This is a genomic window from Helicobacter macacae MIT 99-5501 (assembly GCF_000507845.1).
GTDB lineage: Bacteria > Campylobacterota > Campylobacteria > Campylobacterales > Helicobacteraceae > Helicobacter_B > Helicobacter_B macacae.
In genome coordinates, this window is the sequence record NZ_KI669454.1 from 230,686 (window position 1) to 288,356 (window position 57,671).

52 protein-coding genes (2 of these 52 only partly in view) are annotated in these 57,671 nt (G+C 40.0%); 27 read left to right on the plus strand and 25 right to left on the minus strand.

Annotated features, from left to right (window positions below; translation table 11 throughout):
- Positions 1-154 carry the end of a HyaD/HybD family hydrogenase maturation endopeptidase gene (locus tag HMPREF2086_RS01010; protein WP_023926860.1) on the plus strand. It extends 413 nt beyond the left edge of the window, so the window shows 154 of its 567 coding nt (coding positions 414-567); the start codon falls outside the window, past its left edge; the stop codon is at positions 152-154.
- Between the two features lie 200 nt (positions 155-354).
- On the opposite strand, the gene HMPREF2086_RS01015 is transcribed toward HMPREF2086_RS01010, so the two are convergent.
- On the minus strand, positions 355-1,062 hold the full coding sequence (locus tag HMPREF2086_RS01015; protein WP_023926861.1) for a hypothetical protein: 708 nt from the start codon (positions 1,060-1,062) through the stop codon (positions 355-357).
- A 271-nt stretch (positions 1,063-1,333) separates the two neighbouring features.
- Entirely contained in the window at positions 1,334-2,140 is an 807-nt protein-coding gene (gene thiD, locus HMPREF2086_RS01020) for a bifunctional hydroxymethylpyrimidine kinase/phosphomethylpyrimidine kinase (protein WP_408605729.1), read from the minus strand.
- 501 nt (positions 2,141-2,641) lie between these two features.
- Between thiD and gpmI the strand changes: the two genes are divergently transcribed.
- On the plus strand, positions 2,642-4,195 hold the full coding sequence (gene gpmI, locus HMPREF2086_RS01025) for a 2,3-bisphosphoglycerate-independent phosphoglycerate mutase (RefSeq protein ID WP_023926863.1): 1,554 nt from the start codon (positions 2,642-2,644) through the stop codon (positions 4,193-4,195).
- A 50-nt stretch (positions 4,196-4,245) separates the two neighbouring features.
- On the opposite strand, the gene HMPREF2086_RS01030 is transcribed toward gpmI, so the two are convergent.
- The 9 genes from HMPREF2086_RS01030 to HMPREF2086_RS01065 all read right to left on the minus strand — a co-directional run bounded on the left by HMPREF2086_RS01030 (position 4,246) and on the right by HMPREF2086_RS01065 (position 12,046).
- Entirely contained in the window at positions 4,246-5,454 is a 1,209-nt protein-coding gene (locus HMPREF2086_RS01030; RefSeq protein ID WP_023926864.1) for a sugar transporter, read from the minus strand.
- A gap of 446 nt (positions 5,455-5,900) precedes the next feature.
- Entirely contained in the window at positions 5,901-6,254 is a 354-nt protein-coding gene (rplT, locus tag HMPREF2086_RS01035) for a 50S ribosomal protein L20 (RefSeq protein ID WP_023926865.1), read from the minus strand.
- Positions 6,255-6,514: 260 nt separating this feature from the next.
- A complete protein-coding gene (gene rpmI / locus HMPREF2086_RS01040; RefSeq protein ID WP_023926866.1) occupies positions 6,515-6,709 on the minus strand; it encodes a 50S ribosomal protein L35 in 195 nt (64 codons plus the stop codon).
- A 4-nt stretch (positions 6,710-6,713) separates the two neighbouring features.
- On the minus strand, positions 6,714-7,109 hold the full coding sequence (locus tag HMPREF2086_RS01045; RefSeq protein ID WP_023926867.1) for a hypothetical protein: 396 nt from the start codon (positions 7,107-7,109) through the stop codon (positions 6,714-6,716).
- Positions 7,109-7,282, minus strand: coding sequence for a hypothetical protein (locus tag HMPREF2086_RS11305; RefSeq protein ID WP_023926868.1), 174 nt, complete (start codon positions 7,280-7,282; stop codon positions 7,109-7,111). The genes HMPREF2086_RS01045 and HMPREF2086_RS11305 overlap by 1 nt, the downstream gene beginning before the upstream one ends.
- Positions 7,283-7,341: 59 nt before the next feature.
- Positions 7,342-7,860: a translation initiation factor IF-3 gene (gene infC / locus HMPREF2086_RS01050; RefSeq protein WP_023926869.1), complete on the minus strand. Its 519-nt coding sequence runs from the start codon at positions 7,858-7,860 to the stop codon at positions 7,342-7,344.
- A complete protein-coding gene (thrS, locus tag HMPREF2086_RS01055) occupies positions 7,853-9,751 on the minus strand; it encodes a threonine--tRNA ligase (protein ID WP_023926870.1) in 1,899 nt (632 codons plus the stop codon). Before thrS ends, infC begins: the two co-directional genes overlap by 8 nt.
- 136 nt (positions 9,752-9,887) lie before the next feature.
- A complete protein-coding gene (locus HMPREF2086_RS01060; protein ID WP_034560592.1) occupies positions 9,888-11,207 on the minus strand; it encodes a sigma-54-dependent transcriptional regulator in 1,320 nt (439 codons plus the stop codon).
- A 17-nt stretch (positions 11,208-11,224) separates the two neighbouring features.
- Entirely contained in the window at positions 11,225-12,046 is an 822-nt protein-coding gene (locus tag HMPREF2086_RS01065; RefSeq protein WP_023926872.1) for a hypothetical protein, read from the minus strand.
- Between the two features lie 508 nt (positions 12,047-12,554).
- On the opposite strand from HMPREF2086_RS01065, the gene HMPREF2086_RS10525 reads away from it, so the two are divergent.
- Positions 12,555-14,036 carry a GspE/PulE family protein gene (locus HMPREF2086_RS10525; protein ID WP_023926873.1) on the plus strand — a complete coding sequence of 494 codons (1,482 nt, stop codon included), beginning with the start codon at positions 12,555-12,557 and terminating at the stop codon, positions 14,034-14,036.
- Between the two features lie 41 nt (positions 14,037-14,077).
- Here the strand turns inward: HMPREF2086_RS10525 and HMPREF2086_RS01075 are convergent, their stop codons facing one another.
- Both HMPREF2086_RS01075 and HMPREF2086_RS01080 read right to left on the minus strand, forming a co-directional pair.
- A complete protein-coding gene (locus tag HMPREF2086_RS01075; protein ID WP_023926874.1) occupies positions 14,078-14,341 on the minus strand; it encodes a glycosyltransferase family 9 protein in 264 nt (87 codons plus the stop codon).
- Entirely contained in the window at positions 14,329-15,183 is an 855-nt protein-coding gene (locus HMPREF2086_RS01080) for a glycosyltransferase family 9 protein (protein WP_023926875.1), read from the minus strand. Before HMPREF2086_RS01080 ends, HMPREF2086_RS01075 begins: the two co-directional genes overlap by 13 nt.
- 215 nt (positions 15,184-15,398) lie before the next feature.
- Here HMPREF2086_RS01080 and HMPREF2086_RS01085 point away from each other — a divergent pair, with 215 nt between their 5' ends.
- Together HMPREF2086_RS01085 and HMPREF2086_RS01095 are read left to right on the plus strand one after the other, a co-directional pair.
- The gene (locus HMPREF2086_RS01085) at positions 15,399-16,826 is read left to right on the plus strand and encodes a hypothetical protein (RefSeq protein ID WP_023926876.1); all 1,428 of its coding nucleotides are present in this window, start codon (positions 15,399-15,401) and stop codon (positions 16,824-16,826) included.
- A gap of 1,060 nt (positions 16,827-17,886) precedes the next feature.
- A complete protein-coding gene (locus tag HMPREF2086_RS01095) occupies positions 17,887-18,249 on the plus strand; it encodes a DUF6567 family protein (protein ID WP_023926877.1) in 363 nt (120 codons plus the stop codon).
- Positions 18,250-18,640: 391 nt separating this feature from the next.
- Here HMPREF2086_RS01095 and HMPREF2086_RS11310 read toward each other — a convergent pair whose 3' ends face one another.
- The 4 genes from HMPREF2086_RS11310 to HMPREF2086_RS01110 form a co-directional block, all read right to left on the minus strand.
- Positions 18,641-18,859, minus strand: coding sequence for a hypothetical protein (locus tag HMPREF2086_RS11310; protein WP_148374452.1), 219 nt, complete (start codon positions 18,857-18,859; stop codon positions 18,641-18,643).
- 83 nt (positions 18,860-18,942) lie between these two features.
- On the minus strand, positions 18,943-19,629 hold the full coding sequence (locus HMPREF2086_RS01100; RefSeq protein ID WP_023926878.1) for a 16S rRNA (uracil(1498)-N(3))-methyltransferase: 687 nt from the start codon (positions 19,627-19,629) through the stop codon (positions 18,943-18,945).
- Between the two features lie 105 nt (positions 19,630-19,734).
- Positions 19,735-20,577 (minus strand): 3-deoxy-8-phosphooctulonate synthase, encoded by an 843-nt coding sequence (gene kdsA, locus HMPREF2086_RS01105; protein ID WP_023926879.1) that lies wholly within the window; start codon positions 20,575-20,577, stop codon positions 19,735-19,737.
- Positions 20,578-20,648: 71 nt separating this feature from the next.
- Complete coding sequence (locus tag HMPREF2086_RS01110; RefSeq protein ID WP_023926880.1) at positions 20,649-21,293, minus strand: carbonic anhydrase; 645 nt, start codon at positions 21,291-21,293, stop codon at positions 20,649-20,651.
- A gap of 253 nt (positions 21,294-21,546) precedes the next feature.
- On the opposite strand from HMPREF2086_RS01110, the gene HMPREF2086_RS01115 reads away from it, so the two are divergent.
- On the plus strand, positions 21,547-22,410 hold the full coding sequence (locus HMPREF2086_RS01115) for a DUF5718 family protein (protein WP_023926881.1): 864 nt from the start codon (positions 21,547-21,549) through the stop codon (positions 22,408-22,410).
- A 310-nt stretch (positions 22,411-22,720) separates the two neighbouring features.
- Positions 22,721-23,137, plus strand: a complete 417-nt coding sequence (locus tag HMPREF2086_RS01120; protein ID WP_023926882.1) for a hypothetical protein — start codon at positions 22,721-22,723, stop codon at positions 23,135-23,137.
- Between the two features lie 256 nt (positions 23,138-23,393).
- On the opposite strand, the gene HMPREF2086_RS01125 is transcribed toward HMPREF2086_RS01120, so the two are convergent.
- Positions 23,394-23,666, minus strand: a complete 273-nt coding sequence (locus HMPREF2086_RS01125) for a metal-sensing transcriptional repressor (protein WP_023926883.1) — start codon at positions 23,664-23,666, stop codon at positions 23,394-23,396.
- A gap of 168 nt (positions 23,667-23,834) precedes the next feature.
- Here HMPREF2086_RS01125 and HMPREF2086_RS01130 point away from each other — a divergent pair, with 168 nt between their 5' ends.
- On the plus strand, positions 23,835-26,222 hold the full coding sequence (locus tag HMPREF2086_RS01130) for a heavy metal translocating P-type ATPase (protein ID WP_023926884.1): 2,388 nt from the start codon (positions 23,835-23,837) through the stop codon (positions 26,220-26,222).
- 74 nt (positions 26,223-26,296) lie between these two features.
- Here the strand turns inward: HMPREF2086_RS01130 and HMPREF2086_RS01135 are convergent, their stop codons facing one another.
- Positions 26,297-27,052 carry a transporter substrate-binding domain-containing protein gene (locus HMPREF2086_RS01135; RefSeq protein WP_034560603.1) on the minus strand — a complete coding sequence of 252 codons (756 nt, stop codon included), beginning with the start codon at positions 27,050-27,052 and terminating at the stop codon, positions 26,297-26,299.
- A 1,093-nt stretch (positions 27,053-28,145) separates the two neighbouring features.
- Complete coding sequence (locus HMPREF2086_RS12260; RefSeq protein ID WP_267902061.1) at positions 28,146-28,268, minus strand: hypothetical protein; 123 nt, start codon at positions 28,266-28,268, stop codon at positions 28,146-28,148.
- 32 nt (positions 28,269-28,300) lie between these two features.
- Here HMPREF2086_RS12260 and HMPREF2086_RS12265 point away from each other — a divergent pair, with 32 nt between their 5' ends.
- From HMPREF2086_RS12265 to HMPREF2086_RS01195, 11 genes are all read left to right on the plus strand, one after another.
- The gene (locus HMPREF2086_RS12265; RefSeq protein WP_187367094.1) at positions 28,301-28,840 is read left to right on the plus strand and encodes a two-partner secretion domain-containing protein; all 540 of its coding nucleotides are present in this window, start codon (positions 28,301-28,303) and stop codon (positions 28,838-28,840) included.
- A gap of 2 nt (positions 28,841-28,842) precedes the next feature.
- On the plus strand, positions 28,843-29,418 hold the full coding sequence (locus HMPREF2086_RS12270) for a filamentous hemagglutinin N-terminal domain-containing protein (protein WP_023926887.1): 576 nt from the start codon (positions 28,843-28,845) through the stop codon (positions 29,416-29,418).
- Positions 29,357-36,652 carry a hemagglutinin repeat-containing protein gene (locus HMPREF2086_RS01155; protein ID WP_023926888.1) on the plus strand — a complete coding sequence of 2,432 codons (7,296 nt, stop codon included), beginning with the start codon at positions 29,357-29,359 and terminating at the stop codon, positions 36,650-36,652. The genes HMPREF2086_RS12270 and HMPREF2086_RS01155 overlap by 62 nt, the downstream gene beginning before the upstream one ends.
- Entirely contained in the window at positions 36,649-37,398 is a 750-nt protein-coding gene (locus HMPREF2086_RS01160; RefSeq protein ID WP_023926889.1) for a hypothetical protein, read from the plus strand. Before HMPREF2086_RS01155 ends, HMPREF2086_RS01160 begins: the two co-directional genes overlap by 4 nt.
- Before the next feature lie 112 nt (positions 37,399-37,510).
- A complete protein-coding gene (locus HMPREF2086_RS01165; RefSeq protein WP_023926890.1) occupies positions 37,511-38,542 on the plus strand; it encodes a hypothetical protein in 1,032 nt (343 codons plus the stop codon).
- Positions 38,543-38,554: 12 nt separating this feature from the next.
- On the plus strand, positions 38,555-39,175 hold the full coding sequence (locus HMPREF2086_RS01170; protein WP_023926891.1) for an ankyrin repeat domain-containing protein: 621 nt from the start codon (positions 38,555-38,557) through the stop codon (positions 39,173-39,175).
- Between the two features lie 31 nt (positions 39,176-39,206).
- A complete protein-coding gene (locus HMPREF2086_RS01175; protein ID WP_023926892.1) occupies positions 39,207-39,683 on the plus strand; it encodes a hypothetical protein in 477 nt (158 codons plus the stop codon).
- 101 nt (positions 39,684-39,784) lie between these two features.
- Positions 39,785-40,645 carry a toxin-antitoxin system YwqK family antitoxin gene (locus HMPREF2086_RS01180; RefSeq protein ID WP_023926893.1) on the plus strand — a complete coding sequence of 287 codons (861 nt, stop codon included), beginning with the start codon at positions 39,785-39,787 and terminating at the stop codon, positions 40,643-40,645.
- A 26-nt stretch (positions 40,646-40,671) separates the two neighbouring features.
- Positions 40,672-41,418, plus strand: coding sequence for an SMI1/KNR4 family protein (locus tag HMPREF2086_RS01185; protein WP_023926894.1), 747 nt, complete (start codon positions 40,672-40,674; stop codon positions 41,416-41,418).
- 33 nt (positions 41,419-41,451) lie between these two features.
- Positions 41,452-41,760: a hypothetical protein gene (locus HMPREF2086_RS01190; protein WP_023926895.1), complete on the plus strand. Its 309-nt coding sequence runs from the start codon at positions 41,452-41,454 to the stop codon at positions 41,758-41,760.
- Between the two features lie 77 nt (positions 41,761-41,837).
- Positions 41,838-43,865, plus strand: coding sequence for a ShlB/FhaC/HecB family hemolysin secretion/activation protein (locus tag HMPREF2086_RS01195; protein WP_023926896.1), 2,028 nt, complete (start codon positions 41,838-41,840; stop codon positions 43,863-43,865).
- Between the two features lie 91 nt (positions 43,866-43,956).
- On the opposite strand, the gene HMPREF2086_RS01200 is transcribed toward HMPREF2086_RS01195, so the two are convergent.
- On the minus strand, positions 43,957-44,403 hold the full coding sequence (locus HMPREF2086_RS01200; RefSeq protein WP_023926897.1) for a hypothetical protein: 447 nt from the start codon (positions 44,401-44,403) through the stop codon (positions 43,957-43,959).
- A gap of 249 nt (positions 44,404-44,652) precedes the next feature.
- On the opposite strand from HMPREF2086_RS01200, the gene hemL reads away from it, so the two are divergent.
- The 8 genes from hemL to HMPREF2086_RS10540 all read left to right on the plus strand — a co-directional run bounded on the left by hemL (position 44,653) and on the right by HMPREF2086_RS10540 (position 55,373).
- A complete protein-coding gene (gene hemL, locus HMPREF2086_RS01210; RefSeq protein ID WP_023926899.1) occupies positions 44,653-45,990 on the plus strand; it encodes a glutamate-1-semialdehyde 2,1-aminomutase in 1,338 nt (445 codons plus the stop codon).
- A gap of 15 nt (positions 45,991-46,005) precedes the next feature.
- On the plus strand, positions 46,006-46,455 hold the full coding sequence (locus HMPREF2086_RS12440; RefSeq protein ID WP_023926900.1) for an AtpZ/AtpI family protein: 450 nt from the start codon (positions 46,006-46,008) through the stop codon (positions 46,453-46,455).
- Positions 46,456-46,960: 505 nt separating this feature from the next.
- Entirely contained in the window at positions 46,961-48,130 is a 1,170-nt protein-coding gene (locus tag HMPREF2086_RS01220; protein ID WP_023926901.1) for an MraY family glycosyltransferase, read from the plus strand.
- 265 nt (positions 48,131-48,395) lie between these two features.
- Positions 48,396-49,895 carry a TolC family protein gene (locus HMPREF2086_RS01225; RefSeq protein WP_023926902.1) on the plus strand — a complete coding sequence of 500 codons (1,500 nt, stop codon included), beginning with the start codon at positions 48,396-48,398 and terminating at the stop codon, positions 49,893-49,895.
- 71 nt (positions 49,896-49,966) lie between these two features.
- On the plus strand, positions 49,967-50,953 hold the full coding sequence (locus HMPREF2086_RS01230) for an HlyD family secretion protein (RefSeq protein ID WP_023926903.1): 987 nt from the start codon (positions 49,967-49,969) through the stop codon (positions 50,951-50,953).
- A gap of 90 nt (positions 50,954-51,043) precedes the next feature.
- Positions 51,044-52,738 (plus strand): ABC transporter permease, encoded by a 1,695-nt coding sequence (locus HMPREF2086_RS10535; RefSeq protein ID WP_023926904.1) that lies wholly within the window; start codon positions 51,044-51,046, stop codon positions 52,736-52,738.
- Positions 52,731-53,996, plus strand: coding sequence for an ABC transporter permease (locus HMPREF2086_RS01240; RefSeq protein ID WP_023926905.1), 1,266 nt, complete (start codon positions 52,731-52,733; stop codon positions 53,994-53,996). Before HMPREF2086_RS10535 ends, HMPREF2086_RS01240 begins: the two co-directional genes overlap by 8 nt.
- Positions 53,997-54,122: 126 nt before the next feature.
- A complete protein-coding gene (locus tag HMPREF2086_RS10540; protein ID WP_023926906.1) occupies positions 54,123-55,373 on the plus strand; it encodes a ChaN family lipoprotein in 1,251 nt (416 codons plus the stop codon).
- Between the two features lie 59 nt (positions 55,374-55,432).
- On the opposite strand, the gene HMPREF2086_RS01250 is transcribed toward HMPREF2086_RS10540, so the two are convergent.
- The 4 genes from HMPREF2086_RS01250 to HMPREF2086_RS01265 all read right to left on the minus strand — a co-directional run.
- The gene (locus HMPREF2086_RS01250; protein ID WP_034560229.1) at positions 55,433-55,675 is read right to left on the minus strand and encodes a hypothetical protein; all 243 of its coding nucleotides are present in this window, start codon (positions 55,673-55,675) and stop codon (positions 55,433-55,435) included.
- A gap of 38 nt (positions 55,676-55,713) precedes the next feature.
- Complete coding sequence (locus HMPREF2086_RS01255; RefSeq protein WP_023926907.1) at positions 55,714-56,562, minus strand: tellurite resistance TerB family protein; 849 nt, start codon at positions 56,560-56,562, stop codon at positions 55,714-55,716.
- A gap of 176 nt (positions 56,563-56,738) precedes the next feature.
- On the minus strand, positions 56,739-57,056 hold the full coding sequence (locus HMPREF2086_RS01260) for a hypothetical protein (protein ID WP_023926908.1): 318 nt from the start codon (positions 57,054-57,056) through the stop codon (positions 56,739-56,741).
- A gap of 154 nt (positions 57,057-57,210) precedes the next feature.
- Positions 57,211-57,671: the end of a DUF5644 domain-containing protein gene (locus HMPREF2086_RS01265; protein WP_023926909.1), read on the minus strand. 1,228 nt of this gene lie beyond the right edge of the window; the window shows 461 of its 1,689 coding nt (coding positions 1,229-1,689); its start codon lies off the right edge, out of view; its stop codon occupies positions 57,211-57,213.

Sequence of the window (57,671 nt, forward strand, 5' to 3'; positions counted from 1 at the left end):
TTTCGCACTATCTAAAGAACTTCTCTCAAATGTCGCTACTATGGAAGCTGAAGCGATAAAACAGCTAGAATCTCTAGGATTTAGTGCTAAAAAAATACCCTCTCCCCTCCCACTACAAGAAATCGCAGATAAGTCATACAAAGGCTTTGATTAGGCACTTTAGGCTTTGCGTTATTTTTGGGTTTTGGGCATATTCTTTGTTACCCTTTACTTTACCACTCTTGCTACCCCTTTTTGTTGCCATTGTCGCTTTTGGTTTTGTGCCATAGCTTTTGAGAAATTTTGGCAGATTTTGCAATATGTGGGCTATGTTTATCGATTTTAAGATTTTTACTAGATTTTATATTGCTAGATTTATTTGCCCAAAATCTCGCTGATTTTTTCTACGAATGAGTTATACGCGTCAAACAAAATCCACTCATATTTGTTGTCAAACTCTTGGACAAGCCACTCCATTTTTTCTTTGTAAGCGGATTTTTTATGCGTGGATTTTTGGGTTTTTTCTAGTGCTTCTAGTCGCTTTTTATATTCTTTCATATCAGCCAAAAATGCACTATCAGCTTGCCTAAGAGAAGCCTCAAACTCACTAAACTCATCTGCAATCCCCCAAGTATTAGCAGAATCTTTAGCCTTTTTGATAATCTCTTGGGTGTTTTTGGTGTAGTATTTTTCTATCTCTTTCGCGCTATTTTTTTCGTTTTCGTAGTTTTTGTAAGCGACTTCATATTCACTACCTTTTAATGAGCGAGTTTTATCTTTGCTTCTACGCTCGGCTTCTATTGTGATTTTTAGGCTAGATTCTAGGTGGCTTATTTTGGTCTGGAAGTGATTTTGTATGTCTTTTATTTGCTCTTGTATTTGGGCTTGCTGTGCTTGTGATATTTTGGCAGTGGATAGATTTGGTATAAATACAAGTGCTAAAGTTGAGATAAACAAAGATTTGCCTAGTGCGGATAGTAGGTATGCTAGGCTAGTGTCTTTGGCAAAGTAGCGTTGGCAAAGTGGCTTTTTGAGCGTGGTAAGTAATGTAGCAAGTGATGCGATAAGACGAGACTTTTTCATTTTTTCCCCTTTTGATTTTGGTAAGCTAAAAAGCAGCTAAGACACAACAATACAAAAAAAAAAACGGCTTGTAAATCTAGGTAAGCAAAAAATATCCTAAATCTTTGCCCTCAAAATCTAAAATATCTTTGCTCTCTTATAAGGATTTTAAATATTTTTAGATTTTATAAATTTCTTTTGGATATTTCGCTTTTGCTTAAAATATGCCAATGCAAAAAAAATGCGATAAAAAAAACATAAAAAATCAAAAAACGCGAGTATAAGACAAAAATCAAAGCCCAAAAAAGTGGTTTGTAGGTCCATTCCCTTTCCCTAGATTTAGGCTATGAAGTATCGCTCCATAGACATACTTCTTTGCTAGTCGCACGGAGCTTAGCGCGTCTTTGCCTTGCGCTAGATTGCAAGCGATTGCACTACTTAGCGTGCAGCCTGTGCCGTGCGTGTTTTTGGTGTCTATGCGGCTAGATTCTAGCAGGACAAACTCGCTTCCATTATAAAAAATGTCGTTGGAATTTTGTGGGTTTTGCTTGCTGTGTCCGCCTTTGATTAGCACGGATTTTGCTCCTTTGTCATACAAAATCTGCGCGGCTTTTTTCATCGATTCTAGGCTAGTGATTTCAAAGCCCACTAGCTCGCTTGCTTCGGGGAGATTTGGTGTAAGCACATCACATAGGGGCAAAATACTAGCTAGCTTTTCTCGCACAGGTTTTGGCATAAGAGGGTAGCCATTTTTGGCAAACATCACAGGGTCTAGCACGACATTTGCAGGAGTGTATCGCACTAGATTTTCTCTCACACATTCTAGGATTGGTTCGCTCCCTAGCATACCGATTTTGCTTGCCTTTGGCACTATGTCGCTAAACACCGCTTCAAACTGCTCATCTATCGCACTTGGTGGTAAATCATAGCTAGATATTACTCGCGCTGTGTTTTCTGCTACGACACTTAGCACGATACTCATTCCGTATAGTTTGTGCGCACTAAATGTTTTTAAATCCGCTTGCAAGCCTGCCCCTCCACTGCAATCACTCCCTGCTATAGTAAGCACAGGTGGTAGCGTGGTGCTTTTGGGCGGGATAAGGTTTGTGGAAGTATTTGTCATAATAAATTATCCTTAAAGGTCATAAAAATAATCACACAAAAAGAGATGCAAGGGGGCATAAGCCCCCCGCTCCTAGCGCTTGAGAGTTATACTAATTTTAAGCATAAAAGACTTAAAATTTAGATATAATCTCAACCTAAAGAGGTTTCCTATGATTTCTCATAGTAGCACCTCCGAATGTGTGAGTTTGCCCCTATGTAGCTAAGCTATTTAGGGGCAACGGATTATAGCACATTAGCTTTTGCACTAGAATCTTTTTTTTGCAGCTCTTGTTACACTATTTGACTTCTAAGTTTTCACTAAAACTCCTCCTATTTTCCTAGTTTTAAACCTTGATTTTCTAAAATCTTTTAGACAGAATTAAAATCTTGCCAATGTTTTTATATTGTTGTAAATCTGCGCTATGATTTTGCTTTGTTAATGTTAAGTAGATTTATATTGTTTGTTTTTATAGACATTGATTAAAAAAGGACAAAAATGAATACAAATGCGCTTAGAGCTCCGCAAAAATGCGTGCTTATCATCACAGATGGGATAGGGCATAAGCCTCCCTCGCCTTACAATGCCTTTGCCAATGCGACAAAGCCTACTTATGATTGGCTGTTTGAGAATGTGCCTTATAGCCTTATACATACTTATGGTGGCTCTGTGGGGCTACCACACGGGCAGATGGGTAACTCTGAAGTGGGGCATACAAGTATCGGCTCTGGGCGTGTGCTATATCAAGATTTGGTTCGTATCTCTAGAGCGATAGAAGACGGCTCTTTGTCAAAAAACCCACTACTACAAGAGCACGCTAGAGAATCTAGCGAAGTGCATTTGCTAGGGCTTATGAGCGATGGTGGGGTGCATTCGCATTTGGAGCATTTTTTGGCTATGGCAAACATCTATGCAGGGCTAGATAAACGCGTATGGCTTCATCTAATCACTGATGGGCGAGATGTGCTACCTACCTCTGCGCTAGGCTACTTAGAGCAAGTGCAAAATCTATGTGATAGCTGCGAGAGTGTGCGTATAGGCAGTGTAAGTGGGCGATACTATGCTATGGATAGAGATAAGCGGTGGGAGAGGGTAGAGGAGGCGTATAGAGTGCTTGCTTATGGCATTAGCGATTTGCCTGCAAAAAATCAGCGCAAGGATTCTAGCATAACTCCCAAAGAATATATTGAAAACTCGTATAAGCAAGGCATTACTGATGAATTTATCAAACCAAAGGCGTTTAATGGATTTGGTGGGTTTGCCCCACAAGATGGGCTAGTGATGATAAACTTTCGCTCCGATAGAGCGAGGGAAATCATAGAAGTGCTTGGTAGCGATTCTTTTGGCGAGTTTGAGCGTGAAAAGTGGTTTGGCAAAGGGATTGCTAGTCCTGCAAAGCATATACTCACTATGACACAATATGATGAGACATTTCCATATCCTATTTTGTTTCCAAAGATTACTCCGCAAAACACTCTTGCCGAAGTGATAAGCAGGGAGGGCAAAACCCAAGTGCATATCGCCGAGACAGAGAAATACGCCCACGTAACTTTCTTTTTTAATGGTGGGATAGAAGAGCCGTTTTTGGGAGAATCTCGCGTGCTGATTCCTTCGCCAAAGGTGGCTACTTATGATTTGCAGCCACAGATGAGTGCGCCAGAGGTGGGAGCTGCTGTGTGTGAGGCGATAAAGTCTGGAAGTGATTTTGTGGTGGTAAATTTTGCAAATGGCGATATGGTAGGGCACACAGGCAAATACCAAGCCGCACTCAAAGCCGTAGAAGCGGTGGATAAAGAGTTAGGTGCAATCTATGAAGTCGCAAAAAAAGAGGGCTATGCTGTAATCCTCACAAGCGACCACGGCAACTGCGAGGAGATGCAAAACGATAAGGGCGAGATAAAGACAAATCATACCGTGGGTGATGTGTATTGCTTCATACTAGCAAATGGTGTAAAAAGCGTAGGCGAGGGTGCTCTAAATAATATCGCGCCTACAGTGCTAAAGATAATGGGCATAGAAATCCCCAAAGAAATGGATAGCCCACTTATATAGGCTTTGATATTTACTTGGAGTGGATTTGTGGGGGGGTGTTTATGGGTGTTTTAGATTTTGCGATTTTTTAGCCTAAAGCGATGAAACACTCTTGCAAATGGCATTTTTCGTAAGTAATACATACACGCGATAAATGCCACTGCTCCACCGATAAAGCCTACAAACTCTACGCCTAGCTTCTCACACACTACACCACCGATAAATGCTCCACTACCAATGCCGACATTATAAATCCCCGAAAAAATCGACATTGCCACAGCACTTGCTTGTGGGACAGAGGCTATGGTTTGGGATTGGAATACGATATTAAAACACGCGATTGCAAATCCCCAAAATCCACATAGCACAATCACTAGCCACAAATAATGTGAGATGAAATACAACACAAGCAAACTACCAACAACGCCAAAAAGACAGAGATTTACAAAGGCTAAATGGTGCTTGTCATAATGCTTTGAAAAGGCGATACTAGCGATAATGCCACTCCCACCAAACACTACTAGCGCGTAAGTAACACCGCTATCTTTTAGGCTTTGGGCTAAAAAGGGCTCGATATAGCTATATGTGCAAAATTCTCCTGTGATGAAGATAAGCGTTAGGAGGCAGATTCTGCGAAAGGCAGTATTTGATAGTAGTGTGGGGAGGGTTTTGGCCGAGATATTTTGGGTGCTAGGCATAGTGGGAAACACACGCCAAAATAGCACCATAATGCAAAAAGCCAAAATCCCTATACACGCAAATGTGCTACGCCAATCGATATAAAGCCCGATTACGCGTCCTAGAGGTAGTCCAGCTGTGAGAGCTAGGGAGCTACCCGCCACGATAAATCCTAATGCCATAGAGTGCTTTCCTCTAGGGGCGGCTTTTATCGCCATAGGCGAAGCTATGGACCAAAAAAGAGCGTGAGAGAGGGCAACTCCTATGCGCGAAGCCATAAGTGTGTAGTAGCTACTAGCGAGCGCAGATAGACCGTGGCTAAGCACAAATATCGCCATAACCCAAAGCATAAGCCTACGAAGTTCTGTGTGAGAAAATCTAAGCATAAGTGGTAGAGAAGCAAGGGCTACGACCCACGCATAGATAGTGATGAGTAGTCCTGCACGCGCCTCACTCATAGAAAAATCGCTAGCTATCGCACTAAGAAGCCCTATGGGGATAAACTCGCTTGTGTTGAACACAAAAGCTGCACAAGTAAGGCTAAGCACAGGAAGCCACGAGGTGAAGCTAACTATCACGCGTTTTTTTTGCATTGGTGTCATATATAAACGCCTTTGATTTGTGTTTTTGTAAAATGAATATGGGTTATAAGGATTTTTAATGCCAAAAATAAAATAGTAACATTTTGATAAAATCTTGTAGCCCAAGTGGGTGCTTTTGGGGTATTTTTGCAATTTGCTGTGGATTGGTATGTTTTGTCTTTGAAATGGATTTTGCGTGTGTATAAAGAATTTTTATCAAGTTTAAGATAAGTTTATCTTTCGCAAAAAATATCAAAATTTATTTAATTTTCAACTATTTAATTTTCACAACTTGGTAGTATTTGGTAGCACTAAAAAATATTTGTGTAAAATTTATTTGTGTTTTTGGGGAGCACCTATAAAAAACATATCGCTTAAAAAAATATGCTTAGGCAGTATAGACTACTACAAACTCTAGCAGAAAATCTCTACTAGAGTTTGCTGCATTTATCTAATTTTGCTTTTGGCTACTTCAATGCTGATTTTGCGCTGTCTATGAGCTTGTTGAAGCTAGCGATGTCATTCATCGCCATATCGGCTAGGATTTTTCTATCCATTTCGATATTTGCGAGCTTTAGCCCGTGCATAAACTTCGAGTAACTCATATCCTGCATTCTGCACGCAGCGTTGATACGGATAATCCAAAGACTCCTAAAATCACGCTTTTTTTGCTTCCTGTCGCGAAACGCATAGCACAAACTTCGCTCTAGCTGCTCTTTTGCTTTGCGGAAGTGCTTCCTACGCCCGCTATAAAAACCTTTTGCTTGTTTTAGGACTTTTTTGTGTCGCCTGCGGCGCACTACGCCTGTTTTTACTCTCATTTTTTCTCCTTTACCTTTTTAGGTGTAGCCACTTACGCTTTTGGAATTTTCGCGGGACTATGAAATCCTAAAAATCCTTAGCGTGTATTTGTTTGGCTAATCTTGCCCTTGTTTGCGGTTATGTGTGCTATTTCAAGCACTGATTTTACGCAAATCCTAAGGGGGACTTTACTTTACTCTTTATCATTTTACTTTGTATTCTAATCGCTTTTTTGTGCGTTTAAAATGTGCAAAGATTGTGTTAAGCATTTACGCTAGCTTTAGGCTTGGCAAAGCAGATTTTTCACAGAATCAATATTTGCACTATGCACAAAATGAGGCGACTTTAGCCGCGCTTTGCGCTTTGGCGATTTTTTTGTCAATATATGACTGCGAAACGCACTACCACGCTTGATAAGGTTTTTTTTGCATTTAAACCTTTTGGCTGCCCCGCGATTTGTTTTCATCTTTGGCATTATCCTAACCTCCTTTCTTAAGATTAAAGCTTTTTTGCTTAATGTATTCGTATATATTATTAAAAATTTCCTTGTTTTCTTTAATAATATCCATATTATCATCAATGATTTCTTTATACATTGCATTATTTTCATCAACTATTTTTTTATTTAAATATCTCCGCTTATAATATTTGTAATATAAATCAAGGGCTGTTAAGATTTTATATTTAGCAAGCATTATATCATTTTGTTCTGATTTTTTATTGGCAACGCAGTCCAAATAATTTTCTATTTTTTGTGTCATAGAAAATTCAATTTGAACGGTTGCACTTTGGATAAATATTTTTCTAGCTATCCAAAATGATGCAAAAATTGTAATTAAAAGTAACAATATATCCTTTATGGTAATTTCTAGCATTATTTTTTGACCTCTTTAGATTTTACCGCATCTTGTTTTGCATTTGTTTTTGTCCGCATTTGTTGTCCTTGCTGACGCATTTTTTTTGCTAAATCTAATGCCAAACCATATCCGCTAAAACTTTCATTGCTGGGATTTTGTTGTGTTGTTTTAGTCCTTTGTTTTTCAATCATTTTCACTCCTTTTGATTTTTTGGTTGAGTGGTTAATAGTGCAATGTCGTATTATACCTACTATTTCACTTTCTTTGGCACATAGAGCACACTTAGATAGCGACCCTCGATTTTGGGCTCTTTCTCCGCTGTGGCGATGTCTTCTATCATAGTGGCTACTTTTTTTAGCGTATCTATCCCCGCATCTTGGATATTCATCTCACGCTGCTTTAAGAAAACCTTGAATCTCACGTGCTTGCCCTCTGTGATAAACTCCCTTGCGTGCTTGACTTTGTAGTTTATGTCATTTTGGGCGATTTGGGTGGAGAGCTTGATTTCTTTTATGTCGATTTGCTTTTGCTTTTTTTTGGCTTCTTTTTGTCGCTTTTCTTGATGATAGCGGAATTTCCCATAATCCATAACCTTACACACAGGTGGCTTGGCATTTGGGGATATAAGCACCAAGTCCAAATCCTTTTCCACCGCGATTTCTAGTGCTTTGCTAGAGCTCATCACTCCATATACTTCGCCATTATCCCCCACGCACCGCACTTCATCAAAGCGGATTTCCTCATTTATAAGCACTTCTTCTTTACTCAAAACTTACCCTTTGCATTTTAGATTCTACCAATTTCAAAAATTCTCCTTCGCTTAAGCTGTATTGGGATTTTTCACGCTCTATGCGTCTATCGCGCAGTGCTAGCATTTTGGATTCCACTTCGCTTGCGCCAATGACTGCGATGAGTGGCACTCGGGCTTTTTCTGCGGTGCGCACGCGCTTTGAGAGCGTTTCGTTTTTATCGCTCACTTCGCTATACGCGCCGATTTCGCGTAGCTTTAGCTGGATTTGTCGTGCGTAAGCGACTTGCTCTTGCCCGATAGGGATAAGCACGACTTGCGTAGGCGCGATAGCGAAAGGAAACTCCCCGCTATAATGCTCTGTCAAAATCGCCACAAATCGCTCAAAGCTCCCCAAAATCGCACGATGAAGCATCACGGGCTGTTTGGCTTCGTTGTTTTCATCGGTGTATTCTAGCATAAATCGTTCAGGTAAGTTCATATCCACCTGCACCGTGCCACACTGCCACTTGCGCCCGATAGCATCGGTAATCTTTATATCGATTTTGGGTCCATAAAACGCCCCGCCACCCTCATCTATGCCGTATTTTATGCCATTAGATTCTAGGGCGTTTTTTAGGGCTTGTGTGGCAGACTCCCATATCGCATCTTCCCCGATAGATTTCTGCGGGCGCGTGCTTAGCTCCATTTCGTAGCTAAACCCAAACGCATTCATAATTTTGTGTGTAAATTCTAGAATCTGATTGACTTCGCTCTCTATCTGGCTAGGGAGGCAGAAAATATGCGCATCATCTTGGGTAAATTCCCTCACGCGCAAAAGCCCGTGAAGCACGCCACTTTTTTCGTGGCGATGGACGATTCCGTATTCATAAAATCGCAAAGGTAGCTCGCGGTAGCTTCGCTTCGCGCTTTGATAGACTTTGATATGCCCCACGCAGTTCATCGGCTTTATGCCGTATTCTTGCTCATCTATGGTGGTAAAATACATATTTTCCTTGTAGTTGGCATAATGCCCGCTTTTTTTCCACACATCGCTTTTTAGGATTTCAGGTGCGCGCACGGGCTCATACTCGCGCTTGATAAGTGCTTTTGTAAGGAGTTCCTCGATTTTGCGCCGTAGTCTAGCACCCGCAGGTAGCCATATCGGTAGTCCTGCGCCGATTTCCTCATCAAATGTGAAAAGCCCCATTTCTTGCCCTAGCTTTCTGTGGTCGCGCTTTTTTGCTTCCTCCATTTGCGTTATGTAGGTGTTTAGCGCGTCTTTGTCAGCGAAAGCTATGCCATAGATTCTTGTTAGCATTTGCGCGCTTTCATCGCCGCCTAGATACGCCCCTGCGATTTTGGTGAGTTTGAAATGCTGAAGTAGCTTGGTGTTTGGCAGGTGTGGTCCGCGACAAAGGTCAAAAAAATCGCCCTGCGTGTAGATGCCAAAGCTATCGCCCTCTATCTTGCTCATAACGGCGAGCTTTAGCTCATCGTTTGCGAAGCGAGTCTGCGCGTCTGCGCGGCTCATCGTGGATTTTGTGATTTCATAGCCTTTTTTGGCGATTTCTTTCATTGTCTTTTCGATTTTGGGCAGGTCTTCTTCGCTGATTTTGCTATCTACTTTGAAGTCATAGTAAAATCCCTCATCTACCACAGGTCCTACAAAAAACTTTGCTTCGGGGTAGAGGCTTTTTATCGCTTGGGCGAGCAAGTGCGCACAAGAGTGGCGGATAATCTCTAGCGAATCTGCGGAGTTGTCAAAGTAGATTTTCTCTCCGTATTGCTTGCTTGCTTGATTTTCCATAGTAGCAAGGGTGTCAAAATCGATATTTTTGCCATTTTGTGCGCTATTTTGAATGATAGTTTGCAAGTCAAAAATTGCTTCATTTTGCCTAAATCCAATAAGCCGTGTGCTAGGTTGTTGCATTGTTGTTATTTATTCCTTAGATTTTAGTATTTGCGTTTGGGTAGGTTTGCTAAAAGCTATAAAATCATTACAAGCCAAACCCATAAAGAACTTGAAAAAACTTGAAAACAAATTTGGGATATTACCATAATCGACATTATTTTACGCTTATATCGTATTTAGCGAGTTTGTGAAATAATATTTCCTCATTCATTCCTAGTAGCTTGCTTGCCTTTTTGGTGTCGTTGCCACACTCATTTAGCACTTCTGCTAGGAGCTGTTTTTCTAGCTCCTCGATTTTGTCTTTTGTCTTTGCTTTTGATTGCCTAGATTCCAAAAACAAGTCTTTTGGCACGATTTGTTTATCGCTTAGGATAGCTGCTCGCTCCACCACAGAGAGTAGTTCTCTAATGTTTCCGTGCCACTCATATCCTAGAAGTGCATCTTGCGCTTCTTGGCTAAAGGTTTTTGACTCTAGGGAGTATTGGGCTATGACAAGATCTAGCTTCCACTTAGCGATTGGCAAAATCTCCTCTGTGCGCTCACGCAGTGGCGGGATACGCACAGGGATAGTCTGCAAGCGATAATACAAATCCTCTCTAAATCGTTTTTGAGCGATTTGCTCCTCTAGGTTTGCATTTGTCGCAGAGATGATACGCACATCAAAGCTAATAGGCTTGCTCCCACCAAGTCTAGTGGCTTCTTTTTCTTGGATAGCGCGAAGTAGCTTTGCTTGCAGTAGTAGGGGCATTTCGCCGATTTCGTCCAAAAACAGCGTCCCCCCATCTGCTAACTCAAAAAGCCCTTGCTTCATCGCTAGTGCGTCTGTGAAAGCCCCCTTTTCATACCCAAAAAGCTCGCTCTCTAGCAAATGCTCTGGGATTGCTGCCATATTTATAGCGACAAACGCTTGCTTTGCGCGAGATGAATTCTCGTGGATAAATCGCGCAAAGACTTCCTTGCCTACGCCACTCTCCCCCATAAGTAGCACGCTAGAATCCGTAGGGGCGACTTTTAGCACTTGGGATTTTAGGGATTCTAGCGTGGGGCTTGTGGCGACAAAGGGGCTTTTTTGGTTGATTTGAGTGGTTTTGGTGCTAGTGGTTTTTGCGTGAGTGCGCTGAAATTCTAAGATTTTTTTGCTTCGATGTATCGCTTCTAGCAGTAGCTCTGGCTCAAAGGGTTTTTGGAAAAAGTCTTTGACGCCTAGACGAATAGAATCTATCGCCGCATTTAGCGTGGCATTGCCCGTGATGACTATCATTTCATACTTGCCACCTAGCTCTTTTAGGAAATCAAGCCCATTCATATGTGGCATATTTAAATCCGTGATGACTAAGTCAAAGCTAGAATCTAGCGAGCTTAGCGCGTCTTTTGGGCTTCTAAAGGTTATGACTTCTAAGTCTTTTTGCTCGGCAAAAAATAGCTCAAGGCTTTTTCGCATATTTATGTCATCTTCTACGATAGCGATTTTCATTTGTGTGGATTTTGCACTCATTTTAGCTCTTTTAGGACTTCTAGGATTAGGTAGCGATTGTCAAAATACGCTAGCACACGCTTAGCGGGCACGGACAAAATCGTATCATCACTGATATGTGTAGAATCCGCAGTGCGTGCGTGAGATAGGATACTTGCACCACCTTTGCGCAAGCAGTGGAGGACTTCATCTTGGCTATGAGAGAGAATGTATTTGATAGCATAAATCTCGTCATCGCTTACCAAGTCATTTATGGGCGTGTCAATAGAGCAGGTGTATTCGATAGGGAGGCTTGATTTTGAGATGAGCGGGGAGGAAATGCTGTATTTTTCGCCCGTGATTATGCCGTTTTGACTTAGTGCTTTGTAAGATATGATAAATTCTACTTTTTCAAGTGGCTCTTCTTGCAGCGAATACGGCGTTATTGGGATTGGTGGGAGGAGGGGGGAGGGAATCTTACCTCGTGGCAAAAACTGCGGAATGACGCTAGAATCTAGTAATTCCTCGTTTGCTTGGTTGTGTCTTTGCAAGGCTTTGTTTGGGTTTAGAATATCGCTTGCAGAATCTTGTGAAAATGAGTTGTAAGACTTTAGCCTAGAATCTGGCTTGATGATGATAGAGTCTGTGTCGTATTTATCTAGGCTAAATGGTTTTGGACTAGAATCTAGATTTGTAGATTTTGGCGATTTAGCAAGTGCAAATGAAGTGATAGAAGAAAGAGCAATACAAGCAAGCACAAAAGCGCGTATCATAGATGGGACACTAGCCAAGACATTGCGCAAAAAGTATGCAAAAGGCGTTTGCTTTGCTACTTGTATTGGCACTTGTGGTAGTTGCATTTATGGATTCCTTATGGATTTTGTGTGTTAGCATTGTCATAATCACATATCATTTATGAGAATTGATAAGCGGGCTATTATAGCATATTCGCGCTTAAAAGATAAGCAAAACCCTAAGATAATCGCAGTTTTTGCATTATTGTGATATAATCGCGCCCTTGCAAAAATAGATAAACTTAAAGAGTAGCTTGGAATTTTAAAATTTTGGCTTGGGATTTTTGTGGCTACCTTTTTGGCTATAATTGGCTGGAGTATCACAAATTACCAAAAAGCACCGCTATGGATACTTATCGGTGCTGGTGTATTAGTCCTTTTTCTTATTTGCGCTATTTGTTTTATCAGCAACAAAATCAACAAAAAACTTAATGAGATAGGTGAAGCATAATTCATAAGGAGTAAAAAATGGAATATATTGTCTTTGGTGTCGCTTTTTTTGGTGTTTTAAGCATTGTTTATCTGGGTGTCAAAACAGCTTTAGATTTTTAGCATTACAAGGTTGCCATAATATATGACTAATGTAGAGATTGACTTATCTTTTTTTGCGCCACAAAAGATGAGTATTGATATGCTCTCTTATGATATGAGTGAGCGACTTGGTGGGTTTGTCTATGGTATGGAGCTTTGTCCTATCTCAAGCGAGTTAGATTCTAGAGTGCAGGATTCTAGCGCGTTGTTTGAGCATATTTTGGTTGTTTTGCGTGATGAGGAGAGTAGGCAAGCCATAGCGCACAAACTTAGCGTGTATAACAAACCTATTTTGTTTTTGAGAGAATCTAGCCATTATTTTTCGTGGGTGCTTCTTGGGCTGAAGTTTTTGGAGCGATATTACGCGCTTGGTAGTATCGGAGAGCAGCTAGATTTTTTGCTAAAGGAGGCAATAGCACATAGGGCTAGCGATGTGCATCTAGAGGATAAGGGGGATTTTGGCAGTATAAGGTTTCGCATAGATGGTTGTCTGCGCGAGATAGCAAGGCTAGATAAAAACTCTATGCGCAAACTCTCTAGCAAAATCAAGCTAGAATCCAAGCTAGACATTACTGAAATGCGCTTGCCTCAAGACGGACGATATGCTAGGAATTTTGGCGACATAGAGTATGACTTTCGTATATCTTGTGTGCCTTTGCTTAGTGGCGAATCGCTTGTGCTTAGGATTCTCTATAAGCACAAGGAGCGCATTAGCTTAGAGGGCTTGGGGCTAAGTAGTGAGATTTTAGCTATACTAAGCAAGGCACTAAATCGCAAAAGCGGGCTAATCCTCATCACAGGACCCACAGGTTCTGGCAAATCCACTACTTTATATGCCGCACTTGAAGCCCTAAAAACTCTCCAAAAAAAACTAATCACTTTAGAAGACCCTATTGAATATCAGATTCCACTAGCTACACAAATCCAAATCAACCCCGAGATTGGATTTTCTTTTTATGAGGCGTTGTCTTTTGTGCTACGACAAGACCCAGACATCATTATGATAGGCGAGATACGCGATGAGCAGACGCTTACCCTCGCGCTAAATGCCTCTCTCACGGGGCATTTAGTCCTTGCTAGTCTGCATAGCAATGACTGCATATCCACGCTTGAGAGGTTGTTTGAGATGGGTGCGCCAAGAAGCGTGATAGAGTCTAGCCTTATTTGTATCATTGCCCAAAGACTTTTAGGCAGGCTATGCTCGCATTGCAGGGGCAAAAGAGAAGAGGGCGATTTGGAAGTATTTTACCCTGTGGGGTGTGAGAAATGTCAAGGACTAGGGATAAAGGGCAGGGAAGTCATAGCACAAGGAATCTACTTTGATGAGAGCTTAAAAAAGCTGTTTTATGAAGTGCCTAGTGGCAAGGATTGTGGCGATTTGGCAAGTGCTTTTGGCGGAGTGGATTTTAGCGATTGGCGTGGTAATCTAAAAAGAGCACTTGGCAATAAAAATCTCCCAACACTCAAAGATGACGCTATGCGCAAAAAGCATTTGCTAGACTACAAAGAAATAGCACAGCTTTAGTAGGTGCTTTAGCTAACATATTAAGCTACTTTTTAGCCATTTTAGCGTGATTTTAGTATTTCTATGGTTTTTTGTGTGATTGTCTCTATGATTTTGCTCTCTTGGCTAGCACTTAGCTTGCTATAATGTGTCTTTAGCACTATCATAGAGGATTTGTCCATATTTTTGCCTAGCCATAGTCGCATATCTCTTTTGCTATATAGTCCTATGATTTTTATGCCTAGATTGTCAGCTATGTGGATAGTGCCTGTGCTTGGCGAGATTAGCAAATCCACGCTCCGCACAAGCTCAATTAGATTGCCCAAATCGTGGTTGTTTTTGAAAATGTGTATATTTCTAGCCCCCCCCCCCCCCCCTCGCTATTTAGAGAATCATACTTAAGTGGTAGTCTTGGCGCACCTTCAAAGCTAGAAATGATGATTTGTGCTTGTGGCAGGGCTTTTGCTAGAGTAGTGGCAAGGGTAGAGAATCCTTGCGGGGTTAGGCTTATGGGAGAAGAGTTTGAGTATGGATTGATTAGGATTTTGTAGCCTTTTGGAATCTTTAGATTTTGCTTGAGAAATTCTATATGAGTGGGGCTAGGCGGGAATCTAGCGGGGGTAAAATCTATCTTAGAGCTATCATAGTGTGGCGCGTCTATCTCTCGCACAAGCGATAAAAGTCGCTTATAGTTTGGCGTGTTTGAAAAAGCCACCGAGTAAAATACTCGCTTAAATTGTCTAAACTCACTCTTATAAAATATTTTGCTAAAGATTTTGTGCTTGCCAAAGATTTTGCCAAATATTTTAGTGCTAAAAATGTTACCCAAAAATCGCCTAAAGATATTGTGCCACATAGCGTAACTAATAATGACTTTGGCATTGCTAGCACTTGCTATGCTAGTGTGTCGGCGGTTTGGTTGGGTTAGGATTAGGTAGTCAAACGCAAAAGAATCTAGGCTTTTTATGATTTGCTCTTTGGATAGATTTTGGATATTTACTATTTCATCAATGAAGTCAAATTTAGAAAAAATCCGCACCCCTATATCGCCCGTGTATACAACCAAAAACGCGCTTGGATAGAGGGCTTTGATAGCATACATAGAATCAAGCGCGATTATGCTATCGCCGATAAAAAGATTGCGATAATAAGCGATTTTTGTTTGCATTTTTGGACTTTTTAAATTTGTGGTGTGTTTGCTTGGAGCGCGGGAAGCGCAGGGTAGGGTTAAGGCGGATTTTAAGTAAGCACAAATTCTAACAAAATGGATTAAATAGGGCACTTAAGAAATATAAAACACAATAAATACAACAAAACTTAATGCAAATTTTATATAATAACACACAACACAATATTAGCGCACAAGTGCAAGGAGCTCAAAAAATGCTTACAGGCAAACTCATAAGCATAGATACAAACACCAATCAAGGCAAGATAGAGCAGGATTTAAACAAACGGATTTTTGATTTTAGCCTTGAGGTGTGGATAGATGATAATGGTGCGCCACAAGTGGGCGAAGATGTGGAGTTTGAAGTAGAGATGCGCGTAGTTACTAGAGCACGGATAAAGCCAAAGCCCATAGACCCAGACACCATACCGATGACAAAAATGCCAAATGCGTGTATAGAGGAGTTTTTTGAGCAAGAAAACAAGATTTTGCGAGATTATAGCGATTTTGTGCAGGGGCATAGTGGGCTAGATTTTTTGCGTATGAGGAGATTTCTACTCACAGCGTATAATGATTTGTGTGAGATGGACAATCTAATAGAAAATGAGGATTTGCGCAGTATCAAAAACGAGATAAACTCGCTGTTTAGGGATTTTGAAAACTATGTCAAAAAGGCGCAGTATAGCCCACCTTATGCGTTTGAAAAAATATTTTTATCCAAGCAAGTGGAGTTCATCAAAGTAGAAAAAGAAATAGAAGCTAGGCAAGCAGCACTTGCCAATGCCAAAGCACAATGCCAAGCGATGGGGACAAATCTAGAAACAGCAGAGCGCAAACTCCAGCGAATGGATAGAAAGAGCCAAGAATTTAGCTATATGGAGAAGGAAGTCAAAGCGATTCGGCGAGCGTATGTGGATTTGATTCAGTTTATCGCCACAAGTCAGGAGTTTTTGGAGAAAGCGCACTTTAGGCTAAAGAAATTTAAAGATGAGCATTTTAGCGAGTTTGTAAGTGTGTATGCACCTATGCTAAGGGACATAAAAGATAGATTTATCTCGCTACTAAATTCTAAAGCTTATGATTTGGATAGTGCGCTTTGGGGGAGGGCAAAGACAAGCGAGAGTGTAAGGAGATTTTTTCGCGATGCGCGCATAGAGGGTGGGTTTAGCTCCAAGACATTTTTGCGCTACTTTTTGCGCGGCATCGATAGGACAAAGGCTTCGCCAAAATCTAAAGAACTCTTTGACTTGCTAAAATACTTAGAAGAAGTCAGCAAAAAATCTGTCCTAGTGATACGAAACTCCCAAGTCGATGGACTAAAATACAAAGAAGTAATCCAAAAAATCGACTCTACCCTAACCGTGATAGTAGAAAAAGCCGCGATGAATGCGCTAAAGACACTTGCTACAAACCCTTGCGATATAGTCGTGCTAGAAGAAAAGATAGGCGAGATGAGTGCGCTGGATTTTATCCAAAACTCAAAGCAGCTACCAAACCAAAAAAAGCTAGTCGTGTTTTGTCTAGTGGTGGATAGTATGCCAAAGTATGAGCAGCTAGAGGAGGCAAAAAACGCGGGCGTGCAATACTTTATCCCCAAGCAAAATATGGACGCGCTATTTGATAGCGTGCGAATGGCTATATAGGGGGAGTGGGGGGGTTTGCGATTTTGGATTTTGCTAGGGGGGATTTGATTTTGCGTGTTTGGTGGCTTTGCTAAAGCGACTTAGGAGAGGTGCTTTAGCGGAAGTGATTTGTTAAGCTCGTTTGTGTGCTGGTTTTGTATATGTTTGATAGATTTTGTAGCTGTGTTTTAGAGGGGATTAAGGGAATCTAAGAAGTTTGTTTCTAAGTTCTAAAAGGTTTGATTAGAATCGTGGGATTTTAAGGGAGAGATTATAAAGGCTAGATTCCCCCTGATTTTGAGAGAGAGATAAGGGGAATCTAGTTTCTTCGGAGTTTGAAAAAGTCTGCTTTTGAGCCCATCGGGGTAATGGGCTCGGGTGAAATATTACATAAAAATAGTTAATGAAAAAAATTTATCAACAAAAAATTTTAATTTTTTTAGAATTTATTTTTACATAGATTTTAAATAAGTGGCTTACATCATCGCATAGATTAAGGATATGAAAGCATTTTTAGTGTTTTTTTGGCATTTCAAATTTTGGTATTTCAAAAAGCCTTGATTGCGTATATTGGCTTGTAGGTTGATATGTTTTAGGGGCGTGATTTTATGCTCCAAAGGATAATCTAGCGTAAAGAAACACAATGCGTGGCTAGAAAATCTAGCAATTTCAATGACTTGCCCGCATAAAACGAGCCTTTGCAAGACTTCTGCAATATTTCTGCATACTTTTGTAATCCCCCGCAAATCCCTAAACCCCCCACAAAATCACCCGTAAATCAAAACATTTCACACCTCAAAGTAGAGCCGCTTCAAATGCGTGGCAAACCGCAACAATGCAAGCGAAGTTTAAAATATTTGTAAAAAAAGTAAAATCTAGCAAAAACAAAACAAAAATACAAAATCTCAAAAACGCTAATGCTGTGGTTTAAAAAGTGTTTTTTTTTTTTTTTTGTAGCATACTTTCGCGCTATAAGTCCTTGTGGCTAGGAGTTTGGCTAGAAATTCATAGATTGTCTAGCTAAATTTTTAGAGTTGCAAGAGAAACTTATGGTAGCAAAATCTTACAAAGGAGTCATTCTATGATGACAAAGGTTTCACTAGGCATTTTTGGGATAATCGCGGCGGTGCTAATGAGTGGGTGCTCACAAAACTTGGCTAAGTTTTCTGTGGCTTCTACGGGCAATGTCCCTCTTGCAAGCGGTAGCGAGAAGGGCGAATATGTGCAAGGAAAGGCTTGTATCAGCAAGGTATTTGGCATATCTTTTGGCAACAAGCAAAATCGCATAAGTGAAGCAGTGGCAAAAGCCCTCGAAGTCGCAGCGAAGAAAAATCAACCTGCAGATGCCCTAGTCAATGTCGATATACGCGCTAGTAACTGGTCTTTGCTATTTTTTGGCAAAAACTGCATAATCGCAAAAGGACAAGCTGTCGGTATCAAATAGCTAGCTTTGCCTAGACGCTTCTTACATTTTACGCCCCATTTACTTTCATCGAGTGAAAGTCAATGGGCGGTGAAGTCATCGGGCGGACTTGCTTGATGACTTATAAATCACTTCTATGAAAACTGCTCTACAAAACGCGCAAGAAGCTACAAAGACTACAAAGAGCATAAAAAGAAATAAAACTTACGAAAACTACCTAAAATCTAGCAAAAACTAGAATCTGTAAAAAAAGCTAGAAACCATACATTTGGAGATATTTCGCTTTTGTATGACAATGTTGCTTCATCATAAACGATACACTTTCTCCCTCCCTTAGCACGAGAGGATTAAAAAAGTGGGAAAGCCCCCTCAAATATCAAGCAAAGCAAACAATCGCTAGCAATATAAGTGTTTACCTCATTGCGAGGTTTTGTGTAGCAAAATCGTGGCAAAACGAAGTTTCTTTAGTAATCCACAAAAAAAGAAATAGATTGTCGCGCAAGTCTTGCGACTTTCTCGCAATGACGATTATGGCGTGTGAATTGCCACGAACGCTAAAGCGATTCTCACAATGACGATAAAAGTCCCCTCCCGCAGCACGAGGGGCATTTAGGGGTGGGTAAATCCACACAATGCACAGATTCTTACAATGACGAATTTGTGGATTACTAAGATACGATTTTTGGCGATAAAGATTTTAGGCAAAATCTATTTTTAGATTCCTTTGGCGAGTATAGCCATAGCTGCGCTTTGTGAGCGCAGGATAAGTGTGCTATCCACTCCATAGATTTTGCGATTTTGTGCTGCAAAAGTCTCTCTTTCTTGCGAGCTAAACCCTCCCTCTGCACCGATGAAAACCCCCTCTTTTAGTGCGCTTATGGCTTGCGCTCTTGTTTGCAATACTTCCCCACCAAAATCTAGCACACTAGCGTGTGGGTAGCACTCTAACGCTGTGTGAAAATCATCTAGCATTTCTACTTGGCATAGTGAGCTTCGTCCGCACTGCTGGCAAGACTCTATGAGTATGCGCTCTATGCGCCCCTCATCAAGTCGGACACCGCCTTGAGAGAATCGCCCAAAATACAAACTTAGCTTGCCTAAGCCTAGCTCGTTTAGGTGTGGGAGGGCTTTGTAAATCGTTTGGGGGGTAGTCATCGCCCAAATTAGATGAGAGAAGTGCTGTGGGGTGTTTGGCAGGATTTGGCTAGATTCTAAGAGTAGGGTGGCGTTTTTGCGCGATATGGATTCTATGTGATAGGTATAAAGTGTGTCATCACGCAGATTCCGCAGGGCTTGGGTAGAGCCTACCTTTGCCCTGCGAGATTGGCAGAGGTGGGCAAATGCTTCGCCATCTATGCTAAGTGTGCGCTCCCCGCAGGATTTGACATAGAGAAACTGCATAAATTTGTGTCTTTAGATTTTGGCTTAGATTTTTTAGCTTTGTGTGTGATTTGCGCTTGGGTATTGGCTTGCTTAGGTGTCGTGCTTAGGATTGATTTCCTAAACTTAACGGTCTAAACCTGCACTTTTTAAACTTGCACGGATAGCTAAAATCTCATCGATTAGCCCGCCTAGCTTGTCAAGTGCTACCATATTTGCGCCATCGCTTAGGGCATTTGCAGGGTCGTAGTGCGTCTCCATAAAAAACCCATCTACTCCCACAGCTGCCGCTGCTCGCGCGAGATATGGGACAAATGAGCTATCCCCACCGCTTTTGCCTCCTGCTGCTCCGGGCATTTGCACGCTATGAGTAGCATCAAATATCACAGGGGCAAATTCACGCATTATCACAAGCGAGCGCATATCCACGACAAGATTGCCATAGCCAAAGCTAGCTCCCCGCTCGGTAAGCCATACTTTGTGTTTTAGCGATTCTGCAAAGCTAGCTTCTTGCAAGTAGCTATCGCGCGTTTTTAGTGCCTTTAGCGTGGAGTAGCGCATATCTTTTGGATTCATAAACTGCCCTTTTTTTATGTTTATGATAGAATCTGTCTTTGCCACTGCTACTACCAAATCTGTCTGTCGGCATAGAAATGCGGGGATTTGGATAATGTCTGCGACTTCTGCTATGGGCTTGGCTTGGTGGGATTCGTGAATGTCTGTGATGATTTTGTAGCCAAAATCTTTTTTGATAGATTCTAGCATTTTTAGTCCCTTTTCTAGTCCCGGTCCGCGATAGGCATCTAGGCTTGTGCGGTTTGCTTTGTCAAAGCTAGCTTTGAAGTAGAAGTCGATTTGCGGGTTTTTTGCTATTTGGGCTATGCCCTCTGCTATGCGGAAAAGTTGCGCTTCGCTCTCTATTACGCAAGGACCGCTCATTAAGATAAGTTTGTTTTTTGTATTTGCCATTTTTGCTCCTTTGAATTAGATTGTTTGGATTCTATGGGGGAATCTTTTTAGTTTTGGCTATGTAGTTTTGTTTATCTGCTTTTGGGTGTGATAGCCTTAAACTCCCTTGTAATCATATTATAATTTAGTATTTCTCCTGTTTCTATTATGTAATACCACCCAAAGATTCTAAGCTCACCTCTATCAAACCTCTCCTCTACAAATGGATAACTCATAAGGTTTTCTAGCTGTTGCTCGATATTGATTTGCTCGGTAAGCCAGATTTTTTTTGCCCTTGAGGTTGGATTTTGGGCTAGGACTTTGTCTTTGACAGGCTCTAGGAGGGTAAGCCACTTTTTGACATAGGGGGTTTGCTCTAGCTTGGCAGGTGGCTCATATATCGCGCTACACGCGCCACAATTACTATGCCCGCAGATGATGACATTTTTGATTTCCAAAATCGTAAGGGCGTATTCTATCGCAGAGGTGGTGGCTAGGTAGCCCTCGCGCAAAGTTTGGGATTCTTTATAAGGAGGGATAATGTTGCCAATATTGCGAATGACAAACAAATCCCCGGGGTCAGAGTTTGTGATGAGGTTTGGCACGACACGAGAATCCACACAAGAGATAAACAGCGTGTGTGGCTCTTGGTGCTTTTTTAGGCTTTCATATAGTTCTTTATGCTCGATAAAATCCTCTTCTTGGAATTTTATCGCTCCTTCAAATAATTCTTTCATTTTTACTTCTCTTTTGTGGTGGGTTTTGATTTTGTCTAAAATGTGTATTTTTGGGAGTATTTTACACTTTTTACTTAAATTATCATCGCTTAAGGGGGAGTTTTTGAAAATGTTTGGTAAAATTCCGCCTTAATTTTAGGTGCTAGAAAATTTGGTAGAGAATTTATAGAATTTTGGTTGGGATTTTTGGTGGTGGGTTTGGTGGAGCATTTTGCATTTTAGCGCGTTTGGCGCAGACTTTAAGGAGAGTGTGATGCAGGATTTAGACAAGGTATTGGGGCTAGGATTAGCGGGCAATTTTGCAAATCATCTTGAGCAAGCGGGAGAAGCGGGGGATTTTGCTTGTATCATAGGCGATGAGGAGTGCGCACCTAAGGGGATTTTCCCGTTTTTTGTGCCAAACTCTAGTGGCGTGCTTGGTAAATTTTGCTTTGATGATAGGGCGGTGGTGCTACCAAGTGATACAAGCCTGCTAGTCCAAGCAGAAGCCGAAGTAGGGCTAGAATGTGATATAGCGTATGATGAGAGCAGTGGGAAAAAGTGCGTAAAATCGCTGATTCCACGCTATTTTATGGCGTTTAATGATGCTTCTGTGCGCAATGACAAAGAAGCGAAAAAACTCTCTTTGAAAAAGAATTTCTCAAAAGGCTCAAAAGGCTTTAGCCCACAAAAAATCGCTATTGATGAGTTTAGCCCAAATGGCGTGTGCAAAGACTACTCTATCGTGTCATTTGTAGAGAATGGTGGCAAGCTAGAGCAATACGGCGAACTAAGCGAACTAAGCACATATAGCTACTTCTATGAGAAGCTAATCTCTTGGATAATAAAAAAGCTAAATACACAAGAGGATTTTGGTGTGCTAGAGGATTTGCCTAGTGTGCTAGAGGAGTCGCGCTACCCTAGTAGGGCGATAGTGGCTATCGGTGCGACAAGATACACGCAGCAAGGCGAGAATCGCTTTTTGCAAGAGGGGGATAGCGTGAGTGTAATTGTGTTTAATCATCACAAATATAGCTTTGAGGAGATTTGCCAAATCGCTGCAAAGCTATCCACTAACAGCAATGAAGCGCAAAATCTAAGCGATATTTCTGTGCTAGCACAAAAGGTAGTTAGATAGCTAGCTCATAAGTGTGTGCTAGTGTGATTTGGGCTTGATTTTGTGGGTGCTAGTGTGCGCTAAATCTCGCTTGTAAAAATCTTGCTTAAATAAAACTTAAGTAAAATTTGTAAAGTTTTTGCAAATTATGTGTCTTTTGGTGTTGGGTTTTTGTAATTTTTGTCGGTATTTCATTATTTTTTCAAGAAGTATTTGCATTTAGGAACGATAAACGCTTAGTGTCTATAAAGTAGCCTAGCTTGCCTAAAGACTTTTGCTAAGATTTGGCAAGTCTAGTTGCTAGATATGTTGCGTTTAAGGACTTGGATAAATGCAAAAAAAGCCACAGCATTCTTGGCAAAATCATTCCTCACAAAATCGCTCTTGGCGAGATAAAAATCCAAATATGATAAAGCCTATCATCATAAGCGTTCTGTGTGCGTTTGGTATGGTGTTTGTCGTGTGTTTTTTGATGTGGGATAGCTATGTAGATACGCTAAATAGACAGGGCAATCTAGAAATACAGCTAAAGCAAGCCCAAGCCGTGCTAGACTACCAAAGAGAGCAAAGCGAGGAAATCCTAGAAAATCGCAATAAGCGCATAGAATACTTAGAAAATGAGCTAAAAACTTATCGAAAGAAAAATGTCAATATGCGGATTTTGGTAATTGATAATGACTCTGTGGAAAATCCACACTTGCCACAGATAAAGCAAGTAGACCAAATCCCGCCACAGCAAAATCCATAGAGCTTAAGCAAAGTAATCAAGGCTTACAATATGGGCAAAAACTGCCAAAACCAAAATGTCTCAAGCAAACAAAATTAGCAAAATTTTGCGCAAAATCACGCAAAACCTCCCCCACAAACCCCCAAAATCTCACAAAGACAAACAAAGACAAGTGAGGATTTCAGCGTGTGCGTGTGGTTGCGCTTGAGATAGAGAAGCGAGCGCGTTTATCAATGCGTAAAAAGATTCTGCTAGCTTGTGTTAGCAGGGCTTAAGACTACTTTATGTAGCTTTTTAGCAAGCTAGCGATGATTTTTGCTTCTTTTTCGCGCTTAGGCTGTGTGCTAGCGTTTAGGAAATACTCATCAATATGTGCTTCTATCATTTCGCTATATAGTCCGTGAGCACTGCCTTTTATTGAGCCTATTTGTTGCAAAAGTTTGAAAAACTCATCATCGTTTTGGACACCTTCTTCTATGGCTTTTAGTTGCCCTTGTAGCTTGTGTATGCGAGCGATGATTTTGCGCTTGTTTGGGATAGAATCTGCCATTGCAACTCCTTATATTGTGATTTGTAACTACATTACTAAGAATCAAACTACAAATTAACTTAACTTGTGCAAATTAACTTAATTTGTGATAGTATCCAAAATTTTCTAATAGCTAGAATCTGCTTAGCTAAATCTAGCAAGGATTCTGCCAATTTTTAAGGGATAAAAATGACTACATACAAAATACAAAATCTTGATTGTGCAAATTGTGCTAGCAAGCTAGAAAACGCGCTAAATGCCCTGCCGTCAGTTAGGCAAGCAAAAATATCTTTTGCAAGTGATACACTTATGATTGATTGTGATGATTTGGAGGAGGTAAAATCCTGCATAGCCAAAATCGAGCCACAAGTGCAAATCACACAATCAAAAACCAAAAATCTATATGAGTGGTTTAATGCCGAGCTAGCTATGCTTGCGGGACTTATTGTGGTGTTTTTGGCTAGTCTTGTGTTTGAGCATAAGTATTTGGATTATTTTGAGCAAGAAGAGCCAAGCATTTTAGAGATTTTTGCCACAGCGCATAGCAACGCGCTAAATGGGGATTTTTGGCTTGTGGGGCTATATGCGCTATGGGTGGCTATCTATGTGCTAGCAGGCAGGAGCGTGCTAAAGGGTGCGTTTCATAGCTTTGGCAAGGGAGAGTTTTTTGATGAAAATGTGCTTATGCTAAGTGCTTCTGTGGCGGCTTTTTGCATAGGGGCGAGCGAAGAGGCAGTAAGCATAATGCTATTTTTCTCTGCAGGCGAATACCTCCAAAATCTAAGTGTCAAAAAATCCAAAGAATCCATAAACGCGCTTTCTAGCTTTGATTTGCCAAAGGCACATAGAATAGATTCTAGTGGCTTTGATAGCGACTTTGATAGTGAGCTTGATAGCACTAGCCATAGCGTAGGAAAGTCTAGCCAAAAATCAAGCCCAAGAACTAGCCAAATGTCTAGCTTTGATTATGAAGTCGATTCTACAAACACCACCGACATAGACGCAAAGGATTTAAAAGAGGGCGATGAGATTTTGCTATATGTGGGGGAGATGCTTCCTGCGGATTGTGCTTTGCTAAGCGAGGAAGCGAGCTTTGATATTAGCGCACTTAGTGGAGAGTCGCTTCCCTTTAGTGCTAAGGCGGGGGAGGAGATTCTCTCTGGCTCTATCGCACTTGGCAAAGTCGCACGGCTAAAGGTGCTACGCCCCTTTGCCAAAAGCCAAATCGCCAAAATCACCGAACTTATCGCTTCTGCTTCTAGCCAAAAATCCCCCACAGAAAATTTCATAACCACTTTTGCGAGGTATTATACGCCTGTGGTGTTTTTTATCGCGCTTCTTGTGGCGTTTGTCCCACCGCTTACGCTTGGGTTTGGGCAGGCTGACACTTCATTTGGCTCTGAATTTAGAGAGTGGGCATATCGTGCGCTAGTAGTGCTAATGGTTAGCTGTCCTTGTGCGCTAGTGGTGTCTGTGCCGATAGGGTATTTTGGGGGGATTGCTGCTAGCTCTAGGATTGGCGTGCTTATCAAAGGCTCAAACTACCTAGAAGCCCTAAGCCGACTTATCTTGCTAGGATTTGACAAAACAGGCACACTCACAAAAGGTGTGTTTAAAGTTACCAAAATCGTTCCACAAGAGGGAATCTCTCAAATGGAGTTGCTAGGATATGCACTATGTGCGCAGGATTTGTCCTCTCACCCCATAGCCCAATCGATAAAAAAAGAATACCACCGACTAGCCAAAGAAAGCAAGCACTCTCATCACATAAGCGAGTATGAGGAGCTATCAGGGCTAGGTGTGCGTGCTAGGTGTGATAATATCGAAATCATCGCAGGCAATGACAAGATATTGCACAAATTTGACATACCGCACAATACTTGTGATATACAAGGTAGCGTGGTGCATATCGCCGTAGAAAAGCGGTATCTAGGCTATCTAATCATCTCTGATGAGCTAAAGCAGGAAGCAAAAACAGTAGTGCAAAATCTAAAAAAACTAGGCATATCGCCCGTGCTACTTAGCGGAGATACCCTCACACCTTGCAAAGCTGTAGGGGACATACTTGGTGTGGAGTATTATGCTTCGCTATTGCCACAAGACAAAGCAGCGAAATTTGGCGAGCTAAAAGCGCGTGCTTTGGGGGCAAAATCTATCCCTCAACATAGCTTGCAATCTAAAATCAAACACCAAAAGCACAAAGTCGGCTTTGTAGGAGACGGTATCAATGACGCGCCCACTCTTGCGCTAGCCGATGTGGGAATCTCTATGGGAAGTGGCAGTGATATAAGTCAGCAAAACGCAAATGTCATCATTCTAAACAACTCGCTAGAATCTCTACTAAGCGCGATACAAATCGCCAAAAAGACAAAAACTATCATCTATGAAAATATCGCTTTCGCGCTTGGGGTGAAGGCTGTGTTTGTCGTTCTTGGGCTTTTTGGGTGGGCGACTATATGGGAGGCGGTGTTTTGCGATGTGGGCGTGGCACTACTAGCTTTGGCAAACGCTATGCGGACAATGAGGCTTGGAGGGAAAAAGCGCAATGAGACACAAAACAAAGCACAAAAAGCATAGTGGCTAATTGCGCTTAAAGACTTCTAAAATCTTACTAGATTTTGGAGATTGTAGGATTTAGGCTAGATTTTGCCTTATTTTAGATTCCACTTTTTTGTTAGATTCTCTAGTAGTTCGCCGTTGTTTTCTACAAACTCATCGACAAAGTTTGCTAGAGAGGTATTGGACTTTTTAGAAGCGATACCGTATTTTTGTGGCTCAAAGCTATCGGGCAAAATCTCACTTTTGCTATCGACATAGCCTAGCAGTATTGATTTATCCACGCTAAAGGCATCGATTTTGTCGCTAGCTAGCGCGACTTTTATGTCTGGGAATTCTGGGAACTCACTAAATTTCACCTCTATGCCTGCGTTTTTGGCAGCGGTGGTGATGACTTCGCGCGTGGTGGAGGATTGGGCTACACCTATGCGTGCACCCTCCATATCGGCTAGGCTTTTGTAGCCTTTTTCTTTTAGCACCAAAAGTCCCACAGAATCGACATAATAAGGCTTTGAGAAATGGAGCAATTTTTCGCGCTCCTGCGTGATACTAAAGGTGGCGATGACTAAATCCACACTTCCATTTTCAAGTAGTGGTTGCCTAGATTTGTAGTTTACAGTTACAAGTTTTAGTTTATTTTCATCGCCCAAAATCTCTTTGGCTAGGGCTTTTGATATATCGATTTCATAGCCCTCTATTTTTTCGTTTTTGTGGTTTAGAAGCCCTAGATGAGGGACATCGTCTTTGACACCTACGATAAGCACACCTCGCTTTTTGATAGAATCTATGCTGTTTGTGTTTGCCCCACTCTCTTCACTGCAAGAGCTTAGCCCAAAAAGTGCTAGACACATAGCGAGTAAAAGAGAAAAAATGGACTTGGCACTTCCAAAATCTTTGCTAAAATCCGCACTTCCAAAATCCGTGTCATCAAAGTATGTGCTTGTGCTAGGCTTTTTGGGTGCTTTGGCAAAGTTTGGCAAAGTCTTTATAACGCGTTTTGTGGTGCTAAGCATTGTGCTTTCCTTATGGGGTGGATTTGTGTGGGATTGTGTTTTATGGTTCTGGGATTTTAGATTTGGCAGAGTGTTTGCTGATTGTAGCTAAAGTTTATAGATAGTTTGTGGATAATGTAGTGATTTTTGGATAATTTTTAGTGTATATTACCACTTTGCTGTATGTGGCGTGATTGATTTTATGCTTCAACCCTTTTCATCACACTTTTTCACTAAATTAACCAAATCCCGCTACAATGATTCCGCTTGAAAAACCCCGCTTAAGCCCCATAGCTCAAGAACTCCCCAATACACCACACCAAATCTCTAAAAAAAGATTTCACATAATTTACATAAAAGTCTTAAGAGATTCTAGCTAAAGGTTGGGAGTGTTGTTAATGCTAATTAAATTGCACTATAAAAAATAGTTGTAAAACAAAGTAAGAAGCCTTATAAAAAAAAGGTTTTAAAATAAGGAATATCATTTGAGGCATTTTACATATTTCGTATGTCTAGGCTGCTTTACTCTATGCCACTTGATTTTGGGCTATTTCTCACGCGTAAAGTATAAACAAATACATAAACATACACAAATACATAGCAATAAAAAAAATACTTCAAAGTTATCTAAAACGAAATACCCTAAAGTCAAATACCCTAACACCAAGCAACTTAAAATCAAATAATTTAACACCATCTAGCCTAATTCACTCCAAACCAAGCAATCTAAATAAAAGTAACCTAAAGCAATATAAAAGGAGGTGTATCTCGCTTTTTATCTGCGCTTATCTAGTTGCCACACCTTGCGCTTATGCACTAGATAATGCGCCACAGCATTTAGAGATAGCACAAGTAATCTCATCTAAGCTCCACACGACTCAACCAAACCAACTTCATTTAAGTGCATTAGTAGAGCAAATCCCCACACCACAACTAATTCCGCCACAACCAGCTACGCTACAACCAACTGAACTACAATCGCCCACACCACCACCGATAAGCCCACCAAACCCACAAGATTTCCTACATTCACTACATTCTCCACAACCCAATGCAAATCAACTAGAAACTGCATTATTAGATTCTCCATCACTAGATTTTCCACATTTGCAAGATACTTCTCCACCACATTCACATTTACAAGTTTTTGCTTTATTAGATTTTACTTCGCAATATTCTACCTTACAAGATTCCCCACATTCACTACATTCTCCACAACCCAATGCAAATCAACTAGAATCTGCATTATTACATTCTCCTTTGCTAGATTCCCCCACACAGCACTTACAAGATTCACATTTGTCATATCCTAGCTTAGATTCTAGCTTGCCAAGCAAGCTAGAATCCCTAGATTCCCTCCCTATCACACCTGATACTTCTACCAGCTCTTTATCCCCTAGCATTACCCACTCTCCAAACAACATAGAAATCATCAATATCACTACACCAAACGCACAAGGCATATCAAATAATCACTACATAGATTTCAACATTAAGCCCAAAGGAGCTATACTAAATAATTCCTTGCAATCTATCACTTCTACTCATCTAGCAGGGTTTATTAGCTCAAACCCACACCTAAAAGATTCCACTGCCTCTCTTATCCTAAACCAAGTAACACCTCTGCAAATCCCTCATACTTACTAGGAATGCTTGAAGTCGCAGGAGATAAAGCAAGTGTGCTTATAGCAAACCCAAATGGAATCGTATGTAAATCTTGTGGGTTTAGCAATGTAGCAAATCTAGCCTTAAGCACAGCCCTCATAGAGGACAAACTAGCCTTAGATGAGAAATGGCTAAACAATAATACAATAAACACTAATGGCGCAAATATCATAAATAATATAAATACCACAAATAACAAAAATAATGCAAACAACATAAATAATACAAATACGCCAAATAACAATACAGCAAATGCCTTAAGCAATGCTAATTCTGCCCATTCACTCCAATCCCCCCAATCACTACAAGAGCAGCTAAAGCACAATCTATCTTTGCGAGTGCAAAAAGGACATATCAATATTGATTCACTAAATGCTAGCAACACTACCATACTCACACTTCTATCTAAATCCCTAAAAATCAACAAAGCACTTTATGCTAATAATCTCTCCATACTACTAGGAAGCAATGATATATCTTTGAGTGATAAGGGGGGCATTGCTTCTTTGGCAACCACTGCAAATAGCAAACACACCAAATGCAAAAAATACCATAAATGATAAAACTAGCACAAGCCCGCAAAGTAACACAAGCCCGCACTCAAGCACACAATCAAATGCTACACAAACAAACACACAAGAAAGCAGTGCAAAATCCACACAACAATCTAATCAACAATCTACACAAGAGATTGCATCACAGCTAAATAGCACAAATGAAGTCCTAGCCCTTGATATTGCTTATCTAGGAGGAGTGTTTGCAAACTCTATCTATCTAATCGCAAGTGATGAGCACTCTTTGGTGCAAAATAGTGGCACTATGGCTACACTCCCTTCAAACACACAGGGCGATAATGGATTTTATATCGATATAAATGGTAGATTATCCATCGCCACAAAAACAAACGAAACAACACAAACAATACAAACAATACAAACAATACAGGAAAATCAAGCAAACCAATCCGACAATCAAACCAAGCAGATAAGTAAAGCACTCTACTCACATAATGCTACACAATCACATATATCTAATGATTCTAATCAATCAAACTCAAATGCCACAAATACTACAAACCACACAACTAGCATAACCAACACAGACAACACAGACAACACAAATCACACAGCTAGCATAGCTCCCACCATATATGCCACTTTACACACCACCCAAGATTCTACAAATAATGCAAACACAAAAAGCACTATAAGCACCACAAATACAGCAAACGCCTCAAATACCACAAATGCAGCAAATACAGCAAACACTACCCCATACAATATCACTGACACCACACCTTATACCACTACAAATCCCACAGATACTACAAACACCACTGATACCACACACACTACTTCAAGCACCACTGCTTCGCTCTATGCTTCTAGCACTCTAAACATATTTGCAAAATCTATCACAAACACTAGCTCAACTATCTATGCAAGAGATGCACTCTCTATGAGGGTAGATACTTTAGAGAATACACAAGGTAGCATTTATGCCCTAAATACTCTATCTATATATGCAAATACCATAAATAATATCGGTCTAGCTAGCACTAAGACACATTTGCAATCTAAGCAATACATAAGAAATCTAAAACAAGTGGGCGATAAGCATTTTTGGAGGAGTGTATATGTCGATGAGTTAGATAGCTTTAGCCCAAGTATCATCGCTTCTAGTGGCGATACTTACATACTAGCCCACACACTTAGCAATCACAATAGCTACATAAGTGCTAGTAATATCCTAGAAATACAAGCAAAAAATTCTAGCAACACACAGACACAAGCCTATCAAAAAGTCATTGATAATGGTGTGGAAGTAAGGAATTATCAATATACTTATTGGAAAAATTATGCAGGTGTTAAAGGGTTTTTCTGCGGATTTTTTACACTTGGGATATGTAATATTAGAGAGCTTCGCACTGCAACAGCACAAGGAGTTTTTACTTATGCTCCACCACGCTCTATTAGTAAGATTGAGCTAGATTTCCCCACGCTAGAAAGCCAACTAGAACCAAACATAGCAAGACTAAATGCAGACATTGCAAATGAGTATGCCAAATATATACACTCTGCGCGTTTAAGCCCTGCTACAAATGAGTCAAACACTATAAATTCCACAAACACTACAAGCTATCCAAATCACTCATTCAACCCAAACCACCAAAACAACACAAGCAACACAAGCACTACAAGCTATCCAAACACTACAAATACACCAAATACCACAAATGACATAAACACACTAGCAAACTATTCAAATGCTTCATTCTCTACAAGTGCATTTGATAGTGGTAGATATGATGATAGAGAATCTTTTGTGCGCTCTAGCTATTTTTATCATCAGTTTGCTAGTAGGGATTCTAGCCAAGCAAAGATTTTTCTAGCAAATTTGGATTTGGAATCTAAAGCGATTTTTTATAACTCTAGTGCGTTTCTTAGTAATGCCCTAGATATTCAAGCACTTAGTGATTCTCAAGCAAATCATCTAAAATCTCTGCTACTTCATCAGCATTATCATACTAATCAATATAGCTACAACCAAAGCGATGATATGTATAGCCCCACTATTTCTAATGTATCTAGCAATGCGATTAAGAGCGCACATAACAATATGCTTAATAACACGCGCAACGATATATATAGCAACACACTCAATACTATACGCAATGACATATATGGCAATATCCACAACAACGCTTTCAATAGCACATTTAACAACACTACTAATAACACATACAATGATAAAACGCTCAATAGCACATACGATAGTGCGCTAAATAGAGCACGCAATAGCACATTTAATAACACACTAAATGGTGTGCATAATAGCACAAATAATCTTGCACATTCTTTGAAATCTAGCAATTCTATAAGCCCTGCTTTATCTCCCTTTGCTAGCTCCATAGGATTTAGTGGGGATTTTATATCTTTGCATTCACACACTTTTAGCAATGACTCTACCCTGCAAGGAAATGGGATAAGCCTGCATACAAGCGAGGCTTTAGCACATTTAGGAGATATAAAAGCAAAAGACATTGTGCTGCAAAGTGATGGCACACTCTATATAGGCGGAGGAGATATACAAGCTAGAGATAAAGCCTACTTGCAAGCAAAGCATATCAGCATAGATTCTCTCATCACTACTACTAAGGGCTATACACCTACTACACAAACTATACTTGCACCTGCTAGATATGCTATTAGCACAAATGCTTCAAGTGGCTTATATCCATTTGCATTGTTATCTAGCGCAAATCACTACCCAAATCAAGCAAGCTACCTAAATCATACAAGCCAAACAAGTCAAATAAACTACTCAAATCACACAAACTATGCAAACTATCCAAACTATGCAAGCCATTCAAATCACACAAACTATGCAAGTTATCCAAACTACACAAACCAACTAGGCACAAGCCTTACTCCACTTCATAGCATAGATTCTATCTACTCTACTTCTACGCTAAAGGCTGGCTCACTTTTTTTACACAGCACAGATTCTGCTTCTATCTCTAGTGCAAGTTTAAGCGCAGATGATAATATCTCTATTAGCTCAAGCACATTGCACTTAAGCACTCAAGCATTGCATTCTGCTTACAAAGACTCATATCAAACGCGTAAATCTACCACTCGCGTAGGCACTACACTTAGTGCAAATAGCATATCTCTAAGTGCAAAAGATTCTCTAAACCTAGCAAATGCTAGCTTGAACGCTAGTGAAAGCATATCTTTGCACTCAAGGGGCAATATCTCCCTAGATAGCACCACAGATACGCACTATGCTACTTCTACGCACCATAGCACTAAGGAGCGTTTTTTCTACTCCAAAGACACCACTACCACCACCACGACACAAAGTGAGGTGCAGAGGGGGAGTAGCCTAAGGGCTAGCACTATCTCTCTAAACGCGCAGGATTCTATCCTCTCAAATGGCACAAACTACCACGCTAGCAATGCATTATCGCTAAATGCTACCAACAATTACATAGAATCTGCCCTCTCTCATAACACGAGCAAAGACACCACCACAAGCACAAGTGATAATGTGCTAGGATTTATCCCTATAAATACCAAAGATACACACACTTTTGCAAAAGACACTACGCACACAAACTCTACTTTAAGGGCTAGCTCTATTAGCATAAATGCAAAAAACACCACTTTGCTAGGAGTAGATATACACTCACAAGATGAAACAAGTATATCCACAGATAGCTTTAGTCTAGCAAATGTGCAAGATAGCCACTATCTAAGCACTTCTAGCAAATCTAAAAGAGTGTTTGGGCTAAAAAATAGCGAGCAAAAAGACACTCTCTCTAAGTCCCTCGCACACAAATCCAACCTCACAAGCAAAAATCTCACACTTCATAGCGATAATGACATAAATATCATCGCTTCAGATATTACTATAAGCAACGATGCTTTACTACTTAGCAAGGGCAATATAAATATACACAATGCCTACTCTACCACTACTACCACTCACTATGAGAAGCAAACAGACTTTAGCCAAGCCATAACTCAAGGGCTAAAAGCAGCCCTCACAGGTGGCATAAGCCTACTAAAAGACACAAAATGCAAGGGTGGTAAGTGTAGCTTGCATACCACTATCGCAGACTACAAAGAGGACACTTCAAGTGCTTATGCCAAAGAAGTCATCTCCTCAAACCTAAACATAGGCAACAATCTAGTAATAAGCAATGCTAGCAGCTCTAGTAATACTCTTACAAGCAATAGTGCACCCACAAGCAACAATACGGGCACACCAAATATTTCTATATTTGGCTCAAACTTGCAAGCAAACAATATTTCACTAGATTCTGCTAATGATATAATGATAGCTTCTGCAAAAAACTCCTACTCTACAAGTCAATCACATACACAAGGTAGTATAAGCACTACTCTAAGCGTGGGCAATGCCTATGTAGATGCGGGCTATGCAGGATATGGAGTATATCAGGCTAGCACTGCCCTTGCCAAAGCAAGCAAAGACTATGAACATATCAAATCCCTACACAAGCAAGGCAAGGCTTCAAGTGCTGCCCTAGAAGATGCTAAGCTAAATGTAGCCCTAGCAACTGCAAATCTCACTACTTCTATGATAAACCTCACAAATGCTACTGCTTCTGCTGCTACAGCAGCCACCACAGGCTATGGCACAGGTATGTATGTGAGTGCAGGGCTTAGCCTAGCAGGTAGCAAGCAAAGCACGGATAGTGCTTCTACTATCCACACCGCTTCATTTTTGAGCTCAAACAATGACATATCTCTAAATGCTACCAATTCTATTGTGCAGAAAGGCTCTCATCTACTAGCTGATAACTCCATATTTTACAAAGCAAATAATGACATAACGCTACAATCTAGCGAGGACACCTACTCAAGCAAACACTCACACAAGGACTTCTCTACTTCCATAGAATATGGCACAAATGGCTTTGGAATGCAAGCTAGCTACTCACAAGAGAACTCCAAAGCAAACTCCATATCACAAAACAACTCTACAAGCTATGCCAAGCATATCACACTAAATACTGATAAATCTCTAAATATCATTAGCTCAAATGTAGAATCAAACACCCTAGAAGCAAATACCAACTCCCTAAAGATAGAATCCAAATACTCTAGTCAATATGCTAAGGGTAATGGTGTATCAACCTCACTAGGCTATGGTAGCACTACAAGCAATGCTAGCACTTCCTCACGCGCTTCGCACGAAAGCCCACTAAACAAACTCGCTAAAAATGCTAAATCTCTAAACTTATCTCTAGGAATAAGCTCTAGCAACACAGATAAAGAATGGATACAAACTCAAGCATCACTACTATCACAAGGTAGTGCCACTATCAATATACGAGGCAACACTCACCTTGCAGGTGGAATCCTCTCTAGCAGACAAGAAAAACTATCTCTAAACACCCACTCCCTCACTCACTCTCATCTGTCAAGCAAAGACTATAATGACTCCAAAGCGTTTAGCTTATCGCTAAGTGCTAGTGATACAGGGCTAAACCTACACAATCAAGGACACAAAAAAGAGGGCGTAGCTTATGCTACACTAGGATATGGGCATATCAATATCCACACGCCAAACACCACAAATACGCCAAGTGCTACAAATAGCATAGACGCTACGAATGCCATAAATTCCATAAATACTCCAAAAACTATAAATACCGAAAATGTAGCAAATACCCTAGATTCTCTTTCTATAAGCACAATAGATGATATTTCTACAAGCACGCTAGACACTCTAAACACCACAAATACGACAAGCAAACTATCAAACAACAATCAAGCAATATCTAGCGCGAATACACCAAGCAATACAAACTCTACAAACCCTACTATAAACCTAGCAGATAAAGCAAACACACCAAATGCCCTAGATACTGCAAGCACTCCCACACCACCCAAACCACTATCAGGGCTAAATAGAGATTTATCTCGTAGCACTATCATAACCAAAGACACTCAAACAAACGCACTAGACTCTAATCTAAGCATAGATAATAGAATCTTTAGTAGGAATGGTAGAGAAAAAATAGCTAGTGATATAAAAAACTTTAAGAAAAATACCCTTGTAAGTGGCTATGGTGCTACAAATACTCTATATAATGCTATAAGCACACCATTTCAAGCATTAAGCAATAAAGACATATCCCTAAAAGATACACCTACTCTATGGAAACTAAAGCAATCCCAACAAAGCACAGCCCTCACTAGAAGCCAAGATGACTTCGCAAAAGATACCCTAGATAATCTCTCAGGAGGCAAAGACACACTAGATATACAATACGCTCTAGCACTAGGCATATCTAGCGCAGAGAAGCCAAGCAAAATCTATTATAATCCAAACGATGAAGCACTAGGATTTCATAGCACTAGCCAAGCCACTTACAATCAAAACTACCTAAATGCTGCAAGTGGAATCATCACTGATACAAATGCTACTATATTTACAGACGCACACGAGAGGGCACACACTTATACTCATAGTGAAACCCTAGCAAACATAGCAGGCAAAGAAGCCATAAAAGCGTGGAATATAGCCAATCTCATACATACAAGCATAAACACAAGAAGCATAAACACAAATAGAACAAATACAAAACCTAGTAAGAATCTAGCACTTAGTAGCACAAATATATCTAGCAATATTGCATATAAAGATATAAGCAAAGGTGCAAGTAATATCACACCCATTTCTCAAGCCACTTCACAAAATGCTTTAGATGATAATAACTTTGGCGATTTAGACTTAGTAGAGCATCTAACGCCTAAATTTTACCTAACACCTAAATCTTGGCTTGCCACTCAAAGCAAAGAGTCCAAATCCACTCTACAAGCAAACACCTACAATGCTTCACTTATAGATAGTGTGGATAGGGATAATGCCCTGCCTTTAGTGCCTATTATTGCTGCTATCACTAGATATTTTGTTGCAAAAAAGATACAAAATGGCACAAAAAAAGCTAGCAAGTCTTTGGTTGATAAAAATGTAGGTAAAATGAAAAATGCCTTAAAACCAAATAAAAATGCAAAAGGAGAACATACTTCATTTAAAAGAGATAAACAAGGCAATATTACAAATTATAGAACTTATGAATATAATAAAATTTATTTCAATAAAAATCCAAAAAGTGGTGGTTTTGTCAAAAGCAAAGGATATGATGGAAAAGGAAAACCTCACAATGGTGTTAATACTCCACATATACACGATTATAAGAGTGGTATTACAAGAAAACCAACACAAAATGAAATACCAAAAGGAAATACAAAGTGAGCATTCTAGAATTTTTAGAGCAATGGTATGATAATTATCTATGGCTTTATCGCCTAAATGATAAAGCACACCAAATGAATATCACGCGCTACACACAAAATCCTAGATTTTTTAATTTTGGTATTGGGAGCGTTCAAGGCAGGCTTGATGAATGCACAAATAGCGAGCCGATTTTGTGTTTTAGCCTATTTGGGCAATACAACGATGAGAAATGCCTAGATTCTACACTTTTTAGTCATTGCAAGATTTTAATGGATAATATATTGCCAAGCTATCTTAAATACGAGGCTATAAATGAAATACGAAATAGTGAGGATTTCGCAAAAAATATGAAAAAGATGTGTGCTATTTTAGATGATAGTGTGGATTTTAGTAACATAAAAATTGATGAAGAATTATTAACGCTTTATAAAATATGCGAAAAAATGTATAGCAAAAATAGCGAGGGTGTTATTTTGGATAGCGATACGATGTTTTTTGTAGAGACTACAAGCAGTGGGTGGAGGATACACGCGGACATAGAGGATGGGATAGATGAGACAAGGCTAACTTGCAAATACGAAAATCCAAAGATGAAGCAATATAATGCCGAGCTATCAAAATCCCAACAAAATTGGGTAAAGCTACATTACGACCATTCGCGACTAAGTGCTTATGGAGGTGCTATAAACCTGCGTGAAATGGTGCAATTTCTAAATACCGTGCTACTAGAAAATTTACAAAAACATTGTGGAGTGGTGCTATGAGGTTTTGTAAAATCTTGCTATGCAAGTTAGCGTAAAATATTTTGTAAATTTACAAAATGGCAAACTTATAGGTGCGCTAGATAAATATGGCAATGTCATACAGGTAAAATAAATGAGTAAGTATTGCGCGTATATCCCTAATAGTCATCTAGATTCTCAAAATTCACAAATATTTTTTGATAACAATCTCTTTGCTTTCATAATGGAGCTATCAAATCAATACAGCATTTGGCAGGGGGAGAGCGAAAGATTATGGAGAAATATACGCAATCAAAAAGTGGCTACCAAAAATCTTAAAAATTTTTTGAAACTTAATAGATTTATCGTGCCAAGCGCAGACATTCAAAATTGGCAATCTTATGATTTGTATTTGTCTATGGCTAGAAAGAGAAATGATTATGTGTATTTTGTGGAGGAGCTGGATTTTTATTTTGTTGTGGGTAGGCAAGTGCTTTATGCCTATTCTAAGGATAAAATACCACAAAAACAATTAAGCACTTTGGCTACAAAGTATCATCTAGCTTGCATTGTAGATGATACTTTGTCAAAAGCACAAAAACCACGCTTTTCTACAAGGGCTATTCACTATCGCAAACTTCAAAAACTCATAGATGAAAATATGCAAACAATAATGCTAAAATACTTTGGAATCTCTCCTGATTTGGAGGATATAAGGGTTTATAAGGACTTTGATAGCCAAAAATATATCACGCAATATGCAGAGTGTTTTTATGTTACTTTGTGGAATCATTGGCTTAGTGCTAGTGAGCGTGAGAAGTGCATAAAAGATTATGTATTTGATAGGGGTGCTCTAAAAAGTGATATGCAAAAAATGAAACATAGAATGCAGTGTGAGCAAAAACTGCTAGATTTTATGCTTTGGATATACAAGAGTTTTGGCGTTTATAAGTCTGGCATTCATAGATACAAAGATACAATCTTGCTTTATCAAACCTCTTATGATGAATTTGTTTTGGATTTTTATAGGCTAATGAGAAATGGAGGTGGCTTTTGGTGGCATATCGCAGAGGAAAAAACTTGGGCTATCGCAAGCGAAGAGTATGTGCTGACTTTTATATCTTTTGGCAATGCTACAAAAATAAAAAGCCAAGCAAAAAACCGCGATTTGTTTATACTGCAATAACTATGAGGCAAAATGAAGCAAGATTTTTATGAAAATCTAAAAAATGCACTATGTAATAGTGATATAAATTTTTTGCGGACACATAGAGACAAATATGATATAAATCATTGTTTCGCAGATGAGGATAATGATAGCTTGCTTTTGTATGCTATGAGCGACAAAGGCTCTAGCGCGTATAAATATTTACTAGAAAATGGCGCAGATATAGGGCATATAAATGCTCTTGGAGAGGGGATTTGGCATAGTGTGGCTTTTTGTGATGAAATATCTAGGGTGGAGCTACTTTTATCGCTCTACCCTCATAGTTTGCATTCTATAAACCACCAAAACAAAGAGGGATTAACCCCACTTCACTACGCAATAATGTTTGGCAATGTAAATGTAGCAATGCGCTATGTAGATATTGGCGCAGATGTCTTTGTCGCAGATAGCGAGGGCTGTGAAGCACTGCATTTTGCTTGTCTTTTTGCATTTGCAAATCATATAGATAATCTTAGGCTTGCTAAAAAGCTCATAGAAAAAGGCTCAAACCCTCTCTCAAAAACAAAGAAGGGCAATTATCCATTAGCCCTTGCGATAAATAATGATTTGACGGAAGTGGCAAAGTATCTGTATGCTATCGTGTATGGATAGCTCACTTACACACAAGAGAGGTCATAACGGTATGGAGACAACACTCAAAATAAAATTATCCCCACAAGAAGCTAGCGTGCTATATAGTCTTGGTATAAATACAGAGGTTCTCTGCGAAGATGACATTGGAGATAGTGAGGTATTGCACAAGAAACTAGAACTTTTTAGCCAAAATATATGCAACAAAGGTGCTATATCACAAAGCGGAGAGATTATTTGTGATGAAAACATTGTCATTTTAAAAAATACAAATAATGTAGTTTTGGATATGTGGAAAGGCTATAATGCAAAGTTTTTAAGCCAATCTCGTGGGATTAGTGCCCTAAGATTACAAATAGATTCTAATGAAGTAGTTTATTTGGTATGCACTTTTGAGGAGGTTTTAGGAATCGTCAATTATTTACTAGAATCTATGCTACATAGCTTTGATATACAAAATAATCCCACACAAAAAGGAATAATAATAGAATCTTTGATAGATAAATTGCTTGAAGTTGGGGATTTTTAGTAGCATAGCTGCGATTGGTAAAACAAACTTGAAAAACTCTCAAATCAAGTAAGCAAAGAAAGACAGATTTTGTTAAAAAAAATAAAAAATAAGGTGAAAAAATGAATAATACACAATCAAAAACATCTGCAAAATCCTTTGCAAAAAACTCTTGTGAAACCAATCTTGCAAAGCCCATTGCAAAATCATTTGCAGAGGATTCTACAAATGATTTTGTCGAAGAATACACTACAAATAGTGAATCTAAAAGTGTTCTCTCCAAAATCCAAAAATATCAAAAAGGTAAATTGCTATGGAGTATCGAGCCAATCGCTCTAAATATAGATATTGATAGTGATTTTGCAGAAAATGAAACGCTAGATGAGGATTTTGCTATATATTTGCAATATGAGTTTCTTGCTTGGAAAAATGATAAGAATGAGCTAGTAAGTGAGCCAAAAACATATTATTCTAAGCAATACACAAGACTAGAGAGCAAAAATGGGATAAGCATATTTAAAACACTTGATGGGCAATACATAAATGGAAAAATAGAGCTATATAAAGAAAATGAAAAAGTAAGTGAATGGGAAGTGAAGAATGGGCTATATTTCGGGGTGGCTAGAGATTATGACAATGGGGTGCTAGAGAGGGAAGTTCGATTTGTAAATGGGCTGTATGAGGGAATATCTGTAATTTTTTCTCAACAAAGCGAGGTAATGTTTCTTGCTAAATACAAACAAGATAAGCTAATATGGGAAATAGACTATACAGGCAAAAATACCACTAATACGCAGGTTAGTGTGTATTTGGACGAGGACACATACCCTAGTGGCACAATCATAAATAAAGACTTTATATCTACACTTGAAATGGAATACTATGAACTAAAAAAAGGTAGCCAATCAAAAATAAAGTCATTTTGTAGAAATATTTTTAAGACTATCGCTTGCAAACTCTTAAAACCACTGAAAAAAACATAACAAATGCTTTATAGGGAGTATCCAAAATGAATGCTATGACAGAACACAAAGCGATTTTAAAAATATTTGGAAGTGATTGGGACAAAAATCAAAATAGAGGTTGTAGAATGACAAACATAAGCAGATTCTTACAGATTGGACAAAGGCTATATCACAGCACAGACAAAATCTATGCGGATTTTGTCAAATCTCTAGAAACTTTGCCATATATAGATATGGATTCTAAAATTCTCAAAGAATATTTAGAGATTGCAAAAGTGGCAAATGGACTTTGTGCTTTTGAGGAATGCTTGATTTTTTATCCATATCATTTAGTTGGCGGGAGGATAACAAACCTTGCAGAAGTTGATAGTGTTTTATCCATAAACAAAAGCGAGTGGAAAAAAGCCTATTGCAGCATTGAGGAGTGTTTCTTGTTTGCGCGCAATGTCTTGGGGGAGCATTTTGGGATAAATTCAACGCATATTATTCAGTTTTTCCCCGATTTGGGAGATATAAGAGAGATTGCTAGTAGTTTTGAGGAATTTTTAGGCACTATTCTTGAGGGTTATCCTCATCTGTGTGGATATGATGAAGCACAAGCGTATAGAGGACAAGGAGAAGTCATTGAGTTTGGTAAAGTATTGTGTCCCAAGATTCCCTACATTTTGGGCGGGGAGGATAGCGGGCTAACTAGGCTAGATTTTGGTGAATTTAGCGCATTGTATGCGGACATTTACACGCAGACAAAGGATTTGCCCGATGGAGCGCAGATAGAGATTGAGATTGTTTAGAATAAGAAATTAAGATTTTTAAATGGAATTATTTTGGATTCTTTTGATTCTAAAAGATTATATGAGAGTATCAAGCTAGTTTTGGACTTGGGCTACAAGATAGAATCTTTGTATTATGATAGTGGAAGTTTTGGCAATTTTGTCGTTGTGCTTCAAAAAGACAAAAAATACATACAAATCCAAAACGACAGAGGAAACAAGATTTTTGTAGATAAGGGTATCAAGTCTAAAAATAATCTCCAATGGAAAGAAATCTATGAGATAAGCATAATTGATAATGAGTATGAAGCATTAAAGAAATTATGCAATGATTTAGCTCAAAAAGGATTTTTGAATGACTAATTTTGTAGTTATTTTGTTTTATTTTGCCAAAGTTACTAAAATCTGCAAAACACATTAAGAATTAGGAAAATAAGAATTTGCAAAATCATACAATCAACAAAGATGAATATCTACATACAATGACTAAAAAGAGCGGTGTAACTCACATAGATTGCAAAATACCAAAACTTACCACAGCACTTTTGATACTACCATTTGCGTTGTCTAGTGCATTTGGCGATAGTATATCTGCGGATAATATAGAGCAACTAAATCAGCAAAGAAATCAATACAACTCCTACCAAGAATCCCTAAAAGACGCTATTGTCCCATCTCTATCAAATCAAAAAACCAATGAAATCTCACAAGATAGCCAAGAAAATCAAGCAAGACAACAAGTAGAAAGACAACAAGCAGATGGAGAGGGGCGAACGGAGGAGCAAATACAAAGGCAAGCAGATGAACAAAGCCAAGACACACTTCAATACTCGCAAAAATCCAATCCAACTTGCTTTTGGGTGGATTATATCGCGCTTACTTCGCCATTTCCTAAGCAAAAAGTCCAAAAAGAGTTTGGCTTTTTGCAGCCGATATTTGACACATATTCGCACAGATGCCTTGAGCCTAGCGATATAGCCACCTTGCTAAATGCACTAAAGCACAAAGCCATAAAAAAGGGCTACATAACCACTAACTTTGGACTAAAGCCACAAAATCTTAGCACAAAAAGACTTCTAATCACTTTGCAGACTTCTACTATAAGCGACATACTCATAGACAATCCCAAATACGCGCGACTTTTGCGCAAAGACTATGGCATAAAGATAGGGGATTTTCTAAATATCACTGCTATTGAGCGCGGGCTGTATAATTATAAGCGATTGCGGAGTGTCTCGTCTAGGATTCACCTAGAATCTCACTTGCAATCTAGCCAACAACCAAACTCGCAATCTAGTTTAGAATCAAACACCAAATCAAACTTACAAACTCCACAATCTACACAAGACACCCAATCTAGCAAAGACACCACCCAAGCACTCCAAATCCCCCAAACAAAAATCCACCTCCACCACCAAGCAAAAACTTTAGGCAAAATCTATGCGCCATTTTATGGAGCTATAAGCATAGACAATGCAGGTAGCAGGGCAACAAATATCTACCAAACTTCTTTGCAGTTTGGGCTAGAAAATCTAGCAGGACTAGCAGAGAAGCTAAGTGCGTATTTTGTCTCTACACCCCTTTGGGATAAGCAAAAGAGTAGCATTTATACTTCTTTGGATTTTTCTATGCCTATTAGGCGAGTGCTTTTGAGTGCGTCTGGCTCTTATGCTTGGTATGCCCAAAGCATAGATATAGCCAAAAACACATTTAGCTACAATGGATACTTAGCAAATATGGACATAAAAGCGCAGGTTCTTGTGTTTATGAATGCAAATCATCGCTTAAGCCTAAGTCTAGGGCTTGGCAAGAGATGGGCAAAAAACTACTTAGAAAAAATTGAGCTTATCACACAGAGGCGAAATCTAAGCAATATCTATGCAGGAGTGCATTATCTACGCTCTTTTAGGCAGACTTCATTTGACATAAGCATAGGCATAAAGCAAGGCATAAAGGCACTTGGTGCTATGGATAATTTCCCTACCACTTCTAATGATTCTAAGCCGAATTTCTTTTATACGATTCCTACCATAGACGCTTCGGCGTATATTCCATTTGGGAGTGAAAATCATAGATTTGTATACACAGGATTTGTAAAAACGCAGGTTTCTCGCACGCAACTATATGCTAGCGAGAAACTAAGCTTGGGTGGTATATATAGTGTGAGGGGGTTTGATAGCTTGGTGCTAAGTGGGGAAGTAGGCGTGCTATATCGCAATGACTTTAGCTACTATGCCAAATCCGTATATGGTGTTCGGTTTGTGCCAAGTATTGGGCTAGATATGGGATATAGCCTAAATCTATATGAGAAGCCCACTTTAGATAAGCTGCTAGCAGGTGGTGGAGTGGGGCTAAAGCTATATGTTTCCAAATATTTCAACGCAGAAGTGTGGGGATATGTCCCACTATATAATCCTAGCAAGCTAGATAAAAGGCATTTTTATTTTAGCGTGGGGAGTATGTTTTGAAGTATTTTGAGAAAAGCAAAAATCTCATATATTTCGCCCTATCTCTATACTTAATCCCCCTCCCAACGCTAAATTCCCCCAAAAATACTCATCACACCATAAACATAATCTTTGCTAGTAGTGTAACCACCACGCCGATAGCAAATACAAGCGTGTGGATTCCTATATATTTGCCGATAGGATTTGGCTTTTTTAGGATAAAGTGAAATGATAGCGACATTATCACAAGCGCAAATATACAGCTTGCTAGCAAAATCTTTATCATAAAGATTTTTTGAAATGTCGTAGTGAAAAATCCCGCTTCAAGCCCGATATAGCTACTTGCCATCATTCCACCACTAAGAAACAAAGTAAGCACCACAAAGGGCATAAACTTTGTGATACGGCCCTCTATACTCTCGCATACACGGCTAAAAGTATCTTTGTCAAGGTGTTTGCTTACAAATCTCATCACCACCACATCAAAAAACAAATAGCCTATGAAAATGATAGCACAGAATAAATGCACGATTTGCGCATAAGGGTAGATTGCCTGCATTGTTACTCCTTTGGATTGTTGTTATGATTTTGCATTTTGTTTTTGCCATTTTGCAAAGCCCATTTGCTTCATTATTTTTTGCGTTATTTGTGTGGCTTGTGGCAAAGATTGGCAAACATTATAAAGGCTGGATAAAAGCGCGCGGATTTTATCCACTCATAGTAAATGAGGATATTTTTTGTGAAAAATTTTGTTACAATAAGCCACAAAAAATGCTTATAAATCCCAAGCAAACCAAAAGGAGCAAAAATGGAGCTAACAAATAGTATCAATAGTTTTAATGAAGCAAAGCAAGTGATTGTAGGCGGGGTAAATTCTCCTGTGAGGGCGTTTCAAAGTGTGGGTGGGACACCGCCTTTTATCGCAAAGGGCAAGGGCTATGAGATTTATGACATTGATGGGAATTGCTATGTGGATTTTGTCCAAAGCTGGGGGGCATTGCTACTAGGACACGCACACCAAGAGGTAGAATCTGCCGTGATAGAAGCGACAAAGAATGGACTAAGTTTTGGTGCGCCAACTACGCTAGAAACTGCACTTGTCAAGGAGATTTTGCCTTGCTATGAGGGGCTAGAAAAAATGCGCCTTGTAAATTCTGGCACAGAAGCTACGATGAGTGCGATTCGTTTAGCCCGAGCTTATACTAGCAGGGAGGATATTATCAAGTTTGATGGCTGCTATCACGGGCATAGCGATAGCTTGCTAGTGAGTGCAGGGAGTGGGTGTGCGACATTTGGACATCCTAGCTCACCGGGCGTTATAGAGGATTTGGGTAAGCACACACTTGTGGCGAGGTATAATGATATAGATTCTGTGTGCTCGTGCATATCTGCTAGCGAGGCAAATGGCAAAGGGGTTGCCTGCATAATCATAGAGCCTATTGCTGGGAATATGGGGCTTGTGCCTGCAAAAGAGGAGTTTTTGAGTGAGCTAAGAGAGCTATGTGATAAACACGAAATCGTGCTAATCATAGATGAAGTGATGAGTGGATTTCGCGCTGGGCTAAATGGTGTCCAAAGTTTTATAAATCTAAAACCCGATTTGGCTACATTTGGTAAAGTCATCGGCGGAGGTATGCCTCTAGCGGCGTTTGGTGGGAGTGAGGAGATAATGCGACTTCTCTCTCCACAAGGTGCGGTATATCAAGCAGGCACACTAAGTGGCAATCCTATCGCTACAAGTGCAGGGCTAGCCACACTGCGCTTCATAAAGTCAAAGGGCACGCAGCTTTACTCACGGCTTCAATCCCTAGCCACACGGCTGACAGAGGGGCTAAAATCCCAAGCCAAGCGACACAATATCGTGCTAGAAACTTCTGTTAGGGGAAGTATGTTTGGGGTGTTTTTTATGGGGCAGGGGCAAAGGGGCGAGGAGTGGCTAAAATCTAGCAATGGTGTGCAAAACTTTGATGATGCAAAAAAAGCAGATACGGAGCTATTTGCGCGATTTCATAGGGAAATGCTAAGTCGTGGCGTGTATCTTGCTTGTTCGCAGTTTGAGACGGGGTTTGTGTGCGAGCCGATGAATGAAGGGCTAATTGATACCGTGCTAGATAGGGCAAGTGATTCTTTTAAAGCACTAGGGTAGTGTAAAGGCACATAAATGCAAGAGAAGCAAGAAAAAAGCACACAAGCAAAAGAATCGCTAGATTTAGCAGATTCTGCAAGCAAGACTGACACGGCAAAATCTTTAGAATCAACAAAACCCTCAAAATCTGCAGAATCTGCAGATTTTGAGGGTTTGATAGATTTTAAAGACACCCCAGATTCTGCTCGCTATTCAAAAGTCCAAAAAGTCATAAGCGGTGCGTATGATTTGAGTTTGGGCATCTCTATCGTGGTGGCGATACTGCTAGGACTTGGGATTGGGTATGTATTGCAGCGAATCAGTGGAAGTGTGTGGCTATTGTGGCTTGGGATTTTTTGGGGAGTGGCAGCAGCGGGGCTAAATATCCACAAAGCCTATAAGCGCACAAAAGCCGAGCTAGACGCACTAGCAGATGACCCAAGATATAGCTACAAAAAGCATAGCACAAACGATGAGGACGACTAGGTAGGCTAGCTACTTTGGTGTGCCACTTAGTATAGCTTTTTGGATTTTGCCGTTTTTTAGTTTTTGTGCTTTTGGTGGGATTTATCCTAAAATCTCTTTATATATTCTTGTTATATTCTTTTGGCACATAGTTTTATAAATAGCTTTGATAGACTTAGCACAAAATCTAGTGCGCTAAATATTTAGAATCTGCAATAGCAATGCACCCACTAACTATTTTCCCTACATTTTTGTGCGCGGAAAATAAACGCTATTCAAACAAAAATCTGTAAAAATTTGCTTTTGTTGCCTTGCTTTAAGCCTACTACCAAGTAAATTTTGTTACAATTCATTTACAAATCCCAAAAAGATAGAATCTTTTAAGCTATATTTAATTTGCATTTCATTTAGGATTTTTGTTTGAGGCAAGTCTATTTAGCAGTTTCATTTAGCAAAAATATTTGACTAAATAGCACCGCGCCAAACCACACAAATAGCTACAAAATATTTAAAACGGAGCAAATCTTTGGCACATACACTGCATAGCACGATTTTAGAAAACACCATTTTCACGCAAAAGATTCTTTTTGCGCTTCCTTTTTGCGCTATCGCTTTTTGTGTGTCGTTTTTTGCGGTGTTTTTGCTTATCCGCTTTAGCAAAAAGCACACGATTTTGGCAGATTCTCTTATGGATAGAGATTCTTACCCCAACCAAATTTCAACACCCATTTCAAACCCACTTGCAAATCCCATTACAAAGCCTAGTAGAGTAGATTCTCTAGATTTGGCAAAGAAATTAGCTTGTGTTTTTTCTCCATTTTCTACACACCCATCATCTCACTATCCCACGCCAAAAGCTGGCGGAGTGGGAATCATACTTGGAGTGTGTGCGGTGTTTTTGGGTGCGGGGCTATATGTGCATTTCACTTTTTATATGCTTGGTGGATTTATCGTGTTTTTAAGCGGATTTATCAAAGATATGGGGTTTAGGTTTGGCTTGAAAGTTTGCGTATTTTTGCAATGTATCGGAGTGTTTTTGAGCCTTTTGGGGCTTGATATTTGGCTAAAATCTCTAGGGCTTGGATTTGAGCTACCATATATCGGTGGGCTAATGCTTAGCATTGTCCTTATCGTAGGGCTTTGCAATGCCGTGAATCTAATCGACAAATTTAATGGCTTAAGCGGTGGATTTGTCCTATGTGTGAGCCTGTCCATAATGAGTGTCGCTATGAGCGTAGATATACTTTCTTTGGCGATTATTTCAGCGATTTTGGGTAGCGCGGTGCTCGGATTTTTGGTGCTAAATTTCCCAAGTGGTAGAGTGTTTTTGGGTAGTGGCGGGGCGTATTTTTTGGGGTATTGCTTAGCAATGATTTTAGTGATACTTACACAGACTAGCTATTCTATCGTTAGCCCTTGGTATGCGCTATGTGTGGTGATATATCCTGTGTGGGAAATGCTGTTTTTGTTTTTTAGACGCAAAATCTTGGAGAAAAAAGACTCCTTGCCTTTTCATACGCTTCTTTTTAGGCGTTTGGGGAGTAACCCCCTCACTTCTTTGCTTATGCTGTGTGCGCAGATTCCTTTTATCGCGCTTGCTACGCTTTTTTATGCCAATTCTTTGGCACTAGCGATGACTTGTGCGGTGTTTGTAGTTATCTACACGATGATGTATAACAAATTTGTCGCACAATAATTCACAATAAAATCTTACAACATCTAAGTAGCCTTGTGTAAGTAAAAATAGCGCGAAATACGCAAAATAAGGCTTTGCTAAAATCCATAAAATCTCAACATAAAATCTACAAAAGTTAAATATTTATTAACATATTATTACCATTTGTGTATAATTAAGTATTTATAGCTTGTGTGGCTAAAGTGTGGATACACCTTTGGTGTTTTTGTAGATTGCCTAGTCATTTTTGTGATTTTTGGGCAATCACAAGCGGGGTAAAAAGCCAATGAAATTTTTGTTTGATGAGTTTTTCAAAAAGTTTTTCAGTTTGGTTTGCACAATTTGGCGTGTATTTTGCGTAGCTTGCGTAGTTTGTGGAGTGTCTAGCCACTTTGTCTATGCCAGCTCGCAAGTAGAGACACAAGCCACTCAAGCAGGACAACAATCAGCACAGGACACAAAAGATTCCACAAAAATTACAAAGCTAGATTTTGCTAGTGCGTATTCTGTATTTTTGGAAAATAGCGATTCTATCAAAGCCCAAGACTACAATCTACAAAAGGCAAAAAAGCTCCAACTCGGTGCAAAACTTAGCTTTTTGCCAGATATTAGCGTGGGTGCGCTCTATACGCATTTGGACGCACCTATCCAAGAAAAGCTCCCTATCAATTCTGCTTCTATCCCACCTGCTATCGCTTCACAGACACAAATGCAGCATATTTTGGGGCTATTATCCCAGCCTATCACATTTCTAAAGCAAGATGTAATCATAGGTGCGATAAATATCATCTACCCGCTTTATGCGGGTGGAGTGCGATTGCACGGAATCAAGCTAGCAAAAATCGCCCAAAAAGATGCGCTAGAAGCCTTGCGACTAAAAAAGCTACTTGCTTTTGAGGAGTTGGCAAGTATTTATTATGGTGCGATTTTGGCAAAAGAAGTCCAAGAAGTGCTATCCCAAGCTCAAGATGGCGCACAGCTTCACTATGAGAATGCTATAAATCTAGAAAAAAGCGGGCAAATCGCTCATCTTGAAGTGCTAGTCGCACAAGTAGCCCTAGATAAAACAACCAATAAGCAAAAAGAAGCTGCTAATTCATACAAAATCGCTTCTTTAGCTTTGGATAGTGCGCTAGATACGCCAAATGTATTTCCCACTTCGGCGTTAAGCCTGCTTGATAAACCGCTTAAACCAGAATCATATTTCATAGAAAAAACGCTATCTAGCTATCCACTACTTGCTAGTGCGGATTTAAAAATCGATGCAGCAAAAGAAGCAAAAAAGCTCTCTTTTGGCTCGTTTATGCCTCAAGTAGTTGCTTTTGGGAACTACATTTTCCACGATAGTCAAAAATCTTTGCTTATCCAAGCTATGCCTACTTTTAGTGTGGGCTTGGCTGCAAAGGTATCTATCCTCACTCCTGCAGCAAGGGTGCAAAAATACCAAGCCGCAAAGATTTCTCAACTAGAAGCACAAAGCCTAAAATCCCAAGCCACAAAAGAACTAACGCTACTAACCCAAAAGACTTACGCCCAAGCAAGTTATCTAAAAGAAGAGTATAAAAGCCTGCTATCCTCCATATCTCTAGCGAGAGAAAATCTAAAACTTCAGCAAAATGCCTTTAGGCAGGGAATGGCGACAAGCACGCAAGTAATCGATGCGCAAAACGCCTTGCAATCAGCTCTAATTGAGCAAAAAACCTCCGCATATAGAGCGATTCTCTCCCTTGCGAAGTTGTTTGCCCTAAGTGATGAGATAGATGAGTTTTATGGATATTTGGAGTAGTGTGGTGTTTTTAGGCACGATTTTGCCAAAAGCTACCAATCTAGCAACAATCTAACAAAAGGAGTGAGAAAATGAAAAAGCGATTTGAAGTGGGGTTTGTGGTGGTAATCGCCACGATTTTGGTGCTTTGGCTAGTGATTAGCTTTTATAAGGCTTATGCTCCCAAGCCTCAAATCATACAAGGACAAATACAAGCTAAGCAATACTCCGTAAGCTCCAAGCTCGCAGGTCGCGTAGGCTCTGTGCTTGTAAAAAGGGGCGATATGGTAAAAAAGGGCGATTTGGTTTTCACCATACTATCCCCTGAAGTAGAAGCCAAGCTAACTCAAGCAAAAGCAGGATATGAAGCGGCAAAGGCTATCGCAGAGGAGACGCACAAAGGTGCGCGTGTAGAGAGTATCATATCTGCGCGAGATATTTATAATAGTGCTAAAGCTATGAGAGAACTAACTGAAAAGACTTATAAGAGAATTGAGGAGCTATATCAAAACGGCGTGGCAAGCCTGCAAAGAAAAGATGAAGCCTATACTGCGTATCAAAATGCGAAATTTAGCGAAAACACTGCTTATCAGCAATACAAAATCGCCCTAGATGGCGCGACAAAAGAAACTAAAGAAGCCGCTACTCAAAAAGAAATAGCCGCCGCTGGACAGCTAAGCGAAGTGGAGGCTTATATCGAGGATATGCAGGCGTTTTCTCCTGCTGATGGCGAGGTGGCAAATATCTTGCTAAGCGAGGGCGAGCTAAGTCCTAGTGGATTTCCTGTGGTAATGGTGGTGGATAATAAAGATGCGTGGCTAAAGCTAAGTGTGCAAGAGGAATATCTGCCTAGCTTTAGCGTGGGGAGTGAGTTTAGCGCGTATATCCCCGCACTAAACAAACAAGTCTCTTTCAAGGTGCGTTATGTCGCGGTTATGGGGGATTTTGCCACTTGGAGGGCGACTTCTACTTCTAAGGGGTATGATTTAAAAAGCTTTGAGATAGAGGCTGTGCCACTAGAAAATAATGGCGAATTTCGCGTAGGAATGAGTGCGGTGGTAACTTTGCCAAGCAGGTAGATTTTGAGCAATAATTTTTGCAATAGCTAGAAAAAAGCTAGATTTGGCAAAATCTAAAAATAGCTAAAAGCGATAAAAAGGGGCGTAGAAATGAAGCTAGAGAAATGGCTAAAGAAGTTTTTTGATACCTGCTTGCGTGTGTGGAGCGAGGCAAAAAATACTTCTGCAAATATATCTGCAAAATTCTCCCAAAATCTAAAAAATATCACGCTAAAAATTTTACAAAACACCAAAAAACCACAAATAGAGTTGCTAAAAAACCGCATAATGCAGTTTATAGCGCAACTTTGGCAAAATCTAAAAACTACAAAAAATGTGATTTTGGATTTTGCACACTCAAAATCAAATCTAGCAAAATCTAAACTTTCAAGTTTCAATATTGATTTTGCAAAAAACATTGTAGATTTTGTGGCAAATTTTGCGCAATTGGTAAAGATAAAAGCCCTAAAAATCACTGCAATGATTTCTAGCAAGATAGGACTTTTGGGTAGCTTACAAAAATCACTAGAAGAAAGAAAATCTACCCAAAGTGTGCAAATCGCCAAAAGCACGCAAAGAGCGCAAAGCGCACAAAATATTGGCACTTACCAAAGTCGCGTGCAAAATCCTGCGATTCGCAAAGCGAGGTTTTTTAGGAAATTTGCTATCAAAGAAGCATTGCGATGTTTGAGCACTCATAAGGTGCTATTTTTGATTTATGTTGTGTTACCATTGCTTATTGGGTGGTTTATATATGCGGTGTTTATGGCTAGCTTGCCTAGAGATTTGCCCATAGGTGTGGTAGATTTTGACAAAAGCGTGGAGAGCAAAGAAACGTTGTTTATGATAGATTCTAGTGCGGCGGTGAAAATCGCAAAATCTTATGAGGGCATAAAAGAAGCAAAAGAGGATTTAGCTACTAGCCAAATCTACGCACTTGTGGTGATTCCAAGCAACTATGAGAGGGACATAAAGCAGGGCAATGGCGTGCAAATAGTGCTGTATTTTAACGCTCAATTTGTGCTTATAGGAAAGGCTATAAGTGGGGCATTGGAGGGAGTGGTAGGCACGCTAAATGCAAAGCAATGGAGTGGCAAAAATCTAATCAAAGCAAAAAATCTAAACCTTGCCATTGCAAGTTCTATGCCGATATTTTCTCAAATCATTCCGCTGTATAATTCTAGCAACAACTACTCGCAGTTTATGCTGACTTTGCTTCTGCCCTGTATGCTACAAATCCTAAGCGCACTAGGTATGCTTCATCTACTACGACACACACCAAGTAGCCTAAAAAGCCTTTTTATACGCTATGTTTTCAATTCGCTTGTGTTTGTGTTTTGGGCGTTGTGCGAAATCGTGCTACTAAAAAAGCTAGGCTTTGAAAATCGAGGGGATTTGGGACTGCTAGTGTGCGGGAGTGTGCTACTTGTGCTTGGTGTAAATGGTGTGGTGGTGTTTATCCAATCAGTGCTAAGTGATTTTAAAAAGGCGGTGGGCTTTGTGGCGATTTATACCGCGCCATCGCTTGCGTTTGCGGGCGTTACTTATCCGCAAAGTGCGATGAATGTGCTAGCACTTTTTTGGAGCAAATTTTTGCCTATCTCACATTTTATGGAGCTTTTTATACAGCAAGCAAACTATGGTGGTGGAGCGGATTTGGGGTTTGAGATTTTGGGGGGAATGCTTTGGTTTTTGCTATTTTTTGCGCTTGGAGCGGGGATTTATGCGCTAAGGAATGATTGGGAGATTTTGCCTAAAAATCTAGTGGCAAGTGTAGCAAAAAAAGCAGGACAAAAATATGAATAAAGCAAGCACAAATCTATCATTTTTGCAGATTTTGCTATGTGAATACAAAGCCATACTTAGCAACAAACTTGTCGTAATGGTGGTTTTTATCGGCTCTCTTGTGTATGGGCTACTATATCCTATGCCATATCTAAATGACATCGTTACCAAGCAGAGATTAGTCATCATCGATGAGGACAAAAGCGATTTAAGCAGGAGGCTTATTTTTCTTGCTTCTAGCACACCACAAATCGCCCTGCTTAAAGAGGTGGATTCTATCTCAAAGGCGCAAAGCCTAATTGAAGCCTTTGAAGCTGATGGGGTTATGCTTATCCCTAAGGGCTTTGAAGCAAATGCCAAAAAGGGCGTGGGCTCTGTGGTGTCATATATGGGAAATGCCTCGTATTTCCTCATATATGGTGCGATAGTCGAGGGCGTGCATAATGCTATAAATGCTCTAAGCGATGAGCTACGCAAGGAAAAAGAACCCTCCTTGCGCTCTAGTGAAATCATTACCCTAGAATCTATCCCGCTATATAATACAAATCTAGGCTATGCAAACTACGCGCTTGCAGCGGTGCTTGTGTTTATACTACATCAGACTTCTATCGCAGGGAGTGGAATCCTAAGTGCGTATCAAAACAGAGTGCGAAAAGAAAAATGGCAGAAAGAGAAATTGCAAAGCAAAGACAAAATGAGGGGGCAAAGCGCGGAGAATATCAGCGAAAATATTGGTGGAAATGTCGGGCTAAAATCTAGCGTGGATTTTGGTGGGGACTATGAGGGGTATTTCGAGGTTGTGCCTATTTGGAAACTTATTTTTGGTAGGATTTTGGCATTTGTTGGCATTTATAGTGTGTTGTTTTTGCTTTATTTTGGCGTGCTTTTTCCTACGCTTGGCATACATATCCACGCACGCGCTAGTGATTTTTGGTGTTTTAGCTTGCCATTTATGGCGTGCTGTGTGGCGTGCGGTGTGGCTTTGGGGAGTTTTTTTAGTGATGAGAGTATCCCCACGCAAGTGATTTTTGTATCATCGATGCCTTTGGTGTTTATTATGGGGTTTATATGGCCTAGCGAGCTTTTGCCTGTATTTTTGCGTGAGTTATCGTATTTGATTCCAGCTTTTCACGGGATTCGCGGGCTTATTAGCCTAAATCAAATGGGTGCGGAGTTTGCTAGCGTTATGGGGCATTTTTTTGCGTTTTTTATCATCGGTGGATTTTGCTTTTTGCTAGCGTGGCTTGTGCTATCATATCGCAAAAGAGAGCGTGTATAAGCCAATAGGCTAGCCAAAATTATGTAGATGAGTTTAGGCAGTTTTTGGGAAAATATCATTACAAAAAATAGGCATAATACGCAAAAAGTTCTTATAATTATGGAATGGTAATGAAAGGTGATAGCAATGCAAAATCTTAAGAAAATATCAAATCAGGCGTTTAAGTCATTTTTTTGTGCTGTGTGGGTTTTGGCGTGTTTGCCTTGTCTGCCATATTTGCGTGCGGATTTGCAGATGAGTTTGCAGGGAAGTTTGCAAGCAAAGGCTTTGGCTAGCGGGAGTGCAGAGCTATCTAGTATCTGTGAGAGTGGTGAAAATCAAGTCCCAAAAAAGCAAATAAAAGAGCAAGAGCACACAAAAGAGCAAGCGCAAAAAGACGCACAACCAAGCAATGAAGTGCTATCAAATCAAACGCAAAATCTCCAAAAAATCGCGCAAGATAGATTCCAAGAAGTCCAACGGCTTTTTGAAAACTTGCGCGTTTCTATCATATCTAGTGCTAAGCAAGACACTAAAACGCCAATCAATCTAGCAAACCAAAATCAAACGCAAAATCTGTCATTTGCGGATTTTATATTTCAAATCACGGATACAAATATCCTCCTGCTAGGTGAAAAGCACGATGAAAAATCCCACCACAAAGCCCAACTGCTGATTATGCAGGCTTTGGATGCGTATTTTGCTTGGCAAGCGGGGGAGTGCAAGAGATTTGCACTTGTGCTAGAAATGCTAGGTAGCGAGGCACAAAGCCACATAGATGAGGCAAGCAAGGGCAAAAAACAAATACAAAAAGAAAATCTAAAAACCGCGCTAGGCTGGGGGAAGTGGGACTATCAGCAGTATAGGGACATTGTAGAATACGCCTTTTACGCGCCAAATTTTGACATTATCGCGGGGAATCTCTCACGCCAAGAAATCAGCACGATTTATAAGGGTGCAGAGCCCATAGCGGGCAATGTCTCTACAAGCGCGGAGGTAAAAGAGCGCATAAGCAAAATCATCTCAAAATCTCACAAGACAAATGACGCAACACTGCTAGAGAGGCTAACGCAAGTACAGCAGTATAAGGATAGGCGTATGGCTGATATGCTGCTTAAGTCGCACGATTTTGCATTATTGCTAGCGGGGAATTATCATATCACAAAGACTTTTGGGATTCCGCTTCATATAGAGGATTTTCTTACCTCAAGCGCGAAAGAAGAGAATACCCTAGATAAAAACGCTATAAGTCCAAAGGAAGTGGCAAATATAGATAAAACACCAAAGACACTAAGCGTGGGAATGCTAAAGGCAAAATATCTAACTTCTAAACGATACTTCAAAAAGTATGGAGCGCAGATTTTAAGTCAATATGATTATATTTTGCTTTTTAGGTAGATTTTGGTGGGTGTTTGAGTGGAGTTGCGTAAGCTATGTGGCTTAGGCATTGCGCAGGTTTAAGTCGTTTTTGTTTTTTGGGTGAGTGTGGTTTGCGGGGATTTGCTTGCATTAGGTTTGGTGTATTTTATAGATTTTGTGGGCGAAGTGGTTTCTTGGGTTTTGTAGGTTTTAGTGAGGGGGTTTAAGTGGTTTTGGAGTGGGGTTTGTGAGTGGATTTTGGTAGATTTATGGCTTTTGATTTGTGATAATTTTTGGTTTTTATCACTATTTTTTGCCCTACTTTGATAACTTGCTAGCACTTTTGCAGAGATTTTAGGGCTTATTAGATTTTGTGGGCTTAAGCATTTTTGGCGTTATACGCACTTTCTAGTGCTAAGAGTTTAGCTAAAAGCTCGGCTTGTGGTTCGCTTGCTGCTTGGGATTTTGAGCAGAGCTTTTGGATAAGGGATTGATAGGCTTCTTGCAAGCTAGATTGCTCTTGCTTTGCTTCTAGCTCTTTTTTGTATTGCTCTACTAGGTTTGTGTCTGCTTTATCTGCCTCGCTAGCCACTTCGCCAAATCTATTTTCAAAGCTGTCATATAGCTCGTTAAATTCGTCATTTTCTAGCTGCAAAAATGCTGCAATATCCAAAATAACCTCTCTTTCTTTCTCTTCTAGCACCCTATCGCTCCACGCAAGAGTGAGGGCAAACCCCACAAAATGCAGTCGTTTTTTGTATTCGCCATAGGTGTTGTCTAAAAATATTTGTGCTAAGTTAGAAATGGGAGTATCGCTATCTTTAGAATCTGTGCTAGTAGCAGGGCTTTGAGTGGTGCTTTTTTTGGAGATGATTTGGCTAAAATCTATGCCATTTAGCATTTGTTTTAGGAGGGTTTCTTGGGATTCTTGGAGGTGTAGATTTTTTATGAAGTTATCAAGTAGGATGACTTGCAAAAGGCTAGGATTTTTTTGGCTTATGCCTGCTTGGAGTAGGATATTTAGCATTGCTACGCTTGCGCCTGCGTAGGAGTTTTTTAGCTTATCTTGGGGAGTGGGGAGGGAGTATGGATTGTCTTTTGGGGAATAATCTTGTTTTTCTTGTGGCTTTTGCGGGGAGGGAAGCGGGTTTTTTAGGTATTCTTCAAAAGTGGTGTAGAGATAATACACTACCACTCCAGCTATCACAAGTAGGATAAAACTCGTCATTTACTACTCCTTATTATTGGCTTGTTGTTGGTTTTTGTGCTGATTATTTTTGGTTTATGCAAATGCGCGAAATCTGTGCGAAATCTATCTCTATGCAAATGTAGCGCAAAATCCTTTTATTTAGACTAGCTTAGAGATTGGGCTAAAAGCACTCTCAAAGCAGGCTAAAAGTCTATCTAAAATCCTCTATTGCTTTTGACTTTTGCTTGAAGTTCTTTTTTCTCTCGCTCCTCGCGCTCAAACTTTTCATTGCGTAGTCTTGCTTTTTCTTCTTGCTGTTTGCGTGCTATGGCGAGCTTTTGCTCCTTTTTCTCTCGCAGTTTTTGGATATATTCTTCGCGTTTTTCAGGGGATTGGAATTTCACAGGATTCATCATAAGCACCGCTAGGACAAAGATAAAAAGCGTGATTGTTACATCGCTAGAATTTGGTGCTATCCAATTCCAACACATAGCGATTAGCGAGGCAAGCAATATTTTCAAAAAAAGCTTCATTTGGCGATTCCTTTTTGCGCAAAATATTTTGTAAGCATATCAACAAATAAAGCATTCTTTATGCCAAAATACAATCCCTGCGTGCTATGCCAAACTATGTCGCACTGCTACACTATGCCACCACGCACTATACTACGCTACGCTTATGATTTGGCTACACTGCTTTTGATTTTTGCTTTGACTCCGCACCTAAAATCTCTTCTAGCACAAGTAAGACAAGGCTTGGCAAAAATACCGCTTTGGTGCTATCTATATCGCGTCCGTAGGCTTTGGCACTGCTCTTGGCTTGCGTATCAAAGGCGCGGAATTGCTCGATGCTATCTACAAGCAACAAATCTGCACCCTCATCAATTCCTGCGAAGCGAATTTTAGCAGATTCTTCTAAATAGCATTGTTCATTTAGGTGTGCTAAATGAGAAAAGTCCTGTGCAATGAAAGATTTTAGGACAATCTTTTTTGAGCCTTGATTTAGTGCGTCAAAAACGCCTTGTATGCGCTCTATGTAGCTAGTTTCATTTAGGGTAGATTCTAGCGCGGAAGTTGTGTTTGAGATAAAAGACACTACGCTAAGTGCACTACTCTCATCACTATGTGCAAAGGTGTGTAAACGCTCCT

Excerpts from the sequence above, each read along its gene's own strand:
- HMPREF2086_RS10525 (WP_023926873.1), top strand. The coding sequence starts at position 12,555 with ATGACTAATGTAGAGATTGACTTATCTTTTTTTGCGCCACAAAAGATG.
- HMPREF2086_RS12440 (WP_023926900.1), top strand. The coding sequence starts at position 46,006 with ATGCAAGAGAAGCAAGAAAAAAGCACACAAGCAAAAGAATCGCTAGAT.
- rpmI (WP_023926866.1), bottom strand. The coding sequence starts at position 6,709 with ATGCCAAAGATGAAAACAAATCGCGGGGCAGCCAAAAGGTTTAAATGC.
- HMPREF2086_RS01080 (WP_023926875.1), bottom strand. The coding sequence starts at position 15,183 with ATGCAAACAAAAATCGCTTATTATCGCAATCTTTTTATCGGCGATAGC.
- HMPREF2086_RS01100 (WP_023926878.1), bottom strand. The coding sequence starts at position 19,629 with ATGCAGTTTCTCTATGTCAAATCCTGCGGGGAGCGCACACTTAGCATA.
- HMPREF2086_RS01260 (WP_023926908.1), bottom strand. The coding sequence starts at position 57,056 with ATGAAGCTTTTTTTGAAAATATTGCTTGCCTCGCTAATCGCTATGTGT.
- HMPREF2086_RS12260 (WP_267902061.1), bottom strand. The coding sequence starts at position 28,268 with ATGCAGTTTCTAGTTGATTTGCATTGGGTTGTGGAGAATGTAGTGAAT.
- HMPREF2086_RS01185 (WP_023926894.1), top strand. The coding sequence starts at position 40,672 with ATGAATGCTATGACAGAACACAAAGCGATTTTAAAAATATTTGGAAGT.
- HMPREF2086_RS01095 (WP_023926877.1), top strand. The coding sequence starts at position 17,887 with ATGATGACAAAGGTTTCACTAGGCATTTTTGGGATAATCGCGGCGGTG.
- HMPREF2086_RS01230 (WP_023926903.1), top strand. The coding sequence starts at position 49,967 with ATGAAAAAGCGATTTGAAGTGGGGTTTGTGGTGGTAATCGCCACGATT.
- HMPREF2086_RS01180 (WP_023926893.1), top strand. The coding sequence starts at position 39,785 with ATGAATAATACACAATCAAAAACATCTGCAAAATCCTTTGCAAAAAAC.
- HMPREF2086_RS01170 (WP_023926891.1), top strand. The coding sequence starts at position 38,555 with ATGAAGCAAGATTTTTATGAAAATCTAAAAAATGCACTATGTAATAGT.
- HMPREF2086_RS12270 (WP_023926887.1), top strand. The coding sequence starts at position 28,843 with ATGCTTGAAGTCGCAGGAGATAAAGCAAGTGTGCTTATAGCAAACCCA.
- HMPREF2086_RS01115 (WP_023926881.1), top strand. The coding sequence starts at position 21,547 with ATGCAGGATTTAGACAAGGTATTGGGGCTAGGATTAGCGGGCAATTTT.
- HMPREF2086_RS01030 (WP_023926864.1), bottom strand. The coding sequence starts at position 5,454 with ATGACACCAATGCAAAAAAAACGCGTGATAGTTAGCTTCACCTCGTGG.
- HMPREF2086_RS10540 (WP_023926906.1), top strand. The coding sequence starts at position 54,123 with ATGCAAAATCTTAAGAAAATATCAAATCAGGCGTTTAAGTCATTTTTT.
- HMPREF2086_RS01240 (WP_023926905.1), top strand. The coding sequence starts at position 52,731 with ATGAATAAAGCAAGCACAAATCTATCATTTTTGCAGATTTTGCTATGT.
- HMPREF2086_RS11305 (WP_023926868.1), bottom strand. The coding sequence starts at position 7,282 with ATGATTGAAAAACAAAGGACTAAAACAACACAACAAAATCCCAGCAAT.
- HMPREF2086_RS01225 (WP_023926902.1), top strand. The coding sequence starts at position 48,396 with ATGAAATTTTTGTTTGATGAGTTTTTCAAAAAGTTTTTCAGTTTGGTT.
- HMPREF2086_RS01135 (WP_034560603.1), bottom strand. The coding sequence starts at position 27,052 with ATGTGTCTAGCACTTTTTGGGCTAAGCTCTTGCAGTGAAGAGAGTGGG.
- HMPREF2086_RS01065 (WP_023926872.1), bottom strand. The coding sequence starts at position 12,046 with ATGCAACTACCACAAGTGCCAATACAAGTAGCAAAGCAAACGCCTTTT.
- hemL (WP_023926899.1), top strand. The coding sequence starts at position 44,653 with ATGGAGCTAACAAATAGTATCAATAGTTTTAATGAAGCAAAGCAAGTG.
- gpmI (WP_023926863.1), top strand. The coding sequence starts at position 2,642 with ATGAATACAAATGCGCTTAGAGCTCCGCAAAAATGCGTGCTTATCATC.
- HMPREF2086_RS01110 (WP_023926880.1), bottom strand. The coding sequence starts at position 21,293 with ATGAAAGAATTATTTGAAGGAGCGATAAAATTCCAAGAAGAGGATTTT.
- HMPREF2086_RS01125 (WP_023926883.1), bottom strand. The coding sequence starts at position 23,666 with ATGGCAGATTCTATCCCAAACAAGCGCAAAATCATCGCTCGCATACAC.
- rplT (WP_023926865.1), bottom strand. The coding sequence starts at position 6,254 with ATGAGAGTAAAAACAGGCGTAGTGCGCCGCAGGCGACACAAAAAAGTC.
- HMPREF2086_RS01200 (WP_023926897.1), bottom strand. The coding sequence starts at position 44,403 with ATGCAGGCAATCTACCCTTATGCGCAAATCGTGCATTTATTCTGTGCT.
- HMPREF2086_RS01045 (WP_023926867.1), bottom strand. The coding sequence starts at position 7,109 with ATGCTAGAAATTACCATAAAGGATATATTGTTACTTTTAATTACAATT.
- HMPREF2086_RS01130 (WP_023926884.1), top strand. The coding sequence starts at position 23,835 with ATGACTACATACAAAATACAAAATCTTGATTGTGCAAATTGTGCTAGC.
- HMPREF2086_RS01015 (WP_023926861.1), bottom strand. The coding sequence starts at position 1,062 with ATGAAAAAGTCTCGTCTTATCGCATCACTTGCTACATTACTTACCACG.
- HMPREF2086_RS01255 (WP_023926907.1), bottom strand. The coding sequence starts at position 56,562 with ATGACGAGTTTTATCCTACTTGTGATAGCTGGAGTGGTAGTGTATTAT.
- thrS (WP_023926870.1), bottom strand. The coding sequence starts at position 9,751 with ATGCAACAACCTAGCACACGGCTTATTGGATTTAGGCAAAATGAAGCA.
- HMPREF2086_RS01085 (WP_023926876.1), top strand. The coding sequence starts at position 15,399 with ATGCTTACAGGCAAACTCATAAGCATAGATACAAACACCAATCAAGGC.
- HMPREF2086_RS01120 (WP_023926882.1), top strand. The coding sequence starts at position 22,721 with ATGCAAAAAAAGCCACAGCATTCTTGGCAAAATCATTCCTCACAAAAT.
- HMPREF2086_RS10535 (WP_023926904.1), top strand. The coding sequence starts at position 51,044 with ATGAAGCTAGAGAAATGGCTAAAGAAGTTTTTTGATACCTGCTTGCGT.
- HMPREF2086_RS01175 (WP_023926892.1), top strand. The coding sequence starts at position 39,207 with ATGGAGACAACACTCAAAATAAAATTATCCCCACAAGAAGCTAGCGTG.
- HMPREF2086_RS01165 (WP_023926890.1), top strand. The coding sequence starts at position 37,511 with ATGAGTAAGTATTGCGCGTATATCCCTAATAGTCATCTAGATTCTCAA.
- kdsA (WP_023926879.1), bottom strand. The coding sequence starts at position 20,577 with ATGGCAAATACAAAAAACAAACTTATCTTAATGAGCGGTCCTTGCGTA.
- HMPREF2086_RS01060 (WP_034560592.1), bottom strand. The coding sequence starts at position 11,207 with ATGAAAATCGCTATCGTAGAAGATGACATAAATATGCGAAAAAGCCTT.